This window comes from Parendozoicomonas sp. 2304DJ65-17 (assembly GCF_058148445.1).
Window position 1 is genome coordinate 173015 of sequence record NZ_JBYVJV010000009.1, and the last position, 53812, is coordinate 226826.

Annotated in this window: 46 protein-coding genes (1 of these 46 only partly in view); 23 read left to right on the forward strand and 23 right to left on the reverse strand. The window is 48.2% G+C overall.

From position 1 onward, the window contains the following. Both ACY2RR_RS19750 and ACY2RR_RS19755 read left to right on the forward strand, forming a co-directional pair. Positions 1 to 524, forward strand: the 3' portion of a protein-coding gene (locus tag ACY2RR_RS19750) for a DUF1852 domain-containing protein (protein WP_490109903.1). 454 nt of this gene lie to the left of the window's left edge; 524 of the gene's 978 nt are visible here — the last part of the coding sequence; its start codon lies off the left edge, out of view; its stop codon occupies positions 522 to 524. A gap of 24 nt (positions 525 to 548) precedes the next feature. Continuing rightward, on the forward strand, positions 549 to 1577 hold the full coding sequence (locus tag ACY2RR_RS19755) for a methionine synthase (protein ID WP_490109904.1): 1029 nt from the start codon (positions 549 to 551) through the stop codon (positions 1575 to 1577). Position 1578: 1 nt separating this feature from the next. On the opposite strand, the gene ACY2RR_RS19760 is transcribed toward ACY2RR_RS19755, so the two are convergent. Next, complete coding sequence (locus tag ACY2RR_RS19760) at positions 1579 to 2409, reverse strand: sulfite exporter TauE/SafE family protein (RefSeq protein ID WP_490109905.1); 831 nt, start codon at positions 2407 to 2409, stop codon at positions 1579 to 1581. A 257-nt stretch (positions 2410 to 2666) separates the two neighbouring features. Here ACY2RR_RS19760 and ACY2RR_RS19765 point away from each other — a divergent pair, with 257 nt between their 5' ends. Continuing rightward, positions 2667 to 3551, forward strand: coding sequence for a LysR family transcriptional regulator (locus ACY2RR_RS19765; protein WP_490109906.1), 885 nt, complete (start codon positions 2667 to 2669; stop codon positions 3549 to 3551). Between the two features lie 42 nt (positions 3552 to 3593). Here the strand turns inward: ACY2RR_RS19765 and ACY2RR_RS19770 are convergent, their stop codons facing one another. The 3 genes from ACY2RR_RS19770 to ACY2RR_RS19780 all read right to left on the reverse strand — a co-directional run bounded on the left by ACY2RR_RS19770 (position 3594) and on the right by ACY2RR_RS19780 (position 5598). Then, complete coding sequence (locus ACY2RR_RS19770) at positions 3594 to 4610, reverse strand: DNA-binding protein (RefSeq protein WP_490109907.1); 1017 nt, start codon at positions 4608 to 4610, stop codon at positions 3594 to 3596. 242 nt (positions 4611 to 4852) lie between these two features. Next, complete coding sequence (locus ACY2RR_RS19775; protein WP_490109908.1) at positions 4853 to 5080, reverse strand: DUF2798 domain-containing protein; 228 nt, start codon at positions 5078 to 5080, stop codon at positions 4853 to 4855. Between the two features lie 29 nt (positions 5081 to 5109). After that, positions 5110 to 5598, reverse strand: a complete 489-nt coding sequence (locus tag ACY2RR_RS19780) for a DUF2938 domain-containing protein (RefSeq protein ID WP_490109909.1) — start codon at positions 5596 to 5598, stop codon at positions 5110 to 5112. A 100-nt stretch (positions 5599 to 5698) separates the two neighbouring features. Between ACY2RR_RS19780 and ACY2RR_RS19785 the strand changes: the two genes are divergently transcribed. The 7 genes from ACY2RR_RS19785 (at position 5699) to ACY2RR_RS19815 (ending at position 13945) form a co-directional block, all read left to right on the forward strand. Continuing rightward, a complete protein-coding gene (locus ACY2RR_RS19785; protein ID WP_490109910.1) occupies positions 5699 to 6124 on the forward strand; it encodes a helix-turn-helix domain-containing protein in 426 nt (141 codons plus the stop codon). Between the two features lie 358 nt (positions 6125 to 6482). Beyond that, positions 6483 to 7130: an isochorismatase family protein gene (locus tag ACY2RR_RS19790; RefSeq protein WP_490109911.1), complete on the forward strand. Its 648-nt coding sequence runs from the start codon at positions 6483 to 6485 to the stop codon at positions 7128 to 7130. Then, positions 7120 to 9054, forward strand: a complete 1935-nt coding sequence (locus ACY2RR_RS19795) for an anthranilate synthase family protein (RefSeq protein ID WP_490109912.1) — start codon at positions 7120 to 7122, stop codon at positions 9052 to 9054. Before ACY2RR_RS19790 ends, ACY2RR_RS19795 begins: the two co-directional genes overlap by 11 nt. 24 nt (positions 9055 to 9078) lie before the next feature. Continuing rightward, positions 9079 to 10326, forward strand: a complete 1248-nt coding sequence (locus tag ACY2RR_RS19800) for a 3-hydroxybenzoate 6-monooxygenase (RefSeq protein WP_490109913.1) — start codon at positions 9079 to 9081, stop codon at positions 10324 to 10326. A 41-nt stretch (positions 10327 to 10367) separates the two neighbouring features. Further along, positions 10368 to 12254 (forward strand): asparagine synthase (glutamine-hydrolyzing), encoded by a 1887-nt coding sequence (asnB, locus tag ACY2RR_RS19805; protein WP_490109914.1) that lies wholly within the window; start codon positions 10368 to 10370, stop codon positions 12252 to 12254. Between the two features lie 112 nt (positions 12255 to 12366). Further along, on the forward strand, positions 12367 to 12783 hold the full coding sequence (locus ACY2RR_RS19810; RefSeq protein WP_490109915.1) for a GFA family protein: 417 nt from the start codon (positions 12367 to 12369) through the stop codon (positions 12781 to 12783). A gap of 73 nt (positions 12784 to 12856) precedes the next feature. Next, positions 12857 to 13945 (forward strand): 3-deoxy-7-phosphoheptulonate synthase, encoded by a 1089-nt coding sequence (locus ACY2RR_RS19815; RefSeq protein WP_490109916.1) that lies wholly within the window; start codon positions 12857 to 12859, stop codon positions 13943 to 13945. A 28-nt stretch (positions 13946 to 13973) separates the two neighbouring features. On the opposite strand, the gene ACY2RR_RS19820 is transcribed toward ACY2RR_RS19815, so the two are convergent. Continuing rightward, entirely contained in the window at positions 13974 to 14681 is a 708-nt protein-coding gene (locus tag ACY2RR_RS19820; protein WP_490109917.1) for an autoinducer binding domain-containing protein, read from the reverse strand. 125 nt (positions 14682 to 14806) lie between these two features. On the opposite strand from ACY2RR_RS19820, the gene ACY2RR_RS19825 reads away from it, so the two are divergent. Together ACY2RR_RS19825 and ACY2RR_RS19830 are read left to right on the forward strand one after the other, a co-directional pair. After that, positions 14807 to 15226: a DUF4902 domain-containing protein gene (locus ACY2RR_RS19825; protein WP_490109918.1), complete on the forward strand. Its 420-nt coding sequence runs from the start codon at positions 14807 to 14809 to the stop codon at positions 15224 to 15226. Between the two features lie 332 nt (positions 15227 to 15558). Further along, positions 15559 to 16134: an acyl-homoserine-lactone synthase gene (locus ACY2RR_RS19830; RefSeq protein ID WP_490109919.1), complete on the forward strand. Its 576-nt coding sequence runs from the start codon at positions 15559 to 15561 to the stop codon at positions 16132 to 16134. 189 nt (positions 16135 to 16323) lie between these two features. Here the strand turns inward: ACY2RR_RS19830 and ACY2RR_RS19835 are convergent, their stop codons facing one another. From ACY2RR_RS19835 to ACY2RR_RS19845, 3 genes are all read right to left on the reverse strand, one after another. Beyond that, positions 16324 to 17229 carry a LysR family transcriptional regulator gene (locus ACY2RR_RS19835; protein ID WP_490109920.1) on the reverse strand — a complete coding sequence of 302 codons (906 nt, stop codon included), beginning with the start codon at positions 17227 to 17229 and terminating at the stop codon, positions 16324 to 16326. A gap of 141 nt (positions 17230 to 17370) precedes the next feature. After that, positions 17371 to 18315, reverse strand: coding sequence for a glutathione S-transferase family protein (locus tag ACY2RR_RS19840; RefSeq protein ID WP_490109921.1), 945 nt, complete (start codon positions 18313 to 18315; stop codon positions 17371 to 17373). An 87-nt stretch (positions 18316 to 18402) separates the two neighbouring features. Beyond that, the gene (locus tag ACY2RR_RS19845) at positions 18403 to 19209 is read right to left on the reverse strand and encodes a 2,3-dihydro-2,3-dihydroxybenzoate dehydrogenase (RefSeq protein WP_490109922.1); all 807 of its coding nucleotides are present in this window, start codon (positions 19207 to 19209) and stop codon (positions 18403 to 18405) included. A 263-nt stretch (positions 19210 to 19472) separates the two neighbouring features. On the opposite strand from ACY2RR_RS19845, the gene ACY2RR_RS19850 reads away from it, so the two are divergent. Continuing rightward, entirely contained in the window at positions 19473 to 20051 is a 579-nt protein-coding gene (locus ACY2RR_RS19850; RefSeq protein ID WP_490109923.1) for an antibiotic biosynthesis monooxygenase, read from the forward strand. 13 nt (positions 20052 to 20064) lie between these two features. Here ACY2RR_RS19850 and ACY2RR_RS19855 read toward each other — a convergent pair whose 3' ends face one another. Continuing rightward, positions 20065 to 20886 carry a glutathione S-transferase C-terminal domain-containing protein gene (locus tag ACY2RR_RS19855; protein WP_490109924.1) on the reverse strand — a complete coding sequence of 274 codons (822 nt, stop codon included), beginning with the start codon at positions 20884 to 20886 and terminating at the stop codon, positions 20065 to 20067. 57 nt (positions 20887 to 20943) lie between these two features. Further along, on the reverse strand, positions 20944 to 21750 hold the full coding sequence (locus ACY2RR_RS19860; protein ID WP_490109925.1) for a 2,3-dihydro-2,3-dihydroxybenzoate dehydrogenase: 807 nt from the start codon (positions 21748 to 21750) through the stop codon (positions 20944 to 20946). Between the two features lie 348 nt (positions 21751 to 22098). Here ACY2RR_RS19860 and wrbA point away from each other — a divergent pair, with 348 nt between their 5' ends. Next, on the forward strand, positions 22099 to 22695 hold the full coding sequence (gene wrbA, locus ACY2RR_RS19865) for an NAD(P)H:quinone oxidoreductase (protein ID WP_490109926.1): 597 nt from the start codon (positions 22099 to 22101) through the stop codon (positions 22693 to 22695). Between the two features lie 93 nt (positions 22696 to 22788). On the opposite strand, the gene rtcR is transcribed toward wrbA, so the two are convergent. Then, positions 22789 to 24405 carry an RNA repair transcriptional activator RtcR gene (gene rtcR, locus ACY2RR_RS19870; RefSeq protein WP_490109927.1) on the reverse strand — a complete coding sequence of 539 codons (1617 nt, stop codon included), beginning with the start codon at positions 24403 to 24405 and terminating at the stop codon, positions 22789 to 22791. A 247-nt stretch (positions 24406 to 24652) separates the two neighbouring features. Between rtcR and ACY2RR_RS19875 the strand changes: the two genes are divergently transcribed. From ACY2RR_RS19875 to ACY2RR_RS19895, 5 genes are all read left to right on the forward strand, one after another. Continuing rightward, a complete protein-coding gene (locus ACY2RR_RS19875) occupies positions 24653 to 25807 on the forward strand; it encodes a hypothetical protein (protein WP_490109928.1) in 1155 nt (384 codons plus the stop codon). Positions 25808 to 25991: 184 nt separating this feature from the next. After that, positions 25992 to 27185, forward strand: a complete 1194-nt coding sequence (locus ACY2RR_RS19880; RefSeq protein WP_490109929.1) for an RtcB family protein — start codon at positions 25992 to 25994, stop codon at positions 27183 to 27185. 121 nt (positions 27186 to 27306) lie between these two features. Continuing rightward, positions 27307 to 27828 (forward strand): SRPBCC family protein, encoded by a 522-nt coding sequence (locus ACY2RR_RS19885; protein ID WP_490109930.1) that lies wholly within the window; start codon positions 27307 to 27309, stop codon positions 27826 to 27828. 20 nt (positions 27829 to 27848) lie between these two features. Then, positions 27849 to 28703, forward strand: a complete 855-nt coding sequence (locus tag ACY2RR_RS19890) for an AraC family transcriptional regulator (protein WP_490109931.1) — start codon at positions 27849 to 27851, stop codon at positions 28701 to 28703. Between the two features lie 169 nt (positions 28704 to 28872). Beyond that, entirely contained in the window at positions 28873 to 29790 is a 918-nt protein-coding gene (locus tag ACY2RR_RS19895; RefSeq protein ID WP_490109932.1) for an SDR family NAD(P)-dependent oxidoreductase, read from the forward strand. A 60-nt stretch (positions 29791 to 29850) separates the two neighbouring features. Here the strand turns inward: ACY2RR_RS19895 and ACY2RR_RS19900 are convergent, their stop codons facing one another. Then, positions 29851 to 30843, reverse strand: a complete 993-nt coding sequence (locus ACY2RR_RS19900) for a GlxA family transcriptional regulator (RefSeq protein ID WP_490109933.1) — start codon at positions 30841 to 30843, stop codon at positions 29851 to 29853. A gap of 106 nt (positions 30844 to 30949) precedes the next feature. Here ACY2RR_RS19900 and ACY2RR_RS19905 point away from each other — a divergent pair, with 106 nt between their 5' ends. Together ACY2RR_RS19905 and ACY2RR_RS19910 are read left to right on the forward strand one after the other, a co-directional pair. Next, positions 30950 to 31504: a cysteine hydrolase family protein gene (locus ACY2RR_RS19905; RefSeq protein ID WP_490109934.1), complete on the forward strand. Its 555-nt coding sequence runs from the start codon at positions 30950 to 30952 to the stop codon at positions 31502 to 31504. Beyond that, positions 31501 to 32157, forward strand: a complete 657-nt coding sequence (locus tag ACY2RR_RS19910; protein ID WP_490109935.1) for a glutathione S-transferase C-terminal domain-containing protein — start codon at positions 31501 to 31503, stop codon at positions 32155 to 32157. The genes ACY2RR_RS19905 and ACY2RR_RS19910 overlap by 4 nt, the downstream gene beginning before the upstream one ends. A gap of 65 nt (positions 32158 to 32222) precedes the next feature. Here the strand turns inward: ACY2RR_RS19910 and ACY2RR_RS19915 are convergent, their stop codons facing one another. The 3 genes from ACY2RR_RS19915 to ACY2RR_RS19925 all read right to left on the reverse strand — a co-directional run bounded on the left by ACY2RR_RS19915 (position 32223) and on the right by ACY2RR_RS19925 (position 34515). After that, positions 32223 to 33176, reverse strand: a complete 954-nt coding sequence (locus ACY2RR_RS19915) for an agmatine deiminase family protein (protein WP_490109936.1) — start codon at positions 33174 to 33176, stop codon at positions 32223 to 32225. 251 nt (positions 33177 to 33427) lie between these two features. Next, the gene (locus ACY2RR_RS19920) at positions 33428 to 34138 is read right to left on the reverse strand and encodes a helix-turn-helix transcriptional regulator (RefSeq protein WP_490109937.1); all 711 of its coding nucleotides are present in this window, start codon (positions 34136 to 34138) and stop codon (positions 33428 to 33430) included. Between the two features lie 44 nt (positions 34139 to 34182). After that, the gene (locus ACY2RR_RS19925; RefSeq protein WP_490109938.1) at positions 34183 to 34515 is read right to left on the reverse strand and encodes a hypothetical protein; all 333 of its coding nucleotides are present in this window, start codon (positions 34513 to 34515) and stop codon (positions 34183 to 34185) included. 224 nt (positions 34516 to 34739) lie between these two features. Between ACY2RR_RS19925 and ACY2RR_RS19930 the strand changes: the two genes are divergently transcribed. Next, complete coding sequence (locus tag ACY2RR_RS19930; RefSeq protein ID WP_490109939.1) at positions 34740 to 36128, forward strand: YdgA family protein; 1389 nt, start codon at positions 34740 to 34742, stop codon at positions 36126 to 36128. Between the two features lie 71 nt (positions 36129 to 36199). On the opposite strand, the gene ACY2RR_RS19935 is transcribed toward ACY2RR_RS19930, so the two are convergent. Together ACY2RR_RS19935 and ACY2RR_RS19940 are read right to left on the reverse strand one after the other, a co-directional pair. Continuing rightward, entirely contained in the window at positions 36200 to 36688 is a 489-nt protein-coding gene (locus tag ACY2RR_RS19935; RefSeq protein ID WP_490109940.1) for a DUF2199 domain-containing protein, read from the reverse strand. A gap of 174 nt (positions 36689 to 36862) precedes the next feature. Then, entirely contained in the window at positions 36863 to 37270 is a 408-nt protein-coding gene (locus ACY2RR_RS19940) for a hypothetical protein (RefSeq protein ID WP_490109941.1), read from the reverse strand. Positions 37271 to 37766: 496 nt separating this feature from the next. On the opposite strand from ACY2RR_RS19940, the gene ACY2RR_RS19945 reads away from it, so the two are divergent. Next, a complete protein-coding gene (locus ACY2RR_RS19945) occupies positions 37767 to 38207 on the forward strand; it encodes a hemerythrin domain-containing protein (RefSeq protein WP_490109942.1) in 441 nt (146 codons plus the stop codon). A gap of 3 nt (positions 38208 to 38210) precedes the next feature. On the opposite strand, the gene ACY2RR_RS19950 is transcribed toward ACY2RR_RS19945, so the two are convergent. The 6 genes from ACY2RR_RS19950 to ACY2RR_RS19975 all read right to left on the reverse strand — a co-directional run bounded on the left by ACY2RR_RS19950 (position 38211) and on the right by ACY2RR_RS19975 (position 53773). Further along, positions 38211 to 40547: an FdhF/YdeP family oxidoreductase gene (locus ACY2RR_RS19950; protein ID WP_490109943.1), complete on the reverse strand. Its 2337-nt coding sequence runs from the start codon at positions 40545 to 40547 to the stop codon at positions 38211 to 38213. Between the two features lie 54 nt (positions 40548 to 40601). Then, a complete protein-coding gene (fdhD, locus tag ACY2RR_RS19955; RefSeq protein WP_490109949.1) occupies positions 40602 to 41477 on the reverse strand; it encodes a formate dehydrogenase accessory sulfurtransferase FdhD in 876 nt (291 codons plus the stop codon). 178 nt (positions 41478 to 41655) lie between these two features. Then, positions 41656 to 42162, reverse strand: a complete 507-nt coding sequence (locus tag ACY2RR_RS19960) for an SPOR domain-containing protein (protein ID WP_490109944.1) — start codon at positions 42160 to 42162, stop codon at positions 41656 to 41658. Beyond that, positions 42143 to 43453, reverse strand: a complete 1311-nt coding sequence (locus tag ACY2RR_RS19965) for an HlyD family type I secretion periplasmic adaptor subunit (RefSeq protein WP_490109945.1) — start codon at positions 43451 to 43453, stop codon at positions 42143 to 42145. The genes ACY2RR_RS19960 and ACY2RR_RS19965 overlap by 20 nt, the downstream gene beginning before the upstream one ends. 4 nt (positions 43454 to 43457) lie before the next feature. Further along, on the reverse strand, positions 43458 to 45695 hold the full coding sequence (locus tag ACY2RR_RS19970; RefSeq protein ID WP_490109946.1) for a type I secretion system permease/ATPase: 2238 nt from the start codon (positions 45693 to 45695) through the stop codon (positions 43458 to 43460). Between the two features lie 92 nt (positions 45696 to 45787). Further along, positions 45788 to 53773, reverse strand: a complete 7986-nt coding sequence (locus tag ACY2RR_RS19975; RefSeq protein WP_490109947.1) for a beta strand repeat-containing protein — start codon at positions 53771 to 53773, stop codon at positions 45788 to 45790. Positions 53774 to 53812 lie beyond the last annotated feature (39 nt).

A 53812-nucleotide genomic window follows, 5' to 3' on the forward strand; every position in this document is an offset into this window, starting at 1 on the left:
TTAAATGCTTCATAAATTCAGAGGCTTATAAAAATAACTTCAGCAAACCTCCTGTGATATGCCTGAGTGTCTCAGACAACAAAACTTACTATCGTACTGAAAACCAGCATCCTGTTCTGGGCACTGAATACCAGCCCAATGAATCGTCTTTAACAGAACAGTACTTTAAAAAAATGGGGCTGCAGGTTCGTTACTTTATGCCGCCCAACAGTGTTGCTCCTCTAGCCTTTTACTTTTTTGGTGATCTACTGAGCGATTACACCAACCTTGAGCTGATCAGCACAATCAGCACCATGGAAACGTTCCAGAAAATCTATAGGCCTGAGATTTACAATGCGAATGCTGCTGCAGGAAAGTGCTACCAACCAAGTTTAAAGAATCTGGATCACTCATTAACTCAAATCGTTTATGACCGGGAAGAGCGCAGCAGGTTGGCTATTGAGCAGGGTAAATTTGCTGAGGAACACTTTATCAAACCAAACAAAGCTGTTCTTGAACAGTGGTCAGCAAATTGCTCTTTTTAATCCTGGCAGATAGAAGAATTCAGTATGACAACATTATTACCTACTTCAACGGCTGGCAGTTTGCCTAAGCCTTCCTGGCTTGCACAACCTGAAAAGCTCTGGTCACCGTGGAAGCTTCAAGGTGAAGAGTTAGTTGACGGAAAACACGATGCATTGCGTTTGTCTCTGCAGGAGCAACAGCAGGCAGGTGTGGATATAGTCAGTGATGGCGAACAGACGCGTCAGCATTTTGTGACAACATTCATTGAGCACCTGAGTGGTGTTGATTTTGAGAATCGTAAAACCGTTAAGATTCGTGACCGCTATGACGCGAGTGTGCCTACAGTTGTTGGTGCTGTTTCCAGACCAAAGCCTGTTTTTGTTGAGGATGCCAGGTTTTTACGCCAGCAGACCAAACAACCCATCAAGTGGGCTCTGCCCGGCCCCATGACGATGGTGGATACACTTTATGATGACCACTATAAAAGCCGCGAGAAACTTGCCTGGGAGTTCGCAAAAATACTCAACCAGGAAGCCAGAGAGCTCGAAGCAGCCGGGGTTGATATCATTCAGTTTGATGAGCCGGCATTTAATGTGTTTTTTAATGAAGTGAATGACTGGGGGATTGCTGCTTTAGAAAGAGCAATCGAAGGGCTTAGCTGTGAAACAGCCGTACATATTTGCTATGGATATGGCATTAAGGCGAATACTGACTGGAAAAAAACCTTGGGCAGTGAGTGGCGCCAATATGAAGAAGTGTTTCCCAGGCTGCAACAATCCAATATCGATATTATCTCTCTGGAATGCCACAACTCTCATGTGCCAGTCGAGTTGCTTGAGCTTGTGCGTGGTAAAAAAGTGATGGTTGGGGCCATTGATGTTGCAACGGATACAATCGAGACTCCGGAAGAAGTTGCTGATACTCTGCGAAAATCTCTCAAGTATGTTGATGCTGACAAGCTCTACCCCTGCACCAACTGCGGTATGGCACCTTTATCTCGCCAGGTCGCAATGGGCAAATTGAATGCTTTAAGTGCAGGCGCAGAAATCATCCGCAGAGAGCTATCAGCATAGCTTACAGGTAAAGCTGTGCCAGCATGCGTAAGCCAGTCAAAAGTAATACGACAGCGAAAACCTTTTTAAGTTTTGCAGCATCAAGTTTAGCTGCCAGTGATGCCCCTACAGGTGCGAACAATACTGTCAGGGGCACAATGCAAACAAAGCCAATCAGGTTAACTAAACCAAATGTGCCAGCTGGTGCATCTGATGGGGTTATGCCTAACGTGAGCATTGTCAGGGCACCTGGCAGGGAAATGATTAAACCTATTGCCGCAGCAGTACCAACAGCCTTGTGAGCAGGGTAGTTATAGAGGGTCAGTAGTGGTACAGAGATAGTGCCACCGCCAATGCCGACCATGGAACTGAAAAAGCCAATGGAAGAGCCCATAACTGATTGCCCAGTTGTACCGGGCAGTTTTTGGAACAGTGCTGATTTCCCCGTTCTAAACAACATATTGAGTGCAGACAAGGTTGCTATCACACCGAACAGTGCTGTTAGCAAAGAGCCGTCAACTCGAGTGACCAGCCAACTGCCAGCCAATACTCCAAAGAAGATAAATGCGGCCCATCTTTTCAGCAGGCCAAAGTCTACATTTCCTTTCTTATGGTGAGAACGAATTGAACTAACAGACGTTGGTATTATGGTTGCCAGCGAAGTGGCTGTTGCAACCAGCATTGCCGACTCTGCTGAAACGCCGAAGCTCTGGAACAAGAAAAACAGCACAGGGACGATTACGATACCGCCGCCAACTCCCAGCAAGCCTGCTAAAACACCAGCAAACACTCCTGTAACAGCCAATGCCAGAAATGTAGGGGTATTAGTTATTATTAACTCAACGATGCTCATTAATTATGACTTCTTTTTGTGACCGATAAGAACTCTGCCAGCGATACTTATGACAGATGTCGTTTCTGAGTTGGGAATCCATTTCCTAATGCAAAACGATAATCTTTTTCTGTTTTGCAAAATGATATTTTAATTATTCTTGAATCATTAGAACTCACGATGAGATTGTAATAATAGTTAACACATGAGTATTAATGATATATTTTCATCATTGAGTGAAATCTACTCATATTTTGGTTGTAGGCTGGAGTCACCTGATGTTAGAGAGAACGCACTTAGAAATACTAACTGCAATAAAAGAACATGGAACTCTAACGAAAGCAGCCGATTCATTGCATCTATCCCAGTCTGCACTCAGTCATAGTATTAAAAAGCTTGAAGGGCAGATCGCCACGACTATATGGGAAAAAGATGGTCGTAACCTGCGTCTTACTTCTGCCGGCGAGCGTATTCAAGCCCTTGCTGATCGAGTGCTCCCGCAGTTCTTACACACTGAATTATTGCTGAATAAGATTGCAAAGGGTGAAATGGGAGCGCTGCGAATAGGGATGGAGTGCCACCCTTGTTATCAGTGGTTGCTTAGAGTTATACAGCCCTATCTTGAGCAGTGGCCAGATATAGATATAGATGTGAGGCAGGAGTTCCAGTTTGGAGCTTTGGGTGCATTGCTAAGCTACGAAATTGATGTATTGATTACGCCAGACCCGCTGTTCAAACCAAAGATAGAATACATCCCTGTTTTCGATTATGAGCATAGGCTTGTAGTTGCTGAGTCGCACCGCCTTGCAAAGCATGATTTTGTGGTGCCTGATCAGCTAAGTGAAGAAGTTCTATTTAGTTATCCCGTTGAGCCCCAGAGGCTAGATATCTTTAGCCAGTTTCTCAGCCCGGCAAAGTGTTCTGTAAAGAAGCACAAAACGATTGAAACAACTGAAATCATGTTACAGATGGTCGCCGCTGGCCGAGGTGTCTGTGCTTTGCCTGGCTGGTTAGTTGATGAGTACTCGAAATCAATGCCGATCAAAAGTATTCGTTTTGGTGAGCAGGGTATTGGTAAACAGATCTTTGTTGGCATTCGCAAAGATGAGCAGCAAATTGACTACTTAAAAGACTTCATTACCCAAGCTAAAAAAACAAAATAACCTGTTATGGCTGAAGACTTTAGAGATAGTTTTATCCGCAACCTATGCATTATTCTCCAGTGTTTCTTTCTTGAGAATCTCTAACTGATGTTGGAGATCCTGAACACTTTTCTCCAATGTCGTCCTACTCTCACGGAGTTCTGTTTTATCTCGTTCCAGAGCAGTGATTTCTGCACTCTGCTTCAGGTTCTCTCGAGTAAGTGACATAAGTTCACTTGATTGATTGTCGCAGCGCTGTTGCAGTGTTTTCACATCCTGTTGTAGCTGGGACATCTGGTTGGACTGGCTGCGATAGTTCTCTTCTTTATCCCGAAGCTGGGTGTAAAGACTCTTTTGTTCGGTGACCAGGCTTCCACACTGGTGGTTGAGTTTTGAAAGCTGTTCGTTCTTGCCTGCCAGTTCATCCCGGGTATTTTTCAACTCCTGATTGAGCAGGGTTCGTTCCTGATCGTAGCGGTCTTGGTCTTGCTGGCGCTGTTCAGCTACTGCATTTTGATAATGTTCCAGTGCAAGGCGGGTTTGCTGGTGTTTATCCTCGAGTGAATCGATTCGAGTCTGCTGGAGAGCTGCTTTCTCTTTTTCCTCGGCAAGCTGTGTTTGTGCCTGGACTCTCAGTTGTTGTTCCTGTTCCTGCTTTTCTACAGCTTTTGCCAGTTGGTGTTCAAGCTTCTCTGCATTCAGAGTGGCGTTGTGCAGCCGGTTTTCAAGCTGCTTTATACGCTTGGCAGCTTCATCCAGAAGATTGTTCTTCTGCGCTAATTGTTCTCTGAAGTGAGCCTCTGAAGCAGATGTTGCTTTTTGAATCGTGTCTGTTGCTTCTTCTTCGAGTTGCTCACTCAGTTGTTTAACCAGGTTTAAAACACTGTTGCTGATGTTTGATGTATTACCAAGAAGAGTTTCGTTACGGTTTTCCCAGCGCTTTTTGTGCTCGTTGATCGTAGTGCGGGAACCGGTTCCCAGTTGTTCGCGAATCCTGTCAACGGTGGGCTGTATGCCTCTCGAGGCGAGAGTATTGCAGGTACTGGCAACTTGGGAGTATGTGATTCCTGGGCGAGGCATGTTCTTAAGGCTATAAAATTATGTATACATAATATGATATATAACGTTACATGGATTATCAAAGGGTAGTTTATACGTAGTATAAATAAAGACTGATAATTATATTTATTGGTCTAAATGTTGTGAGTCTGTTCCAATTGTTAATGTGTGTGGTTCTACCACGAATGATTGAGGGACAAGCTTCGATTTCGAATAAGCAAAACAAGAGAAACCCCGCCTGCTAAGCGGGGAGAGTGGGTGCCTCATTGCACAGTAACTCTGGCTACAATCTGTCTCACAAATGGAGCAACAACGGCAACAGTCGGAAATGCAACTGGCCAGGTTGTCAGGCAGCTTTTCAACCAGAGAGTGAAGAATTCATTACTCAACCCCTGTGATGTCAGCAGTACAAACGCAGAAACAATACCGACCATAATGGCTGAGAGCAGGGCGCTGAACAGCAGTGGGGCAAAGCGAGCAGGTATACGCATAGTAATCTCCTTATATTTTTTAAATTAAGTCAGGCGAACAGGTGCTGTAAGGCCCGGCAGGAAACGTAAAGGCCCGCACCAAAAACGCCATGGGTAATAAGGCTCTGCAATCTTGCAGAAGCTGGGTTCTTAGATCGGGAAGAGGCAATACCTGCCCCCATACCTGGCTGCATCAAAAGGAAAGGTGCAAGCACTGTCGCAAAGCCAAGAGTGAGCGCAGGCCCAAGCGTTGGGTTTTGAAACCATTCACTCCCCCATAAAGCAGCCATCAGAAAGGCAAAGGTGACACCTGTCAGATAGTGGAATGCCCACCCAATAATCTGTTCGCCAGCAACGGGCTTACTCTTTGTGATGGATCGATGGCAGAACTGGCCATGATTCATATGTCCTATCCAGCGGCCAACCATTGAATAGTTCGGTGCTGCTACTCCCATAAGTGGCTGTCGAATAATGCCCCATATATCCATGATGACAGTTGCCCCTATCCCGGTCAGAACAACGATTGGCACGAAATCCATAGCCTACCTCCTTGCTTTTTGGTGTTATCGCTTGATTGTTTTGTGGAAGGTGCAGTGATAGCGTACAACCTCAAGTCAACTTGAGGTCAAGGGGAGAAAAATGGATATCTCCGAAGTGGTCAAACTGTCAGGCCTTCCTGCTTCAACACTCCGGTATTACGAAGAAAAAGGTTTGATTCAGTCTGTTGGCAGACGAGGGTTACATCGAATATTTCACAGCAATGTTGTAGAACGATTAGCTTTGATTGCTCTGGGGCGTAGTGCTGGCTTTCGCCTGGACGAAATTTCTCAAATGCTAGGTACAGGCGGAAAGCCAGATATTGATCGGGGAATGCTGTTGGAAAAGGCAGATGAAATCGATCTGTCCATCAAAAAGCTTGAAGCTATGCGAGATGGGCTTCGCCATGCGGCAGTATGCTCCGCACCCAGCCATATGGAATGTCCAAAGTTTCAGCGGCTTTTGGGATTAGCCGCGTCAGGAGCAATTGGGGATAGCAAAAGGAAAAAGCGAAATAAGAAAAAGTAATTCTCCGAAATATTACGCTGTGCCAATAGTAATGACTTGTTTGAAACAGATAGAAAGATTCCGTTGTTAGTTTTTGAATTTTCACGCTTTATTAAGTTTCAGAAGCTTATCAACAACCTCTAATGAATTCCTTCGAATCAAATCCCCCTGTCAGCTTTAACAGCTACCTGTAAAAAATCTTCGCGCTTATCTTAGCAAAACAACCGGTAATGCTTATACGGTACTGGTCGTACGAAATATTTAAAGAGCATTAATTAAATGTTTCCAGACGTTTCATTCACAGATTTAAAGCGGCCCTGACGCTACCTGTAAGACGTTATTAAGAAAACAATATTTATCAGTCAAGGAGAAGATGAACATGCCAGGCATCCCCCCTATTGCTCCGTACTCGGTGCCACGGGAGCTTCTGCCAAATATTGTTAACTGGCAGATTGATCCCGAACGCGCCGTATTGTTAATTCACGATATGCAGAATTACTTTCTGCGTCCTTTTTCTGATACGCACAAAGCTGCTACGGCGCTGATTCACAATGCCGCAACATTGCGCGAAGCCTGCAAACGTGCCGGTATTCCTGTGGCTTACACAGCTCAACCTGGTGATATGAGCCAGCAACAGCGGGGGCTGCTGAATGATTTCTGGGGTCCGGGAATGAAGACGACTGCTGAAGATCGCTCTGTTATTTCCTCACTTACCCCCAGTAATAATGACTGGATGCTTACCAAATGGCGTTATAGCGCGTTTGTAAAAACCAACCTGCTTAAGCGCATGCTTGATGAAGGGCGTGACCAGCTGATTATTTGCGGTGTTTATGCCCATGTCGGGATTTTATCAACAGCGCTGGAAGCTTTTTCCAATGATATTCAGCCATTTGTCATCAACGATGCAACTGCTGATTTCTGCGAAGAAGACCACACCATGGCGTTGAATTATGCCTCACGCAACTGCGCCATGGTGCTGACCACTGCCCAGGTGATGGAACATGTGGAGGTATCCCATGAGCTATAACAGCCTGGGGCAAACTCAGAAAATAATGGACGATTTACTCTCCATTAATCCACCGGCTTTTGCTTTGCTGCATCGCCCGGAATCTTCTGGCAGGGAATGCGTTGAATTTATTACAGGTGCCGCTGACATATATCAGTCCCTGGATGATATTGCGCTGGCAGAGATCTCACATGACAACACTGACTCTTGCCACGAAAAACTGGTTCTACTTCCTTACCGGCAGATTCGGGAACGAGGTTTTGAAGCGACAGACGATAGCACTCCTCTGGTTGCCATCGACATACAAAGGCAGGAAAAGTGCACGGTAGAGGATGTTATTCAATCCATTCCGTCGCAGCCTCTATCGCTGAAAAACGCTGGTTTCGATATCGCTGATGATGACTACGCCAGCATGGTCAGCAGTGTTCTGGAGCGTGAGATAGGCCGTGGTCTCGGCGCCAGCTTTGTACTGCAACGCTCATACACTGCCGAACTGGATTGTCATCCCGTTGTTGCGGCACTCAACATTTTTCGCAATCTTCTCACCCAGGAATCCGGCTCATACTGGATTTTTGTCGTGCATACCGGTGAGCGAACGCTGGTAGGTGCTACCCCTGAACGTCATATCACCCTCAACAACGGCACAGCCGTTATGAACCCGATCAGCGGCACTTACCGTTATCCGGTGACCGGACCAAAGCTATCCGAAATCACTTCGTTTCTGAGCGACAAGAAAGAAGCGGATGAGCTTTATATGGTTGTGGATGAAGAGCTGAAAATGATGGCTCAGGTATGTGATAACGGCGGCATTGTACAGGGGCCGATGCTGAAAGAGATGGCTCGTCTTGCTCATACGGAATACATGATCCAGGGACACACTTCTCTCAATCCTTTGCAGATTCTTAAAGAGACCATGTTTGCTCCCTCGGTCACGGGCAGCCCACAGGAAAGTGCTGCCCGCGTTATTCATCAATATGAACCTGATGGCCGTGGTTATTACAGTGGCGTTGTTGCACTTATTGGCCAGTCCGAAGGGCAGCGTACCCTGGATTCCAGCATCCTTATCCGGACGGCAGATATCAATAACTGCAGCCATATGCGCATTGCTGTTGGTGCAACTCTGGTTCGTGGCTCTAATCCGAAGGCTGAAGCTGAAGAGACCAGAGCCAAGGCTTCCGGGCTTCTGGCCGCTATTAACGGGCAACCCAGGAGCTTCAGTCAACATCCTGATGTTCAGCGTTTACTGGCGCAGCGTAATCAGGGTATTGGCGATTTCTGGCTTAACAACAGTCGGCATAACACTCATTCAGACGCACCGCTGGCTGGTAAAAAAGTACTGATCATTGATGCTGAAGACACCTTCTCCTCCATGATCATGCACCAGCTTCGTTCTCTGGGATGTCAGGCAGATGTGAAGCGATATGACGAAGAATACAGTTTTAACGGTAATCATGACCTGGTGGTGATGGGCCCTGGTCCGGGAGACCCTCAGGATAGGGATGATGGCAAGATTGCCCACATTTATAACGCTGTACACCAGCTGCTTGAACAGCAGCAGCCCTTCCTGGCGGTTTGCCTGAGCCATCAGGTGTTAACAGCTACACTGGGTCTGCCTCTTGTCCGCCGGGACGACCCCAACCAGGGTGTACAGAAAGGCATTAATCTGTTCGGCAAACCAGAGAGTGTTGGTTTCTACAACACTTTTGCTGCCCGCTGTGAGCACAACACTATTTCCCTGCCTGGAAACAGAGGTACTGCAGATCTGTCCCGTGATGCTGAAAGTGGTGAAGTGCACGCCATACGCGGCCAGGGGTTTTGCGGTATCCAGTTTCACCCTGAATCCATTCTGACTGTGGATGGGGCTCGCATTTTTGAAGAGCTTCTTGTCCGCCTTTCCTCACAGGATACGAAAAAAACAAGCGTGAAGTTCGAACAAGTCGCGTGATCATACGTTCAAGGAGAGACAACTGTGAAAATTGCAATTGTTGGCGGGGGCATCGGTGGCCTGGCTACAGCATTATCCTGCGCCAGATCAGGCCATCAGGTGGTGGTTCTTGAAAGGCAGAACAAGTTTACTGAAATAGGTGCGGGTATCCAGCTTGCTCCCAATGCTTTTCATGCCCTGGATCATCTGGGCGTAGGTAAAGAGGTGCGCAGCCTGGCCGTACCTGTTGATGAACTACTGCTGATGAATGGTTTAACGGGTGAAAAAATCACTCGGCTGGATTTGGGTGAAGATTATCAGGCCACTTTCGATAATCCTTACATGGTCGTGCATCGTACAGATCTCTATTACCCGCTTCTGGAAGCCTGCCAGCAGCATTCTTCTATAGAACTACGTACATCCTGTGCTGTCACTGGTTATACCCAGAACGAAGGCAGCGCCACGGTTTATGTGGAAGGTTCAGATCCTGAAACGGCCGACATTGTTATTGGTGCTGACGGCATTCGTTCGGCTATACGACAGCAGTTGATTGCCGATGGTCCGCCACGGGTGTCCGGACACACTATCTACCGCGCCATCATTCCTATGGAAGAGGTTCCTGAAGATTTGCGCTGGAATGCAGTCACCCTGTGGGCCGGACGCAAATGGCACTTTGTTCATTACCCAATAGCCGGGGGCACTTACATGAATCTGGCTGCCACGATCGATGACCAGGCTGTACATGCTGTAACTGGTGAACCCGCTGATTCCACCAAAGTTCTGGAAGAGTTCAGTGAGATCAGCGGAGAAGCCAAACGCCTGATGGCACTGGGATATAACTGGAAGAAATGGGTGCTGTGTGACCGTGACCCTGTTGATGATTGGACAGAAGGCCGTGTTGCCCTGTTAGGGGATGCAGCCCATCCCATGTTGCAGTATGCCGCCCAGGGTGCCTGCATGGCGGTAGAAGATGCCGTTGCGCTGGGTACTTTATTGCAGGGGCGGAGCAGTGAGCATGCGGTTGCCACCTTGCTGGAATATAACGCCATCCGAAAAGATCGAACGGCGCGTGTCGTCAATGCTGCACGCTATATGGGGCAGCATATCTACCACGCTACCGGAGTTGCGGCTGAAGCTCGCAATGCCCAGTTGATTGCCATGGAGCCAAAAGATTTGCACCAGACTCTGCAATGGCTTCACGGCGAACGGCCTCCTTTCTTTGGTGAAAGCTTTATTAAAACTGATGACCTGCAGCCATTGGTTACTCGTGTTCCTGAATCCGAAGTTGCCTGATCCGACCTCTTTATCACTGAAAAAGAAACAAGGAAAACATCATGTGTGGAATGACTGGCTGGGTGAGTTTCCAGCGCGACCTTAAACAGCAGCACCGCATCGCTCAGGGCATGACTGATACTCTTACAAGTCGTGGCCCTGACGCAGGTGGTACCTGGCTTGACCAGCACATAGTTCTTGGGCACCGCCGGTTGTCAGTTATTGATCTTGAGGGCGGTATTCAGCCCATGGCCAGCGGGGAAGACAATCCCAGAGCCATCATCTCCTACAACGGTGAGGTTTATAACTACCGTGAACTGCGGGAAGAGCTGATAGAAGCAGGCCACCAGTTTCAAACGGCCAGTGATACCGAAGTTGTTTTAACGGCTTACCTGGAGTGGGGGGAGAGCTTTGCTGAACACCTGAATGGAATGTTCGCCATTGCTATCTGGGATACCGAGCGTGAACAACTTGTTCTGGCTCGTGACCAGATGGGTATAAAGCCACTGTATTTCTACCCACTGGATAATGGTGATGTTCTCTTTGGTTCCGAGCCCAAAGCTATTCTCAGCCATCCTGAAGCAGAGGCTGTGGCAGACCTTGAAAGCCTGCAGGAGATTTTCAGCATTGTGAAAACTCCCGGGCACGGAGTGTTTAAAGGTATGCATGAGCTCAAGCCCGGTTGCATGATGACCATCAATCGGGAAGGAACAACTGAGCGCCAGTATTGGGCTCTGGAAGCTCGTGAACATACTGATGATCTGGCTGAAACCATCAATCATGTGCGTGAGCTGCTGACAGATATCGTTGACCGTCAGGTGATAGCAGATGTACCACTGGGTACATTGCTATCCGGCGGACTCGATTCCAGTGCGCTGACAGTGCTCGCGGCTGACTCTATGAAAAAGAGTGGATCAGACAAGCCGCTGATGGCTTTCTCCATAGACTTTGATGGCTATGAAGAACAGTTTGCTTCAAATGTTCAGTGGGAGGACCCAGACACACCGTTTGCTATTGAAGTGGCCAAGCATGTGAATGCCGAACATATCAATGTCATGCTCAATAGTGATGACGTGATGGATAATGATGTGCGGGCAAAAACCCTGAAGGCTCAGGATTTACCCATTTCAACCGGTGATATGGAGTACTCCCTTTATCGCCTCTGCAAAGCGGTACGTGATCGGGTAACGGTTGCGTTGTCTGGTGAAGCATCCGATGAATTATTTGGCGGTTACACCTGGTTCCATGATCCGGATGCTGTGGCTCTTGAATCCTTCCCGTGGCATCACCCGTTTGAAAAAGCCGGCGGCATTGGTGCTTTAAAGAAAACTGGCCTTTGGGACAATCTTGGTCTTGGTGACTACATCGATCAGCGCTACCAGCAGGCTGTAGAAGAAATGCCTGTTCTGGAAGGTGAGTCAGAAAAAGAAGCTCGCATGCGCCAGATCACTTATCTGAATGTCACCCGTTGGGAGAATTTCCTGCTTGATCGCTCGGACCGGATCAGTGGTGCAGTTGGCCTGGAAATCCGGGTACCGTTCTGTGATCACCGTTTGGTGGATTATGTATTTAATACACCATGGTCAATCAAGAATTTCGATGGTCGTGAAAAGAGCCTGTTGCGCGCAGCCATGCGCGGACTGGTACCTGACAGTGTACTCGACCGAAAGAAAAGTCCTTACCCTTCAACCCAGGACGACGGCTATGAACTGGCTCTGCGTGAGCGGGTGAAATCCATTCTCAAGCTGGGCTCTCCAGTTCTGCAGATTATTGAGCGGGAAAATATCCAGAAAATGCTTGACCAACCTCAAGGAAGTTACGCTGTTGGTGGCCCCTGGAGTGCCCGTTCGGTGCTTGAACGTCTGGTTGAATTCAATGCCTGGGTAAGCGAGTACAACGTCACTATTGCTTTAAGTAATGAAGAAGAGGTTCTGCTGAAGGCGAGTTAATGCGGCCCGGGACTTTACGTAATCAGAAGCTGTGAAGTATGTGGCTTGTTGTCTGGTTACGCCTTTTTTAATCAAAGCTTATAAACAAACCTACGCAGTCAGGGAAAGTGTTATGGATAATCTGCAATACCCGCTGCATGGTACCTGCCAGTGCGGCAGCGTCAGCTATACGCTGATGAAGGCACCACTGAAGGTAGCAGCCTGTCACTGCAGAGAGTGCCAGAAACTATCGACCAGCCCCTTTAGTATCAGTGCGTTTGTCGACCCTGGTAGTATTTCCTTTCAGGGTGTAATGAGTGAGTGGCGTCGTGTAGCGGAAAATGGCAATACTGTTGCCGCGAAGTTTTGCCCTCAGTGTGGCAATCGTATCTACCATTACAACCCTGATATACCCGGCCCTCTCAAATTGAAAGTCAGTCACCTGGCAGATACCTACAGCCTGGAACCCGATGTCCATATCTGGGTTAGGGAAAAGCATCCCTGGCTGAAAATACCCGACCATGCACAGATATACATGACGCAACCCTGAGGTTGTGCGCAGTCCGTCTTCTATCGCCAATTCGGCAAACATCTATGTGTTCAATAAAAAACAGGAGTGACAAATGAGGAGTTTTCAGACTGACGATCTGAATGTCAGAACCCACCGGGCACTTATGAGTCCTGGTGAACTTCAGGAGCGGTTACCGATTGATGCGTGCGCCGCAAAAACTGTGCGTGAAGGTCGTATGGCGATTAAAAACATTCTTGATCGTAAAGATCCACGGCTGATGGTGGTTGTCGGGCCGTGTTCCATACATGATCCTCATGCTGCTATTGACTACGCCCTGCGCCTTAAAGCGCTGGCTGATGAAGTGCAGGATTCCTTGCTGCTGGTGATGCGCGTGTATTTTGAAAAACCCCGAACCACCACGGGCTGGAAAGGTATGCTGAATGACCCGGATCTCGATAATTCCTTTCGAATACAGCAGGGATTTGAGGCCGGGCGCAAGCTATTGCTTGATATAGCTCGTATTGGCCTGCCCACAGCAACCGAAGTGCTGGACCCTATTGCACCACAATATTTGCAGGATCTTATTTCCTGGTCCGCCATCGGAGCTCGTACTACGGAATCACAGACTCACCGGGAAATGGCCAGTGGTTTATCGTCAGCCGTTGGGTTTAAGAATGCGACTGACGGAGGCCTTACTGTTGCCATCAATGCGCTGCAATCGGCTGCAAGCCCCCATAACTTCCTGGGCATTGATAAAGAGGGCGGTGTGGCAACGGTTCATACCCAGGGTAACCGTTATGGCCATATTGTACTTCGTGGTGGCGACTGCGGTCCAAATTATGAATCTGCGAGTGTTAAGGCCTGTGAACAGAAACTACGGCAGCATAACCTGCCCGCTAACATCATGATTGACTGCAGTCACGCCAATTCCAATAAAGACCATCAACGACAGATATCAGTGCTTGATGATGTTGTTAATCAGGTGGTTAGGGGGAGTAACGCCATTATTGGTTTGATGCTGGAGAGCAATATTGGTGCTGGTAAACAGCAGATTTCAGAGCGTATGGCTTATGGTGTATCTGTCACAGATGCCTGTGTTGACTGGAATACAACTCGAACAGCCTTGACTCGAGCCGCTAGAAGAGTGCGCTCCACTATTGAAAGCAGGAACCTGGAGCCTGTTGAAAGGCTGTCTGCATAAGCTGAAAAGAGGAGGGCATGTCACAGGGTTAAAGCAGTCCCTGTGTTATCGCTTTGACCGTAGCGGCAATCTTGTTATTCGTACCCAGCTTCAGCATGACGTTATTGAGATGAAAGTTAACGGTTCGCTCAGAAATGCCAAGAATGATTGAAATTTCATAGGCCGTCTTGCCATCGGCAGTCCAGCGCATAACCTCTGTTTCCCTTTGAGTCAGGCAGATTTCTGGTTGTGAAGACGCTGGGTTAACAAACTTTTCCATTGCGTCATTAATGGTTTGGGTGAACCACATCAATATAGGAGTGCTTGCGTTCACTTCGGCATCTGACAGATGCTCAGAAGATCTGGACAGTGTCAGCATAGAAAGCCCCTGGTTGCTTCTTGTCGCCTGGGACCAACCATATTGAATACCAAACGCAGCTGCATCTTCCTGTAGTGCGACGGCATCAACAAAATCATTCTCTGACCAGATCATCGGTGCTGTGGTTTTCATCGCATGGGTGATGGTTGGATCCTGCGCAAAATACTGTTTCTCCTGATAATCCTGTTTCCAGGACGCAGGGTAGTTACTGATCAGGTCCAGCTTTGGATTGGCAACCGGTAAATGAGTGCGGCGCCCATAAGAGTAGTACTCAAACCCCACAGACTTTACATAAGCATCCACGGTTGTCAGCAAGTCGTTAAGGTTCGGCGCCGATTGAATGGCTTCAATCTGGTCGTATAGTTTATTATCCAACATAAGCGGTTATATCTTCCCACCTGTCAACTGATAAAGATGACACTGTTGTTACGATGATCAATTGATTAGCATTATTTTTTTATGCGATTTATTCTTAAATCTAACTTATCAGAAAGGTTATGCCAGTGGAAGAAAACCAGGTTCACAACTCACGGGAATTATTAACGGTATCTTCCGATGGACTGATGCGTTTAACTTATAAACGTTTCAAGTCCATTCCTTTATTGCATATTCATTCTGAAATAGATATTTACATACCTGAAAAATATAATAATGACAGCAAAACTTCATTGGCTGGTTTAACAGAGTGGATTAGTCAAACCACCCCTACTCTTTCCATTGGTTGGGACTGGAAGGTAAATACGCTGAAAAATAATTCGCAGTATGAAATCGATGGCTATCCATATTCGAATATTATGTTTATCGATGATATAAGTGCAGAGGACAAAGGTCATGAGTTAACATCAAAAATCCTTGTGAATCATATAGAGATGATTGATTGGTCTGGAACTGTTATGCAATATATCAGTGAAAAATATTCGTAACAATTCAAGTGTAAGATGAAAGATTTTTTGAAGAAAACTATTCTCTAATTTCCCTTTTTAATGTTTTTAACTGTAATAAGTAAAGTTAAATTCTCCATGGGGTGAAAATGATGTCAATTTAAAAATTGACACGCACAACAATGTACCTCTTTTTAATTCGTGCACTATTATTTAGCACTGACTGTTATTTTATTATTCTTCTCTCGTTAATTAAAAAATCATCAATGAAATCATAGATTGATTGTCATTTACCCTGCCAAATCTGTCAGCTATTCAAGTTTTTTAGGGCGTGCATTAATAGCCACACCAATTTATTAAATGAGCGACGGAAAATGGATTTTGTTTCAGGGTTTTCTAATCAGTTAACAGACGCTATTAAATCTGATTTGTTTAAATATCGCCATGAGGTTTTTGTAGAAAGCCTGGGTTGGGAACTGGATTGTTCAACAGGTGCTGAAACTGACCAGTTCGATCATGACGATACTCTTTATGTTGTTGCTAAGGATAGTTGGGCCAATATCATCGGGTGTGCAAGACTATTGCCCACCACTGAGCCTTACCTGCTGGAAGAAGTTTTCCCAGAGTTGCTTAATGGTCAGGAAATTCCCAAGTCAGAGGAGGTATGGGAAATATCGCGCTTTACCAACTTCTCACCTGAACACCGCAGTGCTCCCTCAATAGGCAACGGTGGGCAAATATCTGAGCTCTCTTTTGGAGAACTGTTACGAGCCTCTATTCGTTGTGCCAGAAAACATGGTGCTCGACGACTGATAAGTGTTTCTCCAGTGGGTATCGAGAGATTATTGCGTAAGGCTGGTATAAAGGCTCATCGAGCTGGTCCGCCAAAGGTTATTAACGGACATGCCATAGTTGCCTGCTGGATTGATATTGAACACAGCTTGTCCTGATGGGCAGGCTGTTCAGTTTTTATACTCGATTTTCCTCTGCTAACCCCCAAGCCTGCCACAAACTTTATCCATATCTTGGTTAAAACCTGTTTCCCTGTGATTATCTATAGATATTGAATTGAGACAGGTTTTGTCTTGGCTGATTGGTTCAAAGCAGCCAAGAGATTTTCCAGCAAGATGCGGAAGATTTTAGGCCCCCGCTGAGATACCCGCTTCTGCTGCAGCCTCACGAATGACACTGCCCAGTTTGCGAGCAGCAGGGCCGGCAGTTTCAGGGTCCGAATATGCAAGGTACAGAGCAACCAGTCGCTCCGCACCCTGCTGCAGAGGTAAAGGTTTAAGCTGGCCAGATTCCAGTTCAGACTGGATGGATTCACGGGGATACCAGGCAAAGCCTAATCCCATGCAGGCAGCTCGTATCGAGGTGGCAGTATGGCTCATGGTCCATCGGGATTCCGCAATATCCAGCGCCGCTTTAATCACCCTGCGACTGCCGCTGTCCCGGACAACCAGTTGCCGGTGTTCGCGTAGATCATTCAGGCTCAGTTCACGGTCAAGCTGGTGAAGTGGGTGGCTTGGGGCAGCAACTGCCGTCAAGGTGACATGCATTAAATAATCTCCTACAAATCCAGTGGGAACCTGTGCGCAGATCGCCATATCAACCAGGCGTTCCTGCAATAATTCTTCCGTACCTCCAAGTACGGATTCGTACACCTCTATACGAGGTTCCGGCGGAGTCTCTGAAAATGTTTCCAGACAACGAAGAATCAACCAGTGGGGAAAAATCATTTCCACAGCCAGACTCAGTTCGGATTCCCATCCAGCAGCTAATGATGAAGCACGATCTTCTAATTCAGCAGCCTGCTGTACAAGAAACTGGCACTGACGGAATAACGCTTTACCAGCTGGGGTGAGTTCTGCTCTGCGCCCTACAAGTTTGAAGACCTTGATATCAAGCAGCTCTTCAATCTTGTTTACGGCATAACTGAGGGTGGATTGTGATTTGTTGAGCTGGGCAGATGCCCGCGCATAACTACCGGTTTCAACTACAGCGATGAGAGCTTGCCAGTGATCCAGTGATATTCTTGGTTTCATCGCAGGTGGCAACTCCGCTGTGATCATCTCTGCCGGATTCAGGCATCAGCGGATGCATGAGCGGGGCTTGAGTGTTTCTGTGTTCGCAAACTCAGCATAATCAGTGTTGCTTCTATCAACCACCTGTTAGATTTGACAGGGTTATAGGTCGGGAGCCAGTTTTTCACGACCATGGGGGCGGTGAAAATCCTGATCTGGCCCCTCTGGGACAATACCGTTCGGATTAATCTGGGTATGGCTGCGGTAATAGTGATGCTTGATATGTTCAAAGTTCACTGTTTCTGCCACGCCAGGCATCTGGTACAAATCACGTACATAAGCGCTTAAAGCCGGGTATTGATCCAGATGTTTGCGATTGCATTTGAAGTGGCCAAAATACACTGCATCAAAACGTATTAGCGTTGTAAACAATCGCCAGTCAGCTTCTGTTAACTGATCTCCAGTAAGGTAACGCTGACCTGATAGTTTTTCATCAGCCCAGTCCAGTGCATCAAATAACCTGTTCACGGCCTCAGTATATGCAGCCTGGCTCTGGGCAAATCCAGCCCGGTATACACCATTATTAATCTCGGCATATACCCGCTCGTTAATGGTGTCTATCGTTTCCTGTAGCTCAACAGGGTAATAATCTGTCGTACAGTTCGTAAGATGGTCAAAGGCTGAATTAAACATGCGAATAATTTCAGCAGATTCGTTACTGACAATTGTTTCAGTCTTTTTATCCCATAGTACTGGGACTGTTACCCGGCCTTCATAGTCGGAGCTGGCTTTTAAATAGAGCTGATATACATAATCAAAGCCATACAGTGGTTCTTCCTGAAACTGCCAGCCATTTTCGAGCATTAACGGATCTACTACTGTTACGTCGATAAAGTCTTCCAGCTGCTTCAACTTGCGGAAGATCAAGGTTCTGTGAGCCCAGGGGCAGGCCAGTGAAACGTAGAGATGATAGCGCCCCTTTTCTGCTTTAAATCCAGTCTCACCATCAGGAGTAATGAAACTTCTGAACCGACTGTCCTGGCGGCGATACTCGGTGCTGTTACTAGTCGCGTCTTTTATCCATTGCCCATTCTGAAGTAAACCCATCTCTACCACCTGTTATTGCTGAAAAGCGTTGTTGCTAATAAAAGAAAGTATGTCTGTTTTTTTCTTTGGTTGTTAAATGCCAGGGCTTTACACACCAAGAGTTGCGCCGCCATCCACGGTCAGGGTTTCCATGGTGATATGACCTGCCAGTTCGGACAGTAAAAACATCACCGCTTCAGCTACGTGTAATGGTTGAGCAACCCGGCGAAGAGGAATACCCACCCGGTAAGATTCCTGAGAACCCTGGATAGAAGCCTTGGTACCGTCTGGACCAGTGAGGGAGCTAAGCATTTCGGTCTCGGTAGAGCCGGGAGCGACAATGTTGCAACGGATATCATACTTGGCCAGTTCCAGCCCCAGGCATTTGGTGAAGGCGACAACCGCCGCTTTTGATGCAGCATAGGCGCCCATATCAACGCGGGCAGTGGAAGCTGCGTTAGACGCTACAGTCACAATAGAGCCTTTGTCACCGCGGGCGATCATGCGTCTGGCAATGGTGCGGGATACATAAAATACGCCCGAAGTATTCACCTGCAGAGTTGCTTCCCAGTCGGCATCATCAAGTTCAGTGATTGCACCGCTACGAAGGATGCCGGCAGCATTCACCAAGTAGAAAACTGGCCCGAGAGTGTCTTCTACCTCCTGGACAAACGCTTCAACAGCAGAGCTGGAGCCGATGTCTACCTGGAAGGGCACAACATTCAGGTTCTCAGCCTGCATTTTTTCTGCAACCTTGTTCAGTGCAGCGGGGTTGTGGTCAACAGCCGCGACAGTGTGTCCGTCTTCAGCAAGCTTTCTGACAATGGCTTCACCGATGCCACCGGCGGCACCCGTTACAACGGCAACACGGGAAGCAGACTTGTTGTTGAGAATGTTGGTATTGAATGTGTTCATGGCAGTCACCTTTTGAATTCGGTTATTTCGTTGCGTTGGATTCATTAAAGGTTTTTGCCGGGTAATAAAAAAGCGCAAAAAACTGCAGGGTTTGATCGATAAATTTGTGGGTTTATATGTAACTCATTGATTAGTAATGTTTTTCATTATTTAAAAATCGTGGTTTCTACCTGTTAAATTTAACAGCTATTTGCAGGAATAACGGCTGTCTACCCTTTTTTATATACCTTTCAATTCATCTCAAAATTCAACGGGTAGATTTTTTGAACGCTCAAATATCAAAAACCACCGACTCTGTGACAATGGTCATTTCAGAAGTTGTACAGGCCAACAACGCTCAAAACTATGAAACTTGGGTGGAGGGAATTAATAAAGCTGTACAGAAGTTTGATGGCTTTATTGGTGTTGATGTCATCCGTCCACGTCACGCTGATCATCTTGAGTACGTGATTATTGTCCGGTTTGATACCCAGAAACATTTGCAAGACTGGCAGGAATCTTCTGAGTGCCATTCCTGGTTGGACAAGTCACGGGGTATGGTGCAAAGAACCATTCATTCCCAAAAGAACAGGGGGCTGGAATTGTGGTTCACGCTGCCCGAAAGTAACGACATTAAGGCTAATAAGCCACCGGCGTTTTATAAGCTGGTGATTATGGGGATTTTAGCGGTGTACCCATTGGTCATTTTAACCAACTTCCTTCTGGCACCTGTTCTGCAAAGTCTGCCATATCCACTGAGTGTGCTGGTTTCCGTTATTGCTATCTGTATTTTAATGACATATCCGGTTATGCCATGGCTGGAAAAAGTGTTACGCCCTTGGCTATATCCAGAAAAACGGTAAGTCACCTATTGGCCTAAGCCAGAAGATGACTTACACCTCCAACCGCATTGAGAATACCAGGGACCTGATACAGTTCCTGCATGTGCCTGCGCAAAGCAGTAGATAGTGTTAAATGCTTTACCCAGGCATCTGTAAATGGGAGATTTGCTTTCTCAACACACACCAGTGTTGAGAATAACCACCAGTCTGCTTCAGTTATCTGTTCGCCCACTATATATCTCTGGCGAGAGAGAGTTTCTTCAACCCAGCCCAGGGTTGAAAAGAATGCTTCAGAAGCTTCGGCCCAGGCAGTAGGGGAGTTAGCTAAAGTGGCTTGATGCAGGCTGCGGCTCATAGTTGTTTCAATATGATGATTCAGATTATCAAGTACGTCTCTCTGGACTACCGGGCAATAATCCTCATCACAGTTTGTTAAATGGTTAAAAGCAGAATTAAATATGCGTGTTATGTCCGTAGCATCATTATTAACAATGGTGCTGGTCTGCTTGTCCCATAATAATGGAACGGTGAAAGAGCCCTGATAGTTGGGACAAGCCTTGATATACAGATCTGCAATACCTTTTTCATGCTGGGAGGCTGGATTGATTTCCGTGACTTCTACATGTTTTTCCAGCTGCATCAGCGTAAGAAAAATCCTTGTGTATATTGACCAGGGCGTGTCAGGGGAGATAAACAACTGGTAGCGCCCACTCTCAGCCTTAAACCCATTCTCACCATAGATACCTGGTTCACCATTCACAGTGATGATGTTTCTGAATACGTTGTTTTGCCTTGAATAAGGCACGTTACTGTACGGTGCTGTTTTTATTGCCAGACCAGATTGTAATACATTCATACCGCTCACCTTTATTCTTAAAAGCTAATAGATGCCTGCTGTTCCAACCTTCAAGCCTTAAACGCCAAGAGTTGCGCCGCCATCCACGGTCAGGGTTTCCATGGTGATATGACCTGCCAGTTCGGACAGTAAAAACATCACCGCTTCAGCTACGTGTAATGGTTGAGCAACCCGGCGAAGAGGAATGCCCACCCGGTAAGATTCCTGAGAACCCTGGATAGAAGCCTTGGTACCGTCTGGACCAGTGAGGGAGCTAAGCATTTCGGTCTCGGTAGAGCCGGGAGCGACAATGTTGCAACGGATATCATATTTGGCCAGTTCCAGCCCCAGGCATTTGGTGAAGGCGACAACCGCCGCTTTTGATGCAGCATAGGCGCCCATATCAACGCGGGCAGTGGAAGCTGCGTTGGACGCTACAGTTACAATAGAGCCTTTGTCACCGCGGGCGATCATACGTCTGGCAATGGTGCGGGATACATAAAATACGCCTGAAGTATTCACCTGCAGAGTCGCTTCCCAGTCGGCATCATCAAGTTCAGTGATTGCACCGGTACGTAGAATGCCAGCGGCGTTCACCAGGTAGAAAACTGGCCCGAGAGTGTCTTCTACCTCCTGGACAAAAGCTTCAACAGCAGAGCTGGAGCCGATGTCTACCTGGAAGGGCACAACATTCAAGTTCTCAGCCTGCATTTTTTCTACAACCTTGTTCAGTGCAGCGGGGTTGTGGTCAACAGCCGCGACAGTGTGTCCATCTTCAGCAAGCTTTCTGACAATGGCTTCACCAATGCCACCGGCGGCACCTGTTACAACGGCAACACGGGAAGCTGGCTTGTTGTTGAGAGTGTTGGTATTGAATGTGTTCATGGCAGTTACCTTTTGAATTCGGTTATTTCGTTGCGTTGGATTCATTAAAGGTTTTTGCCGGGTAATAAAAAAGCGCAAAAAACTGCAGGGTTTGATCGATAAAATTCGAATTATCGAAATAACTCTTTGATAATAAAGAACTATTAATTATCGAAATTCTTGTGGAAGGTACTGTTGACCCATAAAAAACAGAAGTTTTTTCTGTTGATTTAAAAGAACCTGTCAGATCTGACAGCTAATAAATACATCTCTTCTCAGCCACCCTAATGTAAGGAAACTGTTTTCATCAGCGCCGTTTCCATATTTGCGAGCGATAGCTTTCTACTTAGCAATAGAGAAGATATAAACATGACAAAAGTACTTGTTCTTTATTACTCATCCTACGGTCATATTGAAACAATGGCTGGCGCAGTCGCCGAAGGAGTTGGAGAAGTTGCCAACACCCAGGTTGTTATCAAGCGAGTACCCGAACTGGTGCCGGAGCAGGTGGCCAGAGACAATCATTTTAAAATGGAGCAACCAGCAGATGTAGCGTCACCGGCAGAGTTAAGTGAGTACGATGCTATCCTGTTTGGTACGCCAACCCGCTTCGGGAATATGGCTTCACAGATGCGCAACTTCCTTGACCAAACTGGCGGGCTTTGGGCCAAGGGTGAACTGATTGGCAAGGTTGGTTCGGTCTTCACTTCAACCGGAACAGGTGGTGGCAACGAAACGACGATCACGTCTTTTTGGCCAACGTTAATTCACCACGGCATGATTATTACCGGATTACCCTATTCCAGCCCTGAACTGGGGGATATCAGCGAAGTAAACGGTGGTTCACCTTATGGCGCCAGTACTATCGCCGGTGCCGATGGCTCTCGCAAACCAACAGCTGTTGAGTTGAAACTGGCACGGGATCAAGGCCGCCATGTTGCGAACATCGCTGCCAAACTCAAGTAATGCTTTCCCCTGGGTAGGCAGGCAAGGCTGCACTGCTTATCCAGTTAGTTAAAAAACTTTTTGTAGTTCAACGCCTGGTCTTCCAGAACGCTGCTAACTTACTTCCTCTGTTTTTGTCACTATGCCCTCAAAGTGCAAGCCAAACTTGGCCAGATAGGTGCGCAAGCGATGGCTGTCGTTCACTGTATTTTTTCGGGTTCGGCTTACATTGAACAGTGTTCTGCCTGCTTCGGCGAGAGACCTGCTCTGCTGGCAGACCTTGATAACATTAACCAGCTGTAGTTGATCGAACTGGTCGATGTCTGCCAGAACATTCGGTTCGATATAGTCTTCCAGCTTTAAGACAGGTTCTTGTTTTGTTCCAGCCTGCCAGCGGCGGGTCAGTCGCTCAACTTCCCTGATAACATTACTTTCGTTGATACGCCCACCCTCACTGAGAGTCACCATACGGTTCACGCTGGCATTTAAATCCCGGAAATTGGAACGCCACAAGCCATCAGGCCCAGTGGAAAAATTGAGATAGCGTGAACGGGCGGCACTGTTAAAACGGATTTGTTTGTTCTGCTGTCTCGCGTGCTGCTGAAGTTCAAAATCCAGGTTCGCCTCAAAATCTTCCAGTCGGTCGGCGAGGCCTGGTAATTGCCAGCACCAGATGTCGATGCGTGCCAGAAGATCTTCCCGAAAAGTACCTTCCTCAACAGCCCGGCGTAAGTCCTTGTTGGTGCCAGCGAGCAGCTGGAAGTTGCTGCTCACAGTCTGATCACTGCCCACAGGATAAAAGCGTTTTTCCTCGATGGCGTGTAACAGCATGGCCTGTTCATCTAGGCCCAGTTCACCGATCTCATCCAGAAATAAAATGCCGCCATTCGCTTGAACCAGACAACCTTTGCGCATTTGAGCCGCGCCTGTATAGGCGCCTTTGCAATGGCCAAACAGGGCAGACATGGCACCATCACCACGGAGGGTGGCACAATTCACTTGTACAAAACTGCCGGCTATATCATTGCGATGGGCTTTTAACTCGTAGATACGCCGGGCCAGGTGGGTCTTACCGGCGCCGGTTGGCCCTTCCAGTAGAATGGGGTCGCGGGATGCAATCGCTACCTGCTCAATTTCAGCGATCAACTCGTTGAAAGCATGGTTTCTGGTTTCTATGCCGGCTTTGAGAAAGTTCTGCCCGGTCAATGTCTGCTCTTTAAAGCGTTGAGCCAGGGCATCGTATTGGGCCTGCTCCAGGTCGATAAAGCGCAGTGTGCCGACTGCCCTGTTCTCTGCTTCAAAGTCTGGTGAAATTTGTAATAACCGGGCTGGAAGCAACTTGGCCTCGCTCAGCAGAAACATACAGATCTGGTTAACGTGGGTGCCGGTGGTGATGTTGAAAAAGTAGTCTTCCTGCTCGGTGTTCAGCGGGTAATGGGTGGCATAGTCGTATAACCAACCATAAATCTCAGCAAAGTCCCAGTGATCCTTCCATGCTGCTTCTACCAACACCACTTCTGTTTCCGGCGACACCTGTTGGATATCTGCCACCACCTTTTGTGCCAGACGCAGATAACTCGGGTCGTAGAGTAGTTCTAAACGATGGACTGGAAAGTCCTTATGCATCACCAGGCTTACGTTTGGGCGCCAAGTCTGCCAGCGCTTTTGGCCACGGCCTTTGTTGTCTTTCACAACACCGAGAATACTGACGACAACGTTCTTTTTGTTCATGGCTTTTGGGATGGTGATGCTATTTATTTAGATAGTACTTTATCAAAAATGATATTTATTTTCTTGGTGCTGTTATTCAAGGCAAAAGGAAAAGTTCATGATCAATTAATTTAATTATTTATAAAACAATAGGTTAGATGCGTTCAGGTAAAAAAGGAGCAATATAAAAATAATCTGGCACGCAACTTGGAATAGTACAGATATCAGCTGCACAGGCCGTGTTTCTGAATAGCGCGCTGGCACGCAGATGGTTGTCGGGGCTGATGTGATCAGACGTAGGGAAGAGAGCGTGGCAATGCACAGGCTCTACAACACAGTGAAGATGATGGAAAACAATCCAACGCTGTTGCGTTTGAAAAAACTGGAAGCCCTGGAAAAGTATCTGAGAAGGTTGAAATTTATGCCGATACAACAATATGAACAGGAAGTCCTTAATACATTAAGGAAGATTGGCTCGTCAATACGCAGCGATTTCAACAATCCAGACATCACACCTGTGATCGAAGCAACATCCAACCTTCCACTCTCAAATCTGGATAAGTGGGAAGGTCTTTTCAGAGATGCATTTACATATAACTATGAAGCATCCTATCGGTCTACATGGAAGCTCTGGGCAAGACCACGACAGTTTTTGTCGTGGATAGATGTATGTAGTTCTGATGGCTATAAGCGTGAAAACACTCTTCGCGCAATAAGTGATCCGGCACCCAACAGATTCTTCCTTGCCCTTGCCGTTAGGAGATTAAATGATTGGGTGCCACAAGTGAGAAAGGCTGCTTTGGAATGTTTACCCTCACTTATTGAATCTTCCTCTAAAGAAGATGTTGTTGATGTTCTGTGCGCACTCTTGCCGAATATAAATTCCTGGCAACGCATGGAGCCTGAAAATAGAGATCTCATCTATAAGGTTCTATCTAAGAGTCATATCACGCCGTTGTTAAAGGACAGAATGTGCAGATCTCCACAAGGGCCAGTGACTAGAATCCTGGCCATAGTGGGACGCATAGATGCTTTAGACGCTTACTTAGAAGAGATCGCTTCCCAAGCAGTACAGCCAGCTCTGCGAGCCAAGGCATACAGAAATATCTTATCTGGAAAAGCTTCCTGGACAGAGGGGGCAGAGTGGGTTTGGACAGATAAACGTTTCTGTGAAGGTGAACATAAACCGGTTTTCAAACAAAGAGCTTTAACACTAAATGCAAACTTTTCGTTAAATCTCAACGCTGCAATTAACGATCAGTCAGCAATGGTTAGACGTGTAGGTGCTGAATACCTCATTCGTAGCCTGCCGAATGTAGGTAATGGTGCTCTTCTATGGGCTGAACAGCTGGCTTCTGACAAATCTCCATCGGTTGCAGAGCGTGGTGTTTTTGCTCTCAAGAAGCTTACAAGTGCTTCCTGATAAAGTTGTGTGAAGCCTTCAGCACACTAAACCGCTTTCTGGAGCAGGGGTTGGAGCGACTGTCTGATACTGCGGCAGCCACGCTCCGAAAGCCAGACGATACGATCAATCCGTTGTTCCTGAAGCTGCTCAATAAAGCGGCCTGAACATCGGAGCAACCAGAATACAAGACAAGGACTGAATTATGCCTGTAGTCACACTGCTGGCCGCCAAGGACCAGCAAAAACCAGTCAAGATATGGACTGACGAAGTTGAGCAGGAAGCACTGGCGCAGATGCGTCGGGTCGCCAGCCTGCCATTTATTTACAAGCATGTTGCGGGGATGCCGGATATTCATCTGGGGCGTGGAGCAACAATTGGCTCGGTTATCGCAACCACCGATGCCATCATTCCTTCAGCTGTGGGGGTAGATATTGGTTGTGGAATGAATGCGGTACGGCTGTCGTTGAAAGCCCATCAGCTGCCGGACAACCTGTATCAGATTCGTAATGATATTGAGCGCACCATTCCCCTGGGAGCAGGTGGTGCTCATAAAAACGAGCAGCTGGGTGGTGGCACGCCACTGGCTATGGGGTTAAGCCGTATTCTGGAGAAACACCCAGGCATCTCCCGTCATGGGAATGCCCGAAAGTTTGCTACCCAGCTGGGCTCCCTGGGTTCAGGCAACCACTTTATCGAGCTGTGCCTGGATGAGAATGATGATGTCTGGGTGATGTTGCACTCTGGCAGCCGGGGTATCGGCAATATGATTGGCCAGTACTTTATCCGCCTGGCCCGCCGGGAAATGGAGCGTCACCAAATACACCTGCCAGACAAAGAACTGGGTTATGTGAAGGAAGGCAGTGAGTATTTTGATGACTATGTAACGGCAGTCGCCTGGGCTCAGGAATATGCCATGTTTAACCGTGAGCACATGATGCAGGCAGTGCTGCGTTCTTTGAAACATCGGCTGCCGAAGTTCCAGGTCACTAAAGAGGCGATCAATTGTCACCATAACTTTGTTGAGCGCGAATATCACGATGGCAACAGGGTATGGGTAACCCGTAAGGGTGCCATCCGCGCCAGAGACGGCGAACTGGGCATTATTCCCGGCTCAATGGGGGCACGCTCTTACATTGTCAAAGGCAAAGGGGATCCGGAAGCTTTCTGCAGCTGTGCCCATGGTGCCGGGCGTACCATGTCACGTACGGCCGCCAGACAGTCTTTCACACTCAAAGATCTGCGCGAACAGACTGAAGGTGTGGAATGCCGGACGGATAAAGGTGTGATCGATGAAATTCCGGCTGCGTACAAGGATATTGATAAGGTGATGGCAAACCAGACTGACCTTGTGGAAGTGGTACATACACTGAAGCAGGTTGTGAACGTAAAGGGGTAGATCGCTACCCCTTTTTCACCTAAAAAAACCGCAAGAAATATCAAAAATGTAACAAGGCAATTCTCTAAGGTGAAGCTATCCATCACTGCGATGCAGGACACCACTCGATAGCGGAGTCATTATGAAAATCACTAAAACAGTTTTGATTAACCAACCCGTAGAACAGGTCTGGGATTTAGTGGGTCATCAGTTTGATAAAGCCCATCTGTGGATGGGGCCAATCTCCCACGCGGTGGCCATTGGCGAAGGCCGGGGAATTAATGGTGCACCTATGGAAGGTCGCCTATGCGACTTGAGTAAGAAACCCAATGGTCCACAGGCCAGAGAGATCATCACTCATTTCAGCGAGGCTGACAGAACCCTGACCTTTGACGTATTTCCGGTGAATAACCCGGCGATTGTTCCTCTGAAACAGAACACCGTAAAAATGTCTGTGCAGGCAGCGGGGCCAGATCAAACCAGAGTCATCTGGACAGCCAGCCCACAACTGAAACTCTTTGCTTATCCATTTTATCCTCTGCTGCGGTTAATCATTCCGGTGGCTTTTGGCAAACTGTTACAGGGGTTGAAAGACTATGCCGAGGGTTCTTTACCTACAGCTGAAGGCTCCATACCCACAACCAGAGTTTCTCAGCCAGGATGATTGTTCACGAGGAAAAGTATATGCAGCGGTTTTTTAACAGTATCGAGTACATCGAAGAGCATTTGTACGACAAAGTAAGTGTTCATGAAATAGCCGCTGCCGCTCACTACTCCACCTACCATTACAGCAGAGTGTTCAAGGCTTTGGTTGGCGACACCCCAAAAGAGTATCTGCGTAAGCGGCGTTTGACCCTGGCAGCGAAAAGGTTACTGACCGAGGATGTGGGGATTCTTGAGTTGGCGATCGACTGTCAGTTCGACTCCCAGGAGGCCTTCACCCGTGCCTTCAAAGCGCTGTTTAATATGACTCCAGCACAGTACCGCAAAATCAATGAGCCGTTTCGGTTGTTGTATAAAAAGCCGTTCAGCACAGAGGATATGGACTTTCTACAGAACCGCATCAGTATGGAGCCGGAGATTATTCAGCAGCATGCAATGAAAATCGTTGGCATTGCCAACCGCTATGATGATGGAGATTTAAGCCTGCCCAAGCTCTGGTCTGCATTTCGCCCCAGAAAAGACAATATTCCCAACCGTCTGGGCAGCGACTTTTTCGGTATTTATGAGAACTATGAAGAGTCGGATGATGGCACGACTTTCGTGTACATCTGCTCGGTGCCGGTATCCAGCTTTGATGATGTCCCTGAGGGCATGATAACCCGTGAGCTTGAAGCCCAAACTTACGCACGCTTTACCCATATAGGCCCCATCTCAGAACTTGAACAGACCCTGCAATATATCTGGGGCAGCTGGTTGCCCAAAAGTGATTATGAATACGCAGAAAAGCCAGACTTTGAGCTGTTACCGGCAGGATTTAACAATAAAGACCCACAGATCAAGATCTATTTAAACATTCCTGTACGACCTAAAGGCTGACCACTTCTTGTTGGCAGACAAACCCCTGCTATTCCATGCAAGGGCTTTTTACTAAGACGGCATAGTGAAACCCACCTCGAAAGACAGCAAGAAATATCAAAAGCCTGCCTCTGATTCTTATTAGTCTGACACTGTAAAAATTACAGATTTGCAGAGAATGAGGATTGCCATGATAAAAAGTGTTTTGATTACCGGCGCTAATGCAGGTTTGGGTAAAGAGGCGGCAAAACAGTTAGCGCAACAGCCAGGTATTGAGAGGATCTATCTTGGCTGCCGCAATAGAGACAAAGCGCAGGCTGCCTTGAAAGAACTCGAACAGCAGACCGGCAAACAGTGCTTTGAGATACTCTCTATTGATGTCATTAATCTCGACTCCGTCCGCCACGCTGTAGAATCATTGCCGGCAGAAGGTATTGATGCTCTGGTAATGAATGCCGGTGGTTCTGGCGGTAAGCAGTTCAACCAGATTAACAAAGATGGTGTTACCCAGGTTTTCGCTGTCAACTTGCTGGGGCATACGGTTCTGGCGGAAGAGTTGATGAAAGCCGGTAAGCTTCATCAAGTTGCTCTTTATGCTGGCTCTGAAGCGGCACGCGGCATTAAAGAAATGGGTATGAAACGGCCTGATTTGAAAACCTCTTCTATTGAAGAGTTTGCCTCCATCTGCGATGGCTCATTTTATGGCGAAACCAAAGATGCCACTGTGCCCTATGGGCCGATTAAATATATGGCCGCCCTATGGATGTCGGCCATGGCCCGCCGCTATCCCCAGGTGCGCTTTATTACCATGAGCCCAGGTGCAACCAAGGGAACAGAAGGTTTTGATACCCTGTCTCCGGTGCGCCAGTATGTGATGAAAACCATGATGCAGTTTATGCTGTGGGCGGGCAAAGTTCATAAAGTGGAGGCGGGCGCCAAGCGCTATCTTGATGGTTTGTTCAACCAGAGCTATCAAAGCGGTCACTTTTACGCCAGCCAAAAAGGTATGAGTGGCCCCGTTGGGGAACAGAGCATTCTCTTCCCTGACCTCAATAATCAGTCCTTTCAGGACAATGCCTACCAGGCTATTCAGCGCTACATCAGATAATCTTGTGGACGACAGGCAGGCAGTGACAGCAGACCTGGTTTGCTGTTTTCACAATCAGGGTTATACCAGCTGGGACGAAGCAAAACGCTTACGATAATCCCGAGGCGTAAGGCCAGTAATTTTCTGGAAGATTCTCCGAAAGGCGCTGGCATCCTCATAACCCACCTGCCAGGCAATCTCTTCTACATTCTTGCGTGTTTGCTCCATCAGTTCCCGGGCTTTACTGACCCGCAGTTGCTGAAGATATTCTGAGGGGTTCAGCCGTGTGGCGGCATGAAAGCGGCGGATAAAGGTGCGTCCTTCCAGGCAGGCAGCTTGCGCCATCATCGGAACCGTAATCGCTTCGGTACAATGTTTCTGCAGCCAGTGTTGGGCTTTAAGAACAGCGGCATCGCCATGTTTGAAACTGGGTGAAAAGCTGCTGTAAAAACGCTGTTCCCGTCCTCCGGGGTCAACAAGAAAATAACGGGCTGTAGCCAGCATCGTTGCCGATCCCATAAACCGCTCCACAAGCCTGAGCCCAAGGTCTATCCAGGCCATCAGCCCTCCGGCAGTGACAATATCTCCGTCGTCTATTAACAGCTTGTCGATATCCAGCTTTACCTGCGGGTAACGGTCTGTGAAGACATTGGCCAATGACCAGTGCGTTGTGGCCGGTCGATTGTCCAGCAAACCAGATTGCGCGAGATAAAGTGCGCCGGCGCAGATAGAACAGATCAGTGTTCCTTTGCTGTGTAGTTCTGGCAACGACTCCGTCCAGGGAACGGACTCTGGCGGCATAGAACCCAGACAGGGCGGGATAATCAAAATGTTGTCTGATAACTCTGACATTTGTGTTTGCGAAATGGCTTCAACGCCACGACACTCAACTTTGAAAATTTTCGAAGGTGATTGGCTGTCTCTGGTTTTGTTATGAAACTGACTGGCTGTATTCAACAGGTCAGTTAATCCGTACACGGCCGCAAGCTGGGCGTCTGCATAAGTCAGAATACAAACGCTGATAGATTCCTGCTCAAGTGGGTGTTGTGAATTGGGAGAGTGCTTTTTCTTCATCTGACAGATATTGCACGAAATATGTCAAATTTGCCAAGCCTCAAAATGCTTGTAGAAACGTACGCTAAGCACATATTGCTGAAACCCATTGAGAGAAGTTTAAGAGATGAGCAAGCGTGCCTTAGTTGTTATCGATTTACAGAACGATTATTACCCTGGCGGAAAATGGACTCTGCACAATATAGAGGCTGCCTCAGCCAACGCCAGAACTGTACTGGATACTGTGCGTGACAGTGGCGATCTGGTTATTCATGTACGCCATGAATTTGCGGGTGACGATGCTCCATTCTTTGAAGCCGGAACACCAGGCGCAGAGATTCATAAAGATTTGAAGCCGGGCGAAGGTGAAGCTGTTGTTCTTAAGCACGATGTGAACTCTTTTCAAAATACCAACCTTAAAGAACTGCTTGATCAGCACAGCATCAGCGATCTTGTTCTGGTGGGAGCCATGAGCCATATGTGCATCGATGCAGCAACACGTGCAGCGGCTGACTTTGGCTATAACGTGACTGTGATTGAGGATGCCTGTGCGGCCAAAGATCTGGAATTCAACGGCAAAATAGTAGCTGCTGATGATGTGCATTCTGCCTATATGTCAGCTCTCGGTTTTGCTTACGCCAATGTTGTAACCACAGCCCAATGGCAGGAGAGCCAATCATGAAAACGGATTTACCCATACTCTTTCACTCGCCGCTAACCTGCTCGCTGGCATCGCGCTTTGCAGCCGCAGAGGGAGAGGTGCCACTGGCTATTGAGTATCTGAACCTGCGCACTAAAGAGTTGGAAAATGGTGGCTCCCTGCTGGATATTAATCCGCTGGGGCAGGTATCTACCCTTCAGCTGCCAACCGGCGAGCTGCTTACCGAAACGGCAACGGTTCTGTTATGGATTCAGAGTCAGTCATCGAATGAAGAGTTTCGCAGAACACCAGAGGATGATGACTATTTTCAACTGGTTCGCTGGTTAGGATTCTGTGCAACCGAACTCCACAAACAGATATTCCGTGTAGTGTTTTATCAGGAAGCTACTGACCAGGTAAAAGAACGTATCCGGGGTCTGGCCCCCAAACGTTTTGAGTTGCTCGACAGCCATCTGGCCGATAAGCCGTATCTGTTGGGAGACAGGATATCAGCGGCTGATGCTTATCTGGCCTGGTTCTTTGTACTGGCCCGTAATGCACAATTGGATGTGAGTGAATACAAAAACCTGAACGCCTATCGCAAACGTATGCTGGAACGTCCGCTGATTCAGGAACTGATAAACAGTGACCGCGAAAAGTATTTCGAAATGGGAGAAGTTATCATTCCATATTAACAATCCTTTGATGAGGTTGTTTTACTGGCAACCTCATCAACTCACATTTAATACTGAAACAAAGCTTATCTTCTCTGCGCTGCCAGAATTAGTTTCTCAGCATTATCGCCCGTCAACTGCCAGGTCAGGCAGCGTACACTACCTCCCTGATCACATACCCCATTCGCTTCAATGGTAATGACTTTCTTTGAACTGTGGGTGTAGATGGTATCCAGAACATAGTTTTCATTACTGGTAAATTTCCCCGCAAAAACTGGTACATACAGGGCATTTGGAGTCATCACAGCATTCAGGTTAATACCACAGGCGGAAGATTCACCATCACTGAACTGAACCGGAACAGTCACAATAGTGGCTTGGGGGAATGCTGATTCCAGTTCATCAATAATGCCAGACTGGTACTCTTCACCAAAATCAGCATAACGACTGTAATCATTGACTAATAGTGTCTGCTCATCCAGCCACGTAACCATGCCGTCGGCATGTGCCATGATATCTTCATCTGGTTCAAGGATGGCAACGGCTTTTGCCCCTAGAAGATCTTTGAGGACTCTCTTGCCTTCTGATATGGAAAGGTTGTTATCTTCCAGAAAGCGAGTAGTGGTAATAACACTGCCAGCATAATTATCGACAATATTACCACCGTCCAGAATATAATCTGTTCTGTTTATGTTCAGGCCATGTTCAGTAGTAAAATCATGGAATATATCCTGCACTTCTATGCTTTCTGAGTGAGACATTGTTGCCCACGAATAACGGAATTCAACCGGTTTATAGGGGTTAATAGTTGTATAGTCCCGAGTCCAGATATGCATCGATTCTTGTACTGTCAAAAGTACATCATCCGGAAGGCTCCGGTATCTGGACCGTGTCGCCTTATCCACCAGAATCACAATATTATCCTGATTGTGTTCTATCACCTCTTGGGCATAGTTGACCTGAAAACGGATAATAGAATCCAGAAGGCTGGCAGGTAGCTCTTTCTCCAGAACCGATGGGGCTGCCAGCACCAGTAACATGCGATCCTTTGCAATAACGTTTGTATGTGCGGATACAGAACTGACAGTTCCCAGTAGGGTGAGTAAATTGATGCAGAGCAGGGCGAACTTTTTTCTGATTATTTAATACTTCTGTACTTGCAGACAGGTCGAATGTAACCCGTAGCCGATTCTGCCCAATCAGAATGATTTGGTCAAAAAGCGAACAATAAATAAGGAAATATATAGCTAATACTGGAGAGAAGCTTCAGTACTGTGTCAGGAAGAGAAAGTCAGGCTTTGCCAGAAACAGCACAATTATTCTCTTTCTCTCTGCGCATATAATGCTGAAGACTGCGTTCCGGTTTTTGGGAAAAGCAGATACCCATTTGTGTGAATGACTGAATCCGGTCGAGCCGGAACATACGGTAATCGTCTCGAAGCAGGCACCACCCAACCAGCGTCCAGACTTTGCCCCAGTAAATCAGGCCAAGCGGCTGTACTTCCCGTTCAGAAACTTTCTGGTCTTCCCGTTGATAAACGAGCTTTATCTGCTGGCGTTGTTCAATGGCTTTATTTAAGTCATCGCTGTAGCGCGTCATTTCTGTTCGAAAGAAATCAGGAACCATCAACCAGGAAGGCAATTGCACCTGCCGAAAGTGTTGTTCCCTGGGCAGCACAGCTTGAATCTTATCTAGGGCGGCTTGTGAAGCCTGAACCATATCATCACCGGCCCATGCCTTAACCATTTGAACTCCCAGCATCAGCGCCTGCAGCTCATTGGCTGTAAACATAACCGGGGGGAGGGAAAAGTCTGGCGCCAGGCGATACCCAACACCAGCTTCCCCTTCAATTGGTACACCAGATAACATCAACGCCTGAAGGTCGCGATAAATAGTGCGCTCAGACACTTCCAGCTCTTCAGCAATGGCTTTGGCAGTTATAACTGTGCGTCGCCCACGGAGAAGAGTAATGATCTGAAAAAGGCGCTCGGCTTTGCGCATAAACCCTCACAGCATTGTTGTTCTGTGCTCGACTATCTAACTTATTACGCCACGGCTTCGTCTGATGAACAACACATGGCTTCTGTCAGTGCGGGCATATGGCGCATAGTGACACTGCCTTCTTCTGTCAGTGCAATCAGTGCCTGTCCTTCTGAGCTTTCCATAAATGCTGTTGATGCTGCCTGGGCCGCTTCCGGGGTTTCCCAATAAACAATATCAAAGTACAGGCCATTGTCCTGGCTGTTCGAGCGATAGAGAAAGCCGGGCTGGCGTACAAGAAAGTTGTTCACACTTTCATTAACCTTGAGCAGGTCTTCACTGCTGACACCTGCTTTCACCTTGTAAGAAACGTGCTCAATCATTGTTGTTACATTCATGGGGAGTCCTTGTTTGTTTATTTATTGAGATGGTGTGTACACAGGAAGAACAATAAACAAGGGCTACTGACAGCGTTGTGTCAGTAGAGTTTCCAGATTCAAGGTGCTCTCGCAGGTTGTATCAATTGGTCTGCATCTTTACGTCTATGTTCGTGTATGTGGTATGGTTCCTCGCGCGCTAGAAACAAGAACAAAACCGTTTAATCATCCATGGATATGGAATTATGAAAAAAGCAGTTGCTGCTGTATCAGCACTTGTAGTGGCCGGGGTATGTGTTGCCCCAGGTATTGTTGGTGGGGTGGTAAAAAATCGCCTTGATAATTTGCTGGCGAACCTGAGTCAGACTCCTGAGGTAAAAAGCTCCTGGGTGAGCTATGACAAGGGCTGGTTTGGTGCTGAGGGTGTAATCAATACCCGTATAACTCTGACAGACGTTCCCGGTGAAGAGCCTTTCACTTTTGATATCCAGTCCAATGTATCCATCAATCACGGACCTGTGATTCTCGCGAATGGTGTGCAGTTTGCCTGGGCTAGCTGGCAGAGTGATGTAGAGACCACAGAGGCGATAAAAAGCGCCTTATCTTTTGATGGGGAATCCATCTATAACCAGTCTGGTCGTATCAATTTCCTTGGTCATATTGAGCTGAAAGAAACAGCTCCAGCGTTTACCTATGAAGACGAAACATCAAAAGTAGTTTTCAGTGGATACCAGGCTGAAGGAGAAGTGAAAGGCAACAATATCCAGTATCAGGGTGCTGTTGAGAAGGTTACTGTTACAGCCAGTGCTGTGCCGGTTCCTGTAGAGTTCAACAAGCTGGCAGTGGTTCTGGATGGTGAATTACCAGATCAGGGTTTTCAGTCCGGCAAGCTTTATCCCGGTGAGTTTTCTATGACTGCCGGTGGCATTTATGCCGGGCAACTGTTCCTGGCAGATGATCTGGCGGTCGCTGTTGATCTGGTTCTGAATGAAGACACCACTACAGCGGATATTACCACCCGTTACTCTGCCTCCCGTATTCAAACCACCGACATGATGCTGACGAATGCCGGGCTGGATCTCACTTTGGCGAATTACAGCGAAGCTTTCAGTAAAGCCTATATGGAACAGGTTCAGGAGCAGCTTCTGGCCGCAGATTCAGAAGAACTGGCTCAGCAGTTAATGATGGACTTCCTGCAAAACAATGTTGGTACGTTGTTGGAAACCAAGCCTGAGCTGGATATCTCCAGTGTCCGCTTTACTCTTCCTGAAGGAACATTCAGCAGTCGTTTTGGCTTGAAACTGGCAGATTACAACGCAAGTATCGAGCAGTTGTCAGATCCTCTGTTCTGGCGTAGCAATCTGATTGTTGATGCATACGCTGATGCGGATAAGCAGTTGGCGAACAAGCTGGCAACCTGGGCAGCTATAGACAGTATCAACAGCAATGAAAACTTTGCAGGCTACTCCCGGTCAGAAAAGGCGGATCTGGGTAAGCAACAGGCCGAGATGATGCTGAATATGCTCACCGCCGGTGGCATGCTGGCTGTTAAAGACGAAAAGCTTGTGGCAGAGCTGTCTATGAAAAACGGTGAAACTATTGTGAATGGTAAGGCCATGCCTTTACCTTACTGACAACGACTAATTACATCATGTGGGGCGTCGTAGGCATCCCATATGATGTAATTGTTAGCAGTGTGATGACTTTACCCTGTAATTTCATGAACAATCTCATGAACCCTTTGAGTAGAAATACCACTTCTTTGCTCTATTGAAAGTAGATGCTCTGATGGCTCTAAGGTTATCAGGGGTACATTGCCAATTTTTTGTGTTTGGACACTTGTTCTGAGGTGTAGTGTGTTTTCATAGCAGGGTAACTTTGTGCACAACCAACCAAAATAAGGTTTGTTTGCTTCTCTGCCTTCTTCATCCCAGCTTTCACTCATATGTGAAAAAGATTCTTCACTTAGCGAAACCCAAACTGACCAGATGAAAGGATCACTCGAGCCTGTGACTGGAATCTCAATATGACCACGGACAAAGTAATGTTCATTATCGATGATACATTGATCATCATTTTCAAGAACCCGATCTTTATATTCCTCGGGCGGAACCATAACTGATGCTGGAGATCGACTTCCAAAACAAGTTGGAAGATCTCCAAGATCATTCTCGCAGATTGCACAATTCTTCATGGTTTTGTATTAGCAGCTAACAATTTTTTGTACTGAAAAAGATCAGTATACGGGTGTCTGTACCTGAATACTGACTCTTCGAAAGCTCTCAGCGTTTGTTTTATTCCCCGCAAGATATCTCTCAGTTTTTCCTTGGTCGCCTAGGATATACGCCATGCACTTCTTATATAAATTTTACCCATACTCATTGATGATATCTTCAACACTTAGCAAGCAAAGTGCCTTGGCTAAAGCAATTTCTCCATGCATGACGGCATGAATCGCATAGTACCCTTGTAATTTGCTTTCACCTTCTGGGGGCGACTCGAGAGCATCCTTAAGAGCTGAAAAATACGCACAGGCCAGTTCTTCTGGAATATCGGGGTTTTCAATGTCATGTCTTGCAACTTCAATTGCAGCCACGAGCTGAAACTCACAATGTGCAACTAGTTTGGGTATGGCTGCATACGATGCAGTACCAATAGATCCTTGGTGGTATAAATTTTCCCAAAGCTCTTCGATTGCATTTTCATAATTTGATGTAAGGCGATTTAGCGCTGGCTCTGGATTATAAGGAACACCATACCCACTAATTAGCTGCATAGATCTCTCAAGTATTGTTCAAAGAATGGCAATGTACTCTTGGGACTTTGGTCGCACGTAGCACTAAACAGAAGTGTTACCTGCCATTTTATCTGGTAACACATTCGGTAGCACATGATCGTATATGTAACGGTGTTTTAATGACTGTTTTTTAGTGTAAATGCCGCTATCCCTTGATACACAAGGGATGTCGTTTTTTGGCACACCATCTGCAATGTATAGAGCGTAAACAGGCAAAAGGTTCCGGAAGAGAATCTTGCCAGGCGAGCAGTAACAATAATAAAAATACGGTAATAACAACAATAAAGGCCGGCTCGAGTAACAAGAACAGTCGTACAATAAAAACAAGAATAACAATAAGAACAAAAGACCCTTTCCGAGAATCCAGGCCCCGCATTGCGGGGTTTTGTTTTTATTTTCCCTGCTCCATTTGTTTTATCCACACAATACAAAAATAGTCTATGTTGTCTATTACTAGACACTGTCAGAGTACCCTGTGAAACATAGACCAGTCACTTATGAAGCCGACCTTCTGGATAAACTTGAGGTAGAACACCAGAATCTCCTCAGCCAGTTTGATAGTCTCTGCCAGGCCTGTGACAGAGGTGATCAGGATGAGGCTTATTCGATGTTAGGCCTGTTCAATACCATGCTGATTGAGCACTTTGTTCACGAGGACTACAAGCTCTACCCCTACTTGCTTGAACAGAGAGGGAGTTCTAAAGAGCAGATACAGGCCATGCATAATGAAATGATGAATATCGAAGTTGACATACGCAAACTGGTCAAAAAATACGACATTCGTTCGCAATATGTCAGCCCTGAAGATATGCAGAAAAACTGGCAGTTCATTGGTAAAAGCCTGGAGGTAATAGGCCTTCTACTGAAGGAGCGTATCCATCGTGAAGAGCAATGCCTGTACCCCCTTTATAAGTAGGCCTTATAGAGAACGCCCCTCTGTTGCGATGAGCTGTTCACCTTCATTATGAGGATGAAGAACAACGGTAATTGCTTTGGAGGTTGGCGTGTAACTCAGCTCTCCAAAACTATCCAGAGGAACCAGAGGATTAGTCTCCGGAAAGTAAGCCGCTAGATTACCTGCTGGAATGTCGTATTCCACCAGTGTGAAACCACTGACCTTCCGTTCCACGCCATCGGTCCAAAGTGACTCAATATCTACCTTATCTCCTGCCGTTAACCCTGATTTGGAAAGGTCTGCTGAGCTGATAAACAGCACTTTGCGCTGGCCATAAACACCACGGTAACGATCATCAAGGCCGTAAACTGTTGTGTTGTACTGGTCATGAGAACGCATGGTCTGTAATACGTACAGAGGCTGATCTGTCATCATTGCCAGCTCTGCAGGAATGATGGCGTCAGGCAGGTCATGACTGTACAGACGGGCTTTACCTGTTTCTGTCTGCCAGACTCGTTCACCTGCACTGTTCCCCAGGTAAAAGCCACCCGGAGCCCCTAAACGGTGGTTAAAGTGATAGAACCCTGACACGACCTGTTCAATATAGTCGCGGATTTTGTCGTAATTCTCTGATACAGCCTGCCAGTCCAATGGATGTTCAGCCAGTGTCGCCTGTGCCATGCCTGCCACAATTGCGGGTTCAGAGAGCAGGTGTTCGGACGCTGGCTTCAACGTGCCACTTGAGGCATGCACCATGCTGAACGAATCCTCAACAGTGATATGCTGATTACGGCCATCTGGAGCCATATCCCGTTCTGTTCTGCCCAGACAAGGTAAGACCAGAGAGTGCTCACCGGTTTGCAAGTGAGTGCGGTTCAGCTTGGTAGCAACATTTACTGTCAGCCGACAGCGCTGAAGGGCCTGTTCTGTGCGCGGGGTATCGGGAGTTGCCGCAGCAAAGTTGCCGCCCATACCAATGAAGACCCGGCTCTTGCCATTCAGCATGGCCTGAATGGCCTGAACTGTGTTGTGGCCATGAGAGCGTGGAGATTTTATATCAAATACTTTGTCTAACTTGTTGTGGAAGGCCGGTATGACTTTCTCATTAATACCCATTGTGCGATCACCCTGAACATTACTGTGTCCACGCACAGGGCACAGACCTGCACCGGGCTTGCCAATCTGGCCACGGAGCAGCATCAGGTTTGTGATTTCCTGAATGGTGGCCACGGAATGGCGATGTTGGGTTAAGCCCATTGCCCAGGTACAGATAACCCGTTCTGCACTCAGGTAGTGGTTCGCAGCATCTTCAATCTGTTGTTGAGTGAGCCCGGATTGTTCAACTATCTGATCCCATGATGTGGCATGTACCTTGGCTAGGTAATCATCCATTCCCTCTGTATGTTCGGTCAGAAACTCATGATCCAGTACGGCAGGCATACCGGCAGCCTGTGCTTTTTGTTCCTTGTCCAGCACCACTTTTACCATGCCACGAACTGCCGCCATATCTCCCCCCAGGTTTGGGTTGAGATACAGGCCAGTTATGGGAGTTGAACCATTTGTCAGCATCTCTTTGGGGTGCTGGGGGTTGGTAAATCTTTCCAGGCCACGTTCTTTGAGAGGATTGAAGGTGACTATGCGGGCACCCCGGCGAGAGGCTTTTGAAAGTACGTCCAGCATGCGCGGATGGTTGGTGCCGGGGTTCTGGCCAAAAACGAAGATGCAGTCAGTTTGCTCAAAGTCTTCCAGATGCACTGTACCTTTTCCCACACCTATAGCCTGCTTTAGAGCGGTTCCGCTGGCTTCGTGGCACATATTCGAGCAGTCAGGAAAGTTGTTGGTGCCAAAGCTCCGAACAAAAAGTTGATACAGGAATGCAGCTTCATTGCTTGTCCGCCCTGATGTATAGAACTCTGCCTGATCGGGCGATTCCAAAGCATTCAGCTCACGGCCAATCAAGGCAAAGGCATCATCCCAGCTGATGGGTTCATAATAATCTGTAGCTGCGTTGTATTGCATGGGATGAGTCAGCCGGCCCTGGTATTCGAGAAAGTAGTCATCCTGTTGCTTCAGCCAGCTAACACTGTGCTGCGCAAAAAACTCAGGTGTCACCCGCCGTGAAGTGGCCTCCCAGTTCACCGCCTTGGCACCGTTCTCACAAAAGCGTACGGCTTTGTTCTCGGCATCTTCACCCCAGGCACAACCCGGGCAATCAAAACCGTGATCCTGGTTGGTTTTCAGCAAGGCCTTGATATTGCTGATAGCATTTTCACTCTTCAGCAGATGTTTACTGGTGCTGGCCAGAGCACCCCAGCCGCCAGCGGCGTGGTTATAAGGTTTTATTTTTTTTGTCGTGCTCATCAGGATTATCCAGGTATTTTTCGCCTGCTTGGATCGCAGGCGCAATAACGTAAATCAGGGAGAATACAGGCGAGGTTTGCCTTCTCTGGGCAGGTGAATCAGGTTCAGCCGGTAACGGCAGGCCATGTCTACAGCGAATGAGGAGGGCGATGAAAACGTAGCAAGAGCGGCAATACCTGCGCGTACAGCTTTTTGTACCAGCTCCACACTGCACCGGCTGGTCATAATCAGGCAGCACTGATGCAGATCCAATTCCTGGCGAAGCGCTGCACCAATCAACTTGTCCATGGCATTGTGGCGGCCAATATCTTCACGGCAGAGGGTTATGTCTCCGGCTTCTTCGCCAGCCAGAGGCATTAGAAACGCAGCATGCATAGCTCCAGTCTGGTTACCAAGTAACTGCAGGGAACGTGTACGGTTATGGATGTCTTCAAACCAGACACTGTTTGGCAATGGTCGTTTATCAAGCGGTGCAAGATCCGGGAACGCACTTTTCAAAGAATCCTGGCCACACAGGCCACAGCCACTCCGCCCCTGAAGGTAACGTCGATGTTGTTTAAGACGGTGAAAATCACGATTACTGATGGATATGTTCAGAATGACATGGCCGTCGGACTGATACTCAACCTGCACTCCACGCAAGCTTGTCTCTGAACTAAGCAGCCCCTCGCTCCAGGAAAAACCATGGGCAAAATCTTTAAGGTGATTGGGAGACGCCATCATGACCAGATGACTGAGCCCGTTGTAGGTTAAAGCGACAGCGACTTCCTGAGGACAAGGAGTATCTTCAGCAGAATGGGACTCATAACCGCTGGTGTGATGATCAATATCAGAGGTAAACGACCGAGAGCTTGTCTGGTAATCTGGCTGGCAGGTGGGGGAGGCTGCTAATGATTCAGCTCCCCCTTTGGTATAACAACGGATAATGATTCACTCCACGCGTCCCAGGGATACAGGACAGTTGATCGCTATACACGGTCAGGGTCGGCGCTCTTGTGGATGCCAACTCATAACCCTGTGCAATAGTAATGACTACGGTTTTTTGTATCAAAGCGTAAAGTGTTACAAATTATTAAATTGCATTTGTTCTTGCGTTGCGGATCACTATTTACGGAGATTTTTCTGCACTGCCGGCATAAGGTTTCAGCTGTTCATAGTGCACAGGCTTAATCCAGGTATTCAGTTTTTTTTCCTGAAGCTCTTTAGCTATCAGATTGGCCTCGGAGTATTGCTCATAAAACCCGTAGCTGACCGAAAACCAACCATCCTTCCTGAGAACAATGAACAGTTTCTGATCATCGCTTAGCTGTTCCATAAACAAGTTCAGTTTTTCCTGGGTCCTGAAGGCTGCGAGCTGGATGGTATAGCCTTTGGTGTCTGGTGATATGTTATGGGAAAGTACCGGGGCAGTGATTTGGCCAAGAACAGACTGGAACTGCCTGACGTCTGTCCAGTCTTTGGTTTCTACAGGCTCAGCACCACAGTCAAAGTTTGATACCGCCCCGCTCTTGAGACAAAAACTACTCGGCTTCTCATGAACCTGCTTTCCTGCACAACCGGCCAATACAAGCAGGCTAAGCGAAATAAAGAGAGTATTACTTCTCAGCCAGTGCACGACTGAACCCTCGTATAACTGGCTTCAAAAGATAATCCATTACTGTTCTGCGGCCGGTAAGAATATCAACATCGGCTTCCATTCCCGGAAGAATCTGACGTTCCCCGTTGGGGGTATGAATACTGTCCTGGTTTGTTCTGACATAAACACGATAGAAAGTACGGCCAGTCTTTTCCTCCTGTTGGCTATCCGGACTGATCCGCTCAACTTTGCCTTTCATACCGCCACTGATCATGGCGTCAAACGCCGATAGACGTACATTCGCTTCTAGGTCTTTTTGCAGGTTAGCAATATCAGCAGGGGAAACCTGAGCTTCTACTAGTAATGTTTCATCCAGAGGCACCAATTCAATGATGGTATCCCCAGAGCGCACAACGCCTCCCAGAGTGGTTTCTACCAGGGTTTTCACAATACCTCTGACCGGCGCAATCACATCCGTTCGGCTGACAGCATCCTGAGTCGCAAGAACATTCCCTTGCAAAGCTTCCAACCTGACCAGCCTTTCTGACAGCTGTTCACGGGCTTCTGCGCGAAAACTTTGCAGCTGCTCATCCTTTCGGGCTTTGAGTTCTTTCATGCTTTGGCGGGCCACAGCCAACTGTTGTTCCGTGGTCAGGATACGCTCCTGAAGTTCAAGCTGTTCTCTTTGTATGGCGAGAAGTTCTGCCGGTGCGGCAGCGTTTTGGCTAACCAGTTTTTCTTTCAGCCGGATTTCTTTCTTCAAGAGTGTGAGTGACTGCTGAAAGTTTGGCAGTCGCTTCTCAAAGCCTTCAACCTCGGCCTGTTTTTGCAAATATTGACTGTCCATAACCTGTAGCTGTGCGGTCAGCAGTGCTTTGCGTTCACGCCATAGCTTTTTTTCAGTACGGACGAAATCACCAGCATTCTGCTGCAATGATTGAGGAAAAACAGGTTCGATACCTTCAAGCTCTGCTTGCAGGCGGATAATGGTGGCCTGCAGACCTTCGGTTGTTGCTTCCGCTTCACCAAGATCTCGTTCAGCCTGCCTGGGATTTAATTGCACCAGTACCTGCCCGGCTTCAACAATCTCTCCTTCAGAAACAAGAATGCTTCGTATAACGCCGCCTTCCAGGTGTTGTACCTCCTGCAGTTTACTGGTCGGTATCACCTTGCCACTGGCTTTCACGCGAATATCAATATCAAACAGGCTGGCCCAGAGTATGAAACACATAACCAGTGTCGCCATTACCACAACAATGGCACGACTGAGCACACTGGGATTAGCCATAGCCCGGGCGGCCAGTGATTCACGGCTCAATTGTTCTTCCATACTTCTATACCTCCTCTGCGGCCAGCGCAGCCGAGGAACTCTGTCGTTTAGATATCTTTCCGGTTGCACCATGCCGCAGGGCTTCCAGCACCTGGTCTTTAGGGCCATCCATCGCGATACGTCCGTGATCCACAACAACCAGCCGGTCTACTAAGGCGAGCAGTGCTGGTGTGTGAGTCACCAGTATTAATGTGCAATCGTGGTTGGAAAGATAACTCTTCAACCGTTGAATGAGCTGCGCTTCTGTCGTGGGGTCCATTGCACTGGTCGGTTCATCCATCATTAACACCGCAGGGTGCTGTAATAATGACTGCGCTATGGCAACAGACTGCCTCTGGCCACTGGACAGGCCTGCCCCCCGCTCACCAAGAACCCGCTGATAACCATCGGGATGCTGGCTGACAAACTGTTCTACACCAGCCAATCGCGCAGCTGCCAGAACTTCTGCATCGCTGGCCTCTGGATAACCCATGCAAATGTTATCCCGCAGTGAACCGCTGAACAGCATCGGCTCCTGCCCTACATAGCCCACATGGCTGCGCAACTCAGCTGGAGAAATCTGTCGTGTATCGACACCGCCAACCTGTGCGGAGCCCTGATCAGGGCCATAAATACCAGCCAGCAGTTTCAGCAGCGTACTTTTACCGGAACCGATGCGACCGATAATAGCGACGCGCTCTCCTGCATCTATAGAAATATTCAGGTTGTGAAGATTCTGCACTGGTTGTTCAGCGGGATAACTAAAGGTTGCTCCCTGCAGTGCCAGCCCTTTGCCAAGGTCGGCACGGGACAGGAACTGTTCTTCCTCGGAACGCAGCTGTGGACGCTCCATAAACTCAGAAATCTGGCTAAAGGCAACTCGCGCATGGTAAGTGCGAGATAGTAGAGAGGCCAACTGAGTAAAAGGTTGTAGGGCTCTGCCCCCCAGCATATTTACGGCGATCAGGGCACCCATGGTCATTTCACCGGCGGTGATCAAATACACACCACCAATAATCATGGAGACACTTGCCAGCTGTTGTACAAACACTGCACTGTGTGTGGCCAGCTGGCCAAAAGCCTTCACTTTCATGCTGGAAAGGGCAGAGGCATAAACCTGATCCTGCCACTTCCGTCGCATAACCCGCTCTGCCCCTATGGCTCTAATCATTTCTAGGTTGGCAATGGATTCCACCAGAGTGCCTTGCCGCTCCTGACCATTCACCGTGGCGGCTTTGGAGGCCCGCGATAAAGGCCCTTGAAGTAACACACCAATTAAAATGGCCAGCGGGCCTGCTACAACAGGTATTAAGCCCAATGGTCCCCCAATCACAAAAATCAGCGTGATAAACAGAATGACAAAGGGAAGATCAATCAAAACCACCAGAGTGGCTGATGAGAAAAACTCCTGTACGGTTGAAAAGCCTCGGAGTACATCAGCCATATTTCCCGCCGCTCCAAGCCGCTGTTCCATACGCAGACCCAGCAGGTGCTCATAGATACGACGGGAGACAGTCACATCCACGCGCCTGGCGGCGGTATCAACCAGATAACTGCGCAACTCTTTCATAATAAAATCGAACACCAGCACAATGAACACACCTATAGCCAGTGTCCACAACGTGTTGATTGCGCCATTGGGAGCAACGCGGTCGTATACCGCGAGGTTAAACAGCGGTAACACCAGAGCAAAAACATTGATAACCAGTGCGGCAAGCCAGACATAACGATAACTGGTCAGTTCGTTACGCAGAGTCTGCCAAAGCCAGGAGTGGCCTTTAACCTGCTGCTGACTGGTATTCACTGCTGGTTTTTTCCCCAGTACCACCATCTGCCCACACCAGATACCGGCCAGCTTATTCCAGGGCAGCTCGGCAAAACCTTTCGCCGAGATAAATCTGGCTACAGTTTGCTCACCGGAACCATCTACAAGGACGCAACCATAGCGATTATCCTTAAGCCGGATCAGAGCAACTCCAATACCATGGAAATGCTGTGCCTGGTTATGTGAAAGGGTGTCCATGTGAGCAATCACCCCGGCCTTGTCCAGACTGCGATTGATACCTTCTAGATCAAGACCCTTATTCAGTTCCCGGTCTTCAGCCAAACCAGAGAGTACTGCAGATGCAGTCACCGGTTGCCCGAGCAGACGTGTTGCTTCGGACAGAGTCTGAGCCAGTTGCCGTGCAGGCACTGGTTGTTCGTCTTTCTCAGTTTTTGATTGACTCTGAGGTGTTTTTTTTTGTTCTGAAATTTCAGACATAGAAACAAGATTTTCTGACTACAGAAGAAAGAGCCTGGTAAGCCAGGCTCTTAGGGAGAGCAGGACAAGCCTGCCGCGGGCATTCTACCGTGCTAATCGGTGACGGTAACTACCTCCTGGTCAATCAACAGCGTAGCTTCTCCCTGAATATAAACCTGCATACCGCTGTCAGCACTCTGGCCAGTATCTTTCTGCCAGCCTGAGACATTAACCGTATCGGAACTATCACCGGTTACCATTATGGTATTGTCGCTGTTGGTCAGGCTTACTACCGCATTCTGATCAAGGGATAAGTCCTGGGAGCCTTCACCCAAGAACAACTCATCCAGTGTTCTCCCTTCTTCAAACAGGTCTGAGAAGTTCAATGCACTGCCGCTGCCAGCATCAAAGTCTCCCGTAACAATCAAACGCTGATCGTCAAACTGATCCAGATTTACCAGTCCTATATCCGATGCATCGCTTACTGAAGCTTCCGCTACCGAAGCTATGCTGGATTGACCGGACTGTAGAGAGTCACTGTTCTCAGAAGCCTCCAGAGTGAAAACATCTCCTCCTGTGGTTGTCTTGGTAAACTGGAAAGCCTGCGTTCCTTTTCCAGCATCTTCTCGAACATAAATCGTATATTCACCATCAGGGAGTTCACCATCCTGGTCAGGCTGAGTATCTGACCAGCTTTTACCGTCAAGACTATATCTTATGGTTGTCGTAGCGCCGGATACATTCAGCTTCCCAGAATTGGTTATAAAATCAGAGTCGGAAGTACCGCTGTCTTCCACCAGTGTGATAGTCAGAGGTAAATCGTTATTTGTCACAGAGTCTTCGAATAGAGCATTCGATTTGCCAGAATCATCGGTAACAGCGCCTTCATTGAGAGTAAGCTTTACTTCTCCCGTACCAAGCGGACTAAAATTGAGGTAGTACGCGTTTGCGTTGGAAGGGCTTTGAATCAGCCTTGTTGCTACCGCATTTTCTAAATGAAAATCATCAAGCTCCAATCCATTAACGGGCTCACTAAACTCGATCTCCCAGGAGTTTAAGAAATGAGCCCCCCAGAAACGACTTCCCACCACTGATGGAGGAAGGTCTATATATTCAACAATATCAATCTGCTGCGCTAAAGCTGTGTCTTCATTTGTTACCAGCCCGTCTTCCAGATCGACACGAATACTACCAGCCTGTGTTGGCTCAATAGTGACACGGTAATGTTGGTTATTGACCTGCTCTAACTCGATAACTGAAGCATTCGCAGAACCAACCAGAGCAATCTGCTCTTTGCTAAGTGCTATGTCTTTATCAAAGTGCAAATCAATAGTGAATGGTTCAAAGCCATCGTTCAGTTCAGGAACCACCATCTGTACAGAAGGTGTTGTTGGCTCACTGACAGTAAAGCTCTCATGGCTGCTGGCTGTATTGTTGTTATAAAGCTTCCCTTGAATCAGGCCGCTGCCGACATCAAAAATAACTTCACCTGGCTGGGTCGGTGTTACCGTAGCTGACCAAGTGAATTCATCGACATATCGAAAGTTACTGATCTCGGCATTGGTAACCTGAACGGCACCATCTGAGTATGCATCTGGTCCAAAGTTCCATACTGACTGGTTGAATGTAAAATACACAGTACGGGCATCAAAGCCAGTAAAACCATCATCAGAAACCGTTATTGATTCAAGAACAACAGGTGCTCCCTGCACTAAAAAGCTGGAACTAGTGAAAGCACTTCGATTCCCATTACCAGCGGCATCATGCACAGCATTCTCTGCCAAGTTTACAGATAGAGCATCATACCCGTAGGTGTCAGGGAAATACTCTATACGGTAGAGATAATCATTGACTTTGGTAACCTCTCCAATTCGCCCCTGATTGATAATAAGACCAGCAGCCAACTCTTCTACAGTCTCATTAATGGGTTCATTGAAGGACATTTCAATAATATGAGGCTGATCAAGCTGTGCTGGTGTCACAAGCTCTATATCAAATACAGGGCCTTTGGTATCAGGAAGCGGGATGTCATCGTCACCAGTGGTTGTTTTGGTGAACTGGATAGCATGTGTTCCTGTGCCAGCAGTTTCCCGTACGAAAATCGTATGAACACCATCCGCCAGCTCGCCATTCTGGTCAGGCTCAGTTTCACTCCAGTTTTTTCCGTCGAGACTGTAGAGCAGAGTGGTTGTTGCGCCGGTTACTTGCAGTTTGCCATTGCTGGTGACTAAGTCGGAATCTGAAACCCCGGTATCTTCGAGAAGCGAAACATCAAAAGCTAAACTCTCATTAACGACAGCGGACTGATATTGAGCATTCGTTTCCCCAGAAGCATCAGTCACAGCGCCATCATTCAAAGTCAGTCTTATTTCACCAGTACCCAGTGGGGCATACGTGAGGTAGTAGTTATTACCAGCCCCTTGAGTCAGCGAAATCACCACTGCATTTTCCAGCGTGAAATCGCTGAGATCCAGGCCTTCGACCGGTTTATTAAACTCAATTTCCCATGTGTTAAGGAAGTGTGCTCCCCAGAAACGATCTCCGACCACAGACAGGGGGTTATATTCAATCTCTATCTGTTGTGCTAACGCCGTATCTTCATTTGAGACCAAGCCATCAGCAAGATCAATTTGAATCTGGCCAGCCTGTGATGGTGTGATCGTCACACGGTAATGCTGTCCGTTAACTTGTTCCAATCCAGTTACTGTCGCATTGGCAGAACCAGACAGTGCAATCTGCTCCTGACTTAAACTCATATCATCGCGGAAGTGCAAGTCCACAGTGAATGGCTGAAGGCCTTCAGCTAAATCAGGTATAACTATCGAATCAATTTCAGTCAAAACAGCTATGGTAGCGCTTATTGGTTGCGCAAGGCCTGTAATTGATTCGGCTGGCAGTGTAATAGTCACTGAACCGGTATTGGCAGCATTAACGACAAGCTCGTACTCTCCACCACCGAGATCCGTCAGAGAAACTATCTCTACATCTACCGGTACCTGAAAATCATCTATATCCAGATCATTCACAGTCTGGTTAAAACGGATCGTCAATGGCGTATCAATACCAGCCTGAACAGTTGAGTCATCAATCAACAGCTCAAGAGGTGGTGCCTGGTAGGAAGCTTCAAAAGGAGGTGTTGAAGGCAACCATTGACCATTGGCCCAACTATTAAACTCTATGGTTACATCACCATCACCGGTCGCACGGAAATGGAATTGCTTCACACTGGGATCATCAGTGTTACTGAAATCAATATATTCCACATTTTCCAGTACAGGGCGACCGACGCCGTAATCAGCAATAAGCCCTTTGGGGCCATTTTCTGAAAGGTCACCAAACAGTTTCACGGTAACGGTAAACTCACCGCTGACTTCTTCCGGCGCATCAATGATCAACATACGAACCGTTGTCTCATCAAAGGCGAGATCCAGACTGCTCTCTCCATTCTGCAAGCCTGACGGATCTGCTACGGCATTATCGTTGAGTGTGATGCTGACCGGACCTGGTGCAACAGGTGTGAATGTGACATCAAAGTTGCTGGCATAACCACTGGCAGGCGATATGCTTTCAATCACCACATTATCCAGACCGAAGTCTTCTGCAGTGAGACCCTGTACCGGGCGGTCAAAGCTGACTTCAACAGTAAAACTACCGGCAGGTACCAGGTCTGGCCCCTCCAGCGTCACGGAAGGTGGTTGGCTCAGAGAATCAGGCAATGAGTGATTGGTGACAGAGTCGCTATAACCGGCACCAGGGTTACCCGAAAGATCTGCAACAGCACCTTCATTCAAGGCAACTGTGACTTCTCCAGCAGACAGGGGATGGAAAATGACGATATAGGCATTTTCACCATTATAAGGGCTGGGCTGAATACTGGTGATCACACCATTGGTCAGGGTGAAATCATCGGCGGTCAACTCATCAATAGCTTCATTGAAACGAATCACTACGGCATCGTAGTAGTCGTTGCCATCAAAACGGAACTCCTCAACCTGAGGCCCGACAGTATCCGCTGTGATAGTAATGACCGGAGCCAGCGCACTGGCTTCATTGGCAATCAAACCATCTTCTATATCCAGCTGCACAGTACCAGCCTGTGCTGGCGTGATTGTCAGCTGGTAATGGGTATCACTGACCTGAACCAGTTCTGCGATAGAGCCATTGGCGGTACCGGTCACAGTTAACTGCTCTTCACTCAGCGCTATCGCTTTGTCAAACCGCAGCTCAAGCGTAAATGGCTGGAGCCCTTCGGGTATGTCGGGGATCTCCAGAACAAGAGAAGGCTGTGCAGGCTCAGCAACAGTGAATGATTCGCTGTAGCTGATATTCTGGTTGAACTGCATGCCTTGCACACTGTTCTGGCTCAGGGTAAAGCTCACATTGCCGATGCTGGTTGGTGTGACTGTAGCCGTCCAGGTGACGCCATCGCTGCTCTGCAGGTTACTCAGTTCACCGTTAGTCACAGCGATGTCGTCCGCTTCAAAGCCGGTAACAGCCTGGTTAAAGGTAAACGTCACGGTTCGGCTTTCGAACCCGGTAAAGCCATCCTCAGAGATTTCAATATTTGCCAGGCGGACTGGTGTGCCCTTAATGGTATAGGACGGCGTAAACGACCAGGTTTCAAAACCGTTCCCAGCGTTATCGACCACCGCACCATCTTTCAGGTTGATTTCCAGCGCACCCTGTCCATAGCTGTCTGGGAAGTATTCCACCAGATAATGGTCAGGCCCGGTTTTGGTTATTTCGCCGATACGCCCCTGGTTAATAATGAAATCGTCCGCAGTCAGACCATCGACAGGTTCATTGAAATAGAGATCAATGATGTGCGGCTCACCTAGGTTGTCAGGTGTTTCGATGTAGTAGTCATCATCGATATAGGGGGCCTCTAGTTCTGTGCGGACATCAATAGACTGGCTGACCGAAGCCGATAAAGAGCTTCCGGCATTAGCCGCACCTTCTGGCAAGCGGATCTCCAGAGAGCCTGTTTCTGATGGTCTGATCGTGACTTGATAAATTCCAGGTTCTACAAGCTCTAGTCCAGTGATAGTTGCGCTTTCAGGGACTACTTCAAAGTCATTAATATCCAGCCCGGTAACAGGTTGATCAAACGTCACTTGTACCTGTGTGTCTACTCCAACCTGAACAGCAGTTGATGTGATGGAGACTGGAATTAATGCTTCAACAACATCGGTCACAGCCAGTGTGACACTCACGGCATCACTGGTGTTCCCCGCCGCATCGGTCGCCACAACCTGGTAGTCGGTGCTGTTGTTGCCACTCTCAAAATCATTGGCACCACTGGCCGCACCGGCTTCGGTCAACGTGATCTGACCATTGGCATCAATAGCGTAGAAGCCATCGGCACTGGTATTGGATGGGCTGCCATTGTTGTGGAACTGATAACCGGTGACACCGACGGCATCGGTAGCCACCACGGCACCAACAACAAAACCCGCAGCCTGGTTCTCGGCGTAACTGAAGCTCTGGTCGGCGGTGATAACCGGCTTGATATCATCCACATCAATGACAGAGAGTGTGATGTTCGTAGCGGCGCTGGAATTACCAGCGGCATCACGAGCGACGACCTGGTAAGTGCCACTGTTCAGGCCGCTTTCGAAATCGTTCAGGTCACTGGCAGCACCCAGGGCGGTCAAGGTTATGCGTCCAGCGTCGTCAATTTGGAAGAAACCATCCGCACTGACAGTTGACGGCGTACCATTGTTAGCAAACAGGTAACCGGTCACACCCCCGGCATCGGTCGCTGCCACAGTAGCCACTTCAGTACCGATGCTTTGACCTTCCACGTAGCTGAAGCTTTGACCGGCAGTCACTACCGGATCAGTATCGTCCACATCGGTCACACCAACCGTGACTGCAACGGCGTCACTGGTGTTGCCGGCGGCATCGGTGGCCACAATCTGGTAATCGGTGGTGTTGGCACCGCTCTCAAAATCATTGGCACCACTGGCCACGCCGGCTTCGGTCAACATGATCTGGCCGTTGGCGTCAATGGCGTAGAAACCATCGGTACTGGTGTTGGATGGACTGCCGTTGTTGTGGAACTGGTATCCGGTGACGCCGACAGTATCGGTGGCATCGACCGTGCCGACCACAAAACCCGCCGCCTGGTTCTCGGCATAGCTGAAGCTTTGACCAGCAGTCACTACCGGATCAGTATCGTCCACATCGGTCACACCAACCGTGACTGTAACAGCATCACTGGTGTTGCCTGCCGCATCGGTCGCCACAATCTGATAGTTCGTGCTGTTGGCACCGCTCTCAAAATCATTGGCACCACTGGCCGCGCCGGTGTCGGTCAACGTGATCTGGCCGTTGGCATCAATGGCGTAGAAGCCATCGGTACTGATATTGGACGGGCTGCCGTTGTTGTGGAACTGGAACCCGGTGACGCCGACAGTATCGGTGGCATCGACCGTGCCGACCACAAAACCCGCGGTCTGGTTTTCGGCATAGTTAAAGGTCTGATCGGCGGTGACCTCAGGCTTGGTGTCATCGACATCGGTCACGGCCAGAGTGACGGTGGCCGGGGCACTGATATTGTTCGCCGCATCCCGGGCGACAATCGTGTAGTTGGTGCTGTTGTCGCCGGTCTCAAAATCATTGGCACCGCTGGCCGCGCCATCGGCGGTGAGAGTGATCTGGCCGTTGGCATCGATGGCGTAGAAGCCATCATGACTGGTGTTCGACAACGTACCGTTGTGACTGAACTGGAAGCCCGTGACACCCACGGCATCGGTCGCCGCCACAGTGCCAACCACAAATCCGGCAGCCTGGTTCTCGGCGTAGTTAAAGGTCTGATCGGCGGTGACCTCAGGCTTGATGTCATCGACATCAATGACCGAAAGGGTGATGGTGGTGGCGGCACTGGTGTTGCCTGCAGCATCCCGTGCTATCACCTGGTAGGTACCGCTGTTCAGACCACTTTCAAAATCGTTCAGGTCACTGGCGACACCCAGGGTTGTCAGGGTGATGCGACCGTTGTCGTCAATCTGGAAGAGCCCATCGGTGCTGGTGCTGGACGGGCTGCCGTTATTGTGGAACTGGTAACCGGTGACGCCCACAGCATCAGTGGCGGCCACGGTGGCGACGAGGGCCCCAACCGTTTGCCCTTCCACATAGCTGAAGGTTTGATCGGCGGTGACCACAGGATCGGTGTCATCGACATCGGTCACGGCCAGGATGACGGCGACCGGGGCACTGACATTGTTCGCCGCATCCCGGGCAACAATCGTGTAGTTAGTGCTGTTGTCGCCGGTCTCAAAATCATTGGCACCGCTGGCGGCGCCATCAGCGGTGAGAGTGATCTGGCCGTTGGCATCGATGGCGTAGAAGCCATCATGACTGGTGTTCGACAGCGTACCGTTGTGGCTGAACTGGAAGCCTGTGACACCCACGACATCGGTCGCCGCTACAGTGCCGACCACAAACCCGGCGGCCTGGTTCTCGGCATAGGTGAAACTTTGATCGGCTGTGACCACTGGCGCGGTGTCATCCACATCGGTCACACCAAAAGTGACCGTCACAGCATCACTGGTGTTGCCTGCCGCATCGGTCGCCACAATCTGATAATCGGTGCTGTTGGCGCCACTCTCAAAATCATTGGCACCACTGGCCGCACCGGCTTCGGTCAACGTGATCTGACCGCTGGCATCAATGGCGTAGAAACCATCGGTACTGATGTTGGATGGACTACCGTTGTTGTGGAACTGGTAACCGGTGACACCCATCGCATCGGTCGCTGCGACCGTGCCGACCACAAAGCCAGCGGTCTGGTTCTCGGTATAGGTGAAACTTTGGTCGGCTGTGATAACAGGTTGGGTGTCGTCGACATCGGTCACACCAATGGTCACTGTCACTGGGACACTGATGTTGCCAGCCAGGTCACGGGCAACAATTTGGTGATCATTGCTATTGGCACCACTCTCAAAATCATTGGCACCACTGGCCGCACCGGCTTCGGTCAACGTGATCTGACCATTGGCATCAATAGAGTAGAAGCCATCGGTACTGATATTGGACGGGCTGCCATTGTTGTGGAACTGATAACCGGTGACACCGACGGCATCGGTGGCCGCCACGGTGCCAACCACAAAACCCGCGGCCTGGTTCTCGGCGTA

Coding starts and splice junctions, on each gene's coding strand:
- ACY2RR_RS19970 (WP_490109946.1), bottom strand. CDS start 45,695: ATGTCTGAAATTTCAGAACAAAAAAAAACACCTCAGAGTCAATCAAAA.
- ACY2RR_RS19820 (WP_490109917.1), bottom strand. CDS start 14,681: ATGTTGGATAATAAACTATACGACCAGATTGAAGCCATTCAATCGGCG.
- ACY2RR_RS19815 (WP_490109916.1), top strand. CDS start 12,857: ATGAGGAGTTTTCAGACTGACGATCTGAATGTCAGAACCCACCGGGCA.
- ACY2RR_RS19790 (WP_490109911.1), top strand. CDS start 6,483: ATGCCAGGCATCCCCCCTATTGCTCCGTACTCGGTGCCACGGGAGCTT.
- ACY2RR_RS19785 (WP_490109910.1), top strand. CDS start 5,699: ATGGATATCTCCGAAGTGGTCAAACTGTCAGGCCTTCCTGCTTCAACA.
- ACY2RR_RS19765 (WP_490109906.1), top strand. CDS start 2,667: ATGTTAGAGAGAACGCACTTAGAAATACTAACTGCAATAAAAGAACAT.
- ACY2RR_RS19880 (WP_490109929.1), top strand. CDS start 25,992: ATGCCTGTAGTCACACTGCTGGCCGCCAAGGACCAGCAAAAACCAGTC.
- ACY2RR_RS19860 (WP_490109925.1), bottom strand. CDS start 21,750: ATGAACACATTCAATACCAACACTCTCAACAACAAGCCAGCTTCCCGT.
- ACY2RR_RS19910 (WP_490109935.1), top strand. CDS start 31,501: ATGAAAACGGATTTACCCATACTCTTTCACTCGCCGCTAACCTGCTCG.
- ACY2RR_RS19890 (WP_490109931.1), top strand. CDS start 27,849: ATGCAGCGGTTTTTTAACAGTATCGAGTACATCGAAGAGCATTTGTAC.
- ACY2RR_RS19770 (WP_490109907.1), bottom strand. CDS start 4,610: ATGCCTCGCCCAGGAATCACATACTCCCAAGTTGCCAGTACCTGCAAT.
- ACY2RR_RS19925 (WP_490109938.1), bottom strand. CDS start 34,515: ATGAATGTAACAACAATGATTGAGCACGTTTCTTACAAGGTGAAAGCA.
- ACY2RR_RS19840 (WP_490109921.1), bottom strand. CDS start 18,315: ATGGGTTTACTTCAGAATGGGCAATGGATAAAAGACGCGACTAGTAAC.
- ACY2RR_RS19935 (WP_490109940.1), bottom strand. CDS start 36,688: ATGAAGAATTGTGCAATCTGCGAGAATGATCTTGGAGATCTTCCAACT.
- ACY2RR_RS19930 (WP_490109939.1), top strand. CDS start 34,740: ATGAAAAAAGCAGTTGCTGCTGTATCAGCACTTGTAGTGGCCGGGGTA.
- ACY2RR_RS19835 (WP_490109920.1), bottom strand. CDS start 17,229: ATGAAACCAAGAATATCACTGGATCACTGGCAAGCTCTCATCGCTGTA.
- ACY2RR_RS19810 (WP_490109915.1), top strand. CDS start 12,367: ATGGATAATCTGCAATACCCGCTGCATGGTACCTGCCAGTGCGGCAGC.
- ACY2RR_RS19905 (WP_490109934.1), top strand. CDS start 30,950: ATGAGCAAGCGTGCCTTAGTTGTTATCGATTTACAGAACGATTATTAC.
- ACY2RR_RS19885 (WP_490109930.1), top strand. CDS start 27,307: ATGAAAATCACTAAAACAGTTTTGATTAACCAACCCGTAGAACAGGTC.
- ACY2RR_RS19830 (WP_490109919.1), top strand. CDS start 15,559: ATGGATTTTGTTTCAGGGTTTTCTAATCAGTTAACAGACGCTATTAAA.
- ACY2RR_RS19875 (WP_490109928.1), top strand. CDS start 24,653: ATGGTTGTCGGGGCTGATGTGATCAGACGTAGGGAAGAGAGCGTGGCA.
- ACY2RR_RS19920 (WP_490109937.1), bottom strand. CDS start 34,138: ATGCGCAAAGCCGAGCGCCTTTTTCAGATCATTACTCTTCTCCGTGGG.
- ACY2RR_RS19940 (WP_490109941.1), bottom strand. CDS start 37,270: ATGCAGCTAATTAGTGGGTATGGTGTTCCTTATAATCCAGAGCCAGCG.
- ACY2RR_RS19780 (WP_490109909.1), bottom strand. CDS start 5,598: ATGGATTTCGTGCCAATCGTTGTTCTGACCGGGATAGGGGCAACTGTC.
- ACY2RR_RS19795 (WP_490109912.1), top strand. CDS start 7,120: ATGAGCTATAACAGCCTGGGGCAAACTCAGAAAATAATGGACGATTTA.
- wrbA (WP_490109926.1), top strand. CDS start 22,099: ATGACAAAAGTACTTGTTCTTTATTACTCATCCTACGGTCATATTGAA.
- ACY2RR_RS19855 (WP_490109924.1), bottom strand. CDS start 20,886: ATGAATGTATTACAATCTGGTCTGGCAATAAAAACAGCACCGTACAGT.
- asnB (WP_490109914.1), top strand. CDS start 10,368: ATGTGTGGAATGACTGGCTGGGTGAGTTTCCAGCGCGACCTTAAACAG.
- ACY2RR_RS19760 (WP_490109905.1), bottom strand. CDS start 2,409: ATGAGCATCGTTGAGTTAATAATAACTAATACCCCTACATTTCTGGCA.
- ACY2RR_RS19950 (WP_490109943.1), bottom strand. CDS start 40,547: ATGAGCACGACAAAAAAAATAAAACCTTATAACCACGCCGCTGGCGGC.
- ACY2RR_RS19775 (WP_490109908.1), bottom strand. CDS start 5,080: ATGCGTATACCTGCTCGCTTTGCCCCACTGCTGTTCAGCGCCCTGCTC.
- ACY2RR_RS19755 (WP_490109904.1), top strand. CDS start 549: ATGACAACATTATTACCTACTTCAACGGCTGGCAGTTTGCCTAAGCCT.
- ACY2RR_RS19915 (WP_490109936.1), bottom strand. CDS start 33,176: ATGTTACTGGTGCTGGCAGCCCCATCGGTTCTGGAGAAAGAGCTACCT.
- ACY2RR_RS19900 (WP_490109933.1), bottom strand. CDS start 30,843: ATGAAGAAAAAGCACTCTCCCAATTCACAACACCCACTTGAGCAGGAA.
- ACY2RR_RS19845 (WP_490109922.1), bottom strand. CDS start 19,209: ATGAACACATTCAATACCAACATTCTCAACAACAAGTCTGCTTCCCGT.
- ACY2RR_RS19895 (WP_490109932.1), top strand. CDS start 28,873: ATGATAAAAAGTGTTTTGATTACCGGCGCTAATGCAGGTTTGGGTAAA.
- rtcR (WP_490109927.1), bottom strand. CDS start 24,405: ATGAACAAAAAGAACGTTGTCGTCAGTATTCTCGGTGTTGTGAAAGAC.
- ACY2RR_RS19965 (WP_490109945.1), bottom strand. CDS start 43,453: ATGGAAGAACAATTGAGCCGTGAATCACTGGCCGCCCGGGCTATGGCT.